The 50,441-nt window shown below is 64.8% G+C and carries 48 protein-coding genes, 3 tRNA genes and 1 other RNA gene; 18 read left to right on the plus strand and 34 right to left on the minus strand.

What is annotated here, in order from left to right:
* Positions 1 to 266: 266 nt before the first annotated feature.
* The 4 genes from rpsF (at position 267) to IEX32_RS15315 (ending at position 3,064) form a co-directional block, all read left to right on the plus strand.
* Positions 267 to 629 (plus strand): 30S ribosomal protein S6, encoded by a 363-nt coding sequence (gene rpsF, locus IEX32_RS15300; protein ID WP_188772421.1) that lies wholly within the window; start codon positions 267 to 269, stop codon positions 627 to 629.
* 3 nt (positions 630 to 632) lie between these two features.
* Positions 633 to 857, plus strand: coding sequence for a 30S ribosomal protein S18 (gene rpsR, locus IEX32_RS15305; RefSeq protein WP_086490477.1), 225 nt, complete (start codon positions 633 to 635; stop codon positions 855 to 857).
* Positions 858 to 870: 13 nt separating this feature from the next.
* Positions 871 to 1,476 (plus strand): 50S ribosomal protein L9, encoded by a 606-nt coding sequence (gene rplI, locus IEX32_RS15310; protein ID WP_188772422.1) that lies wholly within the window; start codon positions 871 to 873, stop codon positions 1,474 to 1,476.
* Between the two features lie 139 nt (positions 1,477 to 1,615).
* Entirely contained in the window at positions 1,616 to 3,064 is a 1,449-nt protein-coding gene (locus IEX32_RS15315; RefSeq protein WP_188772423.1) for an AMP nucleosidase, read from the plus strand.
* Between the two features lie 13 nt (positions 3,065 to 3,077).
* On the opposite strand, the gene cueR is transcribed toward IEX32_RS15315, so the two are convergent.
* From cueR to hrpB, 11 genes are all read right to left on the minus strand, one after another.
* Positions 3,078 to 3,488 carry a Cu(I)-responsive transcriptional regulator gene (gene cueR / locus IEX32_RS15320; RefSeq protein ID WP_188772424.1) on the minus strand — a complete coding sequence of 137 codons (411 nt, stop codon included), beginning with the start codon at positions 3,486 to 3,488 and terminating at the stop codon, positions 3,078 to 3,080.
* Complete coding sequence (locus IEX32_RS15325; protein ID WP_188772425.1) at positions 3,485 to 5,830, minus strand: heavy metal translocating P-type ATPase; 2,346 nt, start codon at positions 5,828 to 5,830, stop codon at positions 3,485 to 3,487. The genes cueR and IEX32_RS15325 overlap by 4 nt, the downstream gene beginning before the upstream one ends.
* An 81-nt stretch (positions 5,831 to 5,911) precedes the next feature.
* The gene (locus IEX32_RS15330; protein ID WP_188772426.1) at positions 5,912 to 6,667 is read right to left on the minus strand and encodes an alpha/beta fold hydrolase; all 756 of its coding nucleotides are present in this window, start codon (positions 6,665 to 6,667) and stop codon (positions 5,912 to 5,914) included.
* Positions 6,668 to 7,111 (minus strand): GFA family protein, encoded by a 444-nt coding sequence (locus IEX32_RS15335; protein WP_188772427.1) that lies wholly within the window; start codon positions 7,109 to 7,111, stop codon positions 6,668 to 6,670.
* Positions 7,112 to 7,180: 69 nt separating this feature from the next.
* Positions 7,181 to 8,206: an aspartate-semialdehyde dehydrogenase gene (locus tag IEX32_RS15340; protein ID WP_188772428.1), complete on the minus strand. Its 1,026-nt coding sequence runs from the start codon at positions 8,204 to 8,206 to the stop codon at positions 7,181 to 7,183.
* A gap of 231 nt (positions 8,207 to 8,437) precedes the next feature.
* A complete protein-coding gene (lon, locus tag IEX32_RS15345) occupies positions 8,438 to 10,840 on the minus strand; it encodes an endopeptidase La (protein ID WP_188772429.1) in 2,403 nt (800 codons plus the stop codon).
* 199 nt (positions 10,841 to 11,039) lie between these two features.
* Positions 11,040 to 11,375: a YbaB/EbfC family nucleoid-associated protein gene (locus tag IEX32_RS15350; RefSeq protein WP_188772430.1), complete on the minus strand. Its 336-nt coding sequence runs from the start codon at positions 11,373 to 11,375 to the stop codon at positions 11,040 to 11,042.
* Between the two features lies 1 nt (position 11,376).
* Positions 11,377 to 13,239, minus strand: coding sequence for a DNA polymerase III subunit gamma/tau (locus IEX32_RS15355; protein ID WP_188772431.1), 1,863 nt, complete (start codon positions 13,237 to 13,239; stop codon positions 11,377 to 11,379).
* A gap of 104 nt (positions 13,240 to 13,343) precedes the next feature.
* Positions 13,344 to 13,438, minus strand: an RNA gene (gene ffs / locus IEX32_RS15360) — signal recognition particle sRNA small type.
* Between the two features lie 68 nt (positions 13,439 to 13,506).
* Positions 13,507 to 13,785 (minus strand): ETC complex I subunit, encoded by a 279-nt coding sequence (locus IEX32_RS15365; protein ID WP_188772432.1) that lies wholly within the window; start codon positions 13,783 to 13,785, stop codon positions 13,507 to 13,509.
* Between the two features lie 44 nt (positions 13,786 to 13,829).
* Positions 13,830 to 16,301 (minus strand): ATP-dependent helicase HrpB, encoded by a 2,472-nt coding sequence (gene hrpB, locus IEX32_RS15370; RefSeq protein ID WP_188772433.1) that lies wholly within the window; start codon positions 16,299 to 16,301, stop codon positions 13,830 to 13,832.
* A 162-nt stretch (positions 16,302 to 16,463) separates the two neighbouring features.
* On the opposite strand from hrpB, the gene IEX32_RS15375 reads away from it, so the two are divergent.
* Complete coding sequence (locus IEX32_RS15375; RefSeq protein WP_229736400.1) at positions 16,464 to 18,398, plus strand: putative bifunctional diguanylate cyclase/phosphodiesterase; 1,935 nt, start codon at positions 16,464 to 16,466, stop codon at positions 18,396 to 18,398.
* A 31-nt stretch (positions 18,399 to 18,429) separates the two neighbouring features.
* On the opposite strand, the gene IEX32_RS15380 is transcribed toward IEX32_RS15375, so the two are convergent.
* Together IEX32_RS15380 and IEX32_RS15385 are read right to left on the minus strand one after the other, a co-directional pair.
* Positions 18,430 to 19,182 (minus strand): hypothetical protein, encoded by a 753-nt coding sequence (locus tag IEX32_RS15380; protein WP_188772434.1) that lies wholly within the window; start codon positions 19,180 to 19,182, stop codon positions 18,430 to 18,432.
* Positions 19,183 to 19,271: 89 nt separating this feature from the next.
* Positions 19,272 to 20,288 carry a polyprenyl synthetase family protein gene (locus tag IEX32_RS15385; protein ID WP_188772435.1) on the minus strand — a complete coding sequence of 339 codons (1,017 nt, stop codon included), beginning with the start codon at positions 20,286 to 20,288 and terminating at the stop codon, positions 19,272 to 19,274.
* Positions 20,289 to 20,396: 108 nt separating this feature from the next.
* Here IEX32_RS15385 and IEX32_RS15390 point away from each other — a divergent pair, with 108 nt between their 5' ends.
* On the plus strand, positions 20,397 to 20,699 hold the full coding sequence (locus IEX32_RS15390; RefSeq protein WP_188772436.1) for a chorismate mutase: 303 nt from the start codon (positions 20,397 to 20,399) through the stop codon (positions 20,697 to 20,699).
* Between the two features lie 18 nt (positions 20,700 to 20,717).
* Here IEX32_RS15390 and IEX32_RS15395 read toward each other — a convergent pair whose 3' ends face one another.
* The 5 genes from IEX32_RS15395 to IEX32_RS15415 form a co-directional block, all read right to left on the minus strand.
* Entirely contained in the window at positions 20,718 to 21,215 is a 498-nt protein-coding gene (locus tag IEX32_RS15395) for a GNAT family N-acetyltransferase (RefSeq protein ID WP_188772437.1), read from the minus strand.
* A gap of 79 nt (positions 21,216 to 21,294) precedes the next feature.
* Positions 21,295 to 21,498, minus strand: a complete 204-nt coding sequence (locus tag IEX32_RS15400) for a hypothetical protein (protein ID WP_188772438.1) — start codon at positions 21,496 to 21,498, stop codon at positions 21,295 to 21,297.
* 103 nt (positions 21,499 to 21,601) lie between these two features.
* Entirely contained in the window at positions 21,602 to 22,918 is a 1,317-nt protein-coding gene (locus IEX32_RS15405) for a sensor histidine kinase (RefSeq protein ID WP_229736406.1), read from the minus strand.
* Between the two features lie 97 nt (positions 22,919 to 23,015).
* The gene (locus tag IEX32_RS15410) at positions 23,016 to 23,693 is read right to left on the minus strand and encodes a response regulator transcription factor (RefSeq protein ID WP_188772440.1); all 678 of its coding nucleotides are present in this window, start codon (positions 23,691 to 23,693) and stop codon (positions 23,016 to 23,018) included.
* 78 nt (positions 23,694 to 23,771) lie between these two features.
* The gene (locus tag IEX32_RS15415; RefSeq protein ID WP_188772441.1) at positions 23,772 to 24,077 is read right to left on the minus strand and encodes a PepSY domain-containing protein; all 306 of its coding nucleotides are present in this window, start codon (positions 24,075 to 24,077) and stop codon (positions 23,772 to 23,774) included.
* A 135-nt stretch (positions 24,078 to 24,212) separates the two neighbouring features.
* Here IEX32_RS15415 and IEX32_RS21180 point away from each other — a divergent pair, with 135 nt between their 5' ends.
* The 3 genes from IEX32_RS21180 to IEX32_RS15430 all read left to right on the plus strand — a co-directional run bounded on the left by IEX32_RS21180 (position 24,213) and on the right by IEX32_RS15430 (position 27,904).
* Entirely contained in the window at positions 24,213 to 26,009 is a 1,797-nt protein-coding gene (locus IEX32_RS21180; RefSeq protein WP_188772442.1) for an ABC-F family ATP-binding cassette domain-containing protein, read from the plus strand.
* Between the two features lie 100 nt (positions 26,010 to 26,109).
* Positions 26,110 to 26,682: a helix-turn-helix domain-containing protein gene (locus IEX32_RS15425; RefSeq protein WP_188772443.1), complete on the plus strand. Its 573-nt coding sequence runs from the start codon at positions 26,110 to 26,112 to the stop codon at positions 26,680 to 26,682.
* A 13-nt stretch (positions 26,683 to 26,695) separates the two neighbouring features.
* A complete protein-coding gene (locus tag IEX32_RS15430; RefSeq protein ID WP_188772444.1) occupies positions 26,696 to 27,904 on the plus strand; it encodes a glycosyltransferase in 1,209 nt (402 codons plus the stop codon).
* Between the two features lie 85 nt (positions 27,905 to 27,989).
* On the opposite strand, the gene secF is transcribed toward IEX32_RS15430, so the two are convergent.
* The 3 genes from secF to yajC all read right to left on the minus strand — a co-directional run bounded on the left by secF (position 27,990) and on the right by yajC (position 31,023).
* Positions 27,990 to 28,976: a protein translocase subunit SecF gene (gene secF / locus IEX32_RS15435; RefSeq protein WP_188772445.1), complete on the minus strand. Its 987-nt coding sequence runs from the start codon at positions 28,974 to 28,976 to the stop codon at positions 27,990 to 27,992.
* 11 nt (positions 28,977 to 28,987) lie between these two features.
* Positions 28,988 to 30,601, minus strand: coding sequence for a protein translocase subunit SecD (secD, locus tag IEX32_RS15440; protein ID WP_188772446.1), 1,614 nt, complete (start codon positions 30,599 to 30,601; stop codon positions 28,988 to 28,990).
* Between the two features lie 86 nt (positions 30,602 to 30,687).
* Positions 30,688 to 31,023 (minus strand): preprotein translocase subunit YajC, encoded by a 336-nt coding sequence (yajC, locus tag IEX32_RS15445; RefSeq protein WP_188772447.1) that lies wholly within the window; start codon positions 31,021 to 31,023, stop codon positions 30,688 to 30,690.
* Between the two features lie 267 nt (positions 31,024 to 31,290).
* Here yajC and IEX32_RS15450 point away from each other — a divergent pair.
* The 4 genes from IEX32_RS15450 (at position 31,291) to IEX32_RS15465 (ending at position 32,805) form a co-directional block, all read left to right on the plus strand.
* A tRNA-Pro gene (locus IEX32_RS15450) sits at positions 31,291 to 31,367 on the plus strand.
* 103 nt (positions 31,368 to 31,470) lie between these two features.
* The gene (locus tag IEX32_RS15455) at positions 31,471 to 31,884 is read left to right on the plus strand and encodes a holin family protein (RefSeq protein WP_188772448.1); all 414 of its coding nucleotides are present in this window, start codon (positions 31,471 to 31,473) and stop codon (positions 31,882 to 31,884) included.
* Positions 31,885 to 31,966: 82 nt separating this feature from the next.
* Complete coding sequence (gene aroQ, locus IEX32_RS15460; RefSeq protein WP_188772449.1) at positions 31,967 to 32,404, plus strand: type II 3-dehydroquinate dehydratase; 438 nt, start codon at positions 31,967 to 31,969, stop codon at positions 32,402 to 32,404.
* Positions 32,405 to 32,505: 101 nt separating this feature from the next.
* Positions 32,506 to 32,805 (plus strand): putative quinol monooxygenase, encoded by a 300-nt coding sequence (locus IEX32_RS15465; RefSeq protein WP_188772450.1) that lies wholly within the window; start codon positions 32,506 to 32,508, stop codon positions 32,803 to 32,805.
* Between the two features lie 87 nt (positions 32,806 to 32,892).
* Here IEX32_RS15465 and IEX32_RS15470 read toward each other — a convergent pair whose 3' ends face one another.
* A complete protein-coding gene (locus IEX32_RS15470; RefSeq protein ID WP_188772451.1) occupies positions 32,893 to 33,357 on the minus strand; it encodes an Lrp/AsnC family transcriptional regulator in 465 nt (154 codons plus the stop codon).
* A gap of 241 nt (positions 33,358 to 33,598) precedes the next feature.
* On the opposite strand from IEX32_RS15470, the gene IEX32_RS15475 reads away from it, so the two are divergent.
* The 4 genes from IEX32_RS15475 (at position 33,599) to IEX32_RS15490 (ending at position 36,658) form a co-directional block, all read left to right on the plus strand.
* On the plus strand, positions 33,599 to 35,371 hold the full coding sequence (locus IEX32_RS15475) for a histidine kinase (protein ID WP_188772452.1): 1,773 nt from the start codon (positions 33,599 to 33,601) through the stop codon (positions 35,369 to 35,371).
* Positions 35,372 to 35,414: 43 nt separating this feature from the next.
* Positions 35,415 to 36,419, plus strand: a complete 1,005-nt coding sequence (locus IEX32_RS15480; protein ID WP_188772463.1) for a polysaccharide deacetylase family protein — start codon at positions 35,415 to 35,417, stop codon at positions 36,417 to 36,419.
* Positions 36,420 to 36,480: 61 nt separating this feature from the next.
* Positions 36,481 to 36,556 (plus strand) — tRNA-Ile (locus IEX32_RS15485).
* 25 nt (positions 36,557 to 36,581) lie between these two features.
* A tRNA-Pro gene (locus IEX32_RS15490) sits at positions 36,582 to 36,658 on the plus strand.
* A 16-nt stretch (positions 36,659 to 36,674) separates the two neighbouring features.
* Here IEX32_RS15490 and IEX32_RS15495 read toward each other — a convergent pair.
* The 6 genes from IEX32_RS15495 to IEX32_RS15520 form a co-directional block, all read right to left on the minus strand.
* Positions 36,675 to 37,856, minus strand: a complete 1,182-nt coding sequence (locus IEX32_RS15495; protein ID WP_188772453.1) for a glycosyltransferase family 4 protein — start codon at positions 37,854 to 37,856, stop codon at positions 36,675 to 36,677.
* On the minus strand, positions 37,853 to 38,602 hold the full coding sequence (locus tag IEX32_RS15500) for a hypothetical protein (protein ID WP_229736401.1): 750 nt from the start codon (positions 38,600 to 38,602) through the stop codon (positions 37,853 to 37,855). Before IEX32_RS15500 ends, IEX32_RS15495 begins: the two co-directional genes overlap by 4 nt.
* Positions 38,602 to 39,738 (minus strand): FAD-dependent oxidoreductase, encoded by a 1,137-nt coding sequence (locus IEX32_RS15505; protein ID WP_188772454.1) that lies wholly within the window; start codon positions 39,736 to 39,738, stop codon positions 38,602 to 38,604. The genes IEX32_RS15500 and IEX32_RS15505 overlap by 1 nt, the downstream gene beginning before the upstream one ends.
* On the minus strand, positions 39,735 to 40,706 hold the full coding sequence (locus IEX32_RS15510) for a glycosyltransferase (protein ID WP_188772455.1): 972 nt from the start codon (positions 40,704 to 40,706) through the stop codon (positions 39,735 to 39,737). Before IEX32_RS15510 ends, IEX32_RS15505 begins: the two co-directional genes overlap by 4 nt.
* Positions 40,703 to 41,677, minus strand: a complete 975-nt coding sequence (locus IEX32_RS15515) for a glycosyltransferase family 2 protein (RefSeq protein WP_229736407.1) — start codon at positions 41,675 to 41,677, stop codon at positions 40,703 to 40,705. Before IEX32_RS15515 ends, IEX32_RS15510 begins: the two co-directional genes overlap by 4 nt.
* 88 nt (positions 41,678 to 41,765) lie before the next feature.
* The gene (locus tag IEX32_RS15520) at positions 41,766 to 42,122 is read right to left on the minus strand and encodes a hypothetical protein (RefSeq protein ID WP_188772456.1); all 357 of its coding nucleotides are present in this window, start codon (positions 42,120 to 42,122) and stop codon (positions 41,766 to 41,768) included.
* A 121-nt stretch (positions 42,123 to 42,243) separates the two neighbouring features.
* Between IEX32_RS15520 and IEX32_RS15525 the strand changes: the two genes are divergently transcribed.
* Positions 42,244 to 43,980 (plus strand): hypothetical protein, encoded by a 1,737-nt coding sequence (locus tag IEX32_RS15525; protein ID WP_188772457.1) that lies wholly within the window; start codon positions 42,244 to 42,246, stop codon positions 43,978 to 43,980.
* A gap of 37 nt (positions 43,981 to 44,017) precedes the next feature.
* Here the strand turns inward: IEX32_RS15525 and IEX32_RS15530 are convergent, their stop codons facing one another.
* From IEX32_RS15530 to IEX32_RS15555, 6 genes are all read right to left on the minus strand, one after another.
* A complete protein-coding gene (locus IEX32_RS15530; RefSeq protein WP_188772458.1) occupies positions 44,018 to 45,268 on the minus strand; it encodes a polysaccharide biosynthesis protein in 1,251 nt (416 codons plus the stop codon).
* Entirely contained in the window at positions 45,265 to 46,257 is a 993-nt protein-coding gene (locus IEX32_RS15535) for an NAD-dependent epimerase/dehydratase family protein (RefSeq protein ID WP_188772459.1), read from the minus strand. Before IEX32_RS15535 ends, IEX32_RS15530 begins: the two co-directional genes overlap by 4 nt.
* Positions 46,257 to 47,072 (minus strand): class I SAM-dependent methyltransferase, encoded by an 816-nt coding sequence (locus IEX32_RS15540; RefSeq protein ID WP_229736402.1) that lies wholly within the window; start codon positions 47,070 to 47,072, stop codon positions 46,257 to 46,259. The genes IEX32_RS15535 and IEX32_RS15540 overlap by 1 nt, the downstream gene beginning before the upstream one ends.
* Positions 47,073 to 47,399: 327 nt before the next feature.
* Positions 47,400 to 48,047: a TadE/TadG family type IV pilus assembly protein gene (locus IEX32_RS15545; protein ID WP_229736403.1), complete on the minus strand. Its 648-nt coding sequence runs from the start codon at positions 48,045 to 48,047 to the stop codon at positions 47,400 to 47,402.
* Entirely contained in the window at positions 48,047 to 48,667 is a 621-nt protein-coding gene (locus IEX32_RS15550) for a TadE family protein (RefSeq protein WP_229736404.1), read from the minus strand. The genes IEX32_RS15545 and IEX32_RS15550 overlap by 1 nt, the downstream gene beginning before the upstream one ends.
* Positions 48,664 to 50,253, minus strand: coding sequence for a pilus assembly protein TadG-related protein (locus tag IEX32_RS15555; protein WP_188772461.1), 1,590 nt, complete (start codon positions 50,251 to 50,253; stop codon positions 48,664 to 48,666). Before IEX32_RS15555 ends, IEX32_RS15550 begins: the two co-directional genes overlap by 4 nt.
* Between the last annotated feature and the right edge of the window lie 188 nt (positions 50,254 to 50,441).

Below are 50,441 nucleotides of genomic sequence, written 5' to 3' on the forward strand. Positions count from 1 at the left end.
TCGGTGCAGCCATCGCTTCCTCCTCACTTGCGAGGAAAGCAGCGAATCATAGTCCGAAACCTACCGCAAGCTTCCGTGAGTCAGTCGATCAGGCCACGGGTATTATGCCCGCAATGAAAGGCAAACGCCTTGCATTTCCCCCGCAATCGGCTATGCGCGCCGCTTCCGCGTTTCCTTTCGGGCTCGCGGAAACCGAAGAAAGCCGGAGGGGCCCCGCAATGGTGCGGACAAGCCAGCGATCGGTTGGACAGATAAAGGAAGCTGTTGTGCCGCAATACGAGCACATTTTCCTGGCACGCCAGGATCTCAGCCAGTCGCAGGTCGATGCGCTGGCCACCGCCGCTACCGCGATCATCGAGTCGAACCAGGGCAAGGTCGTCAAGACCGAGACCTGGGGTCTCAAGAATCTCGCCTACAAGATCAAGCGCAACCGCAAGGCGCACTTCGTGATGCTGAACATCGAGTGCCCGGGCGACACCGTCGCCGAGCTCGAGCGCCAGACCTCGATCAACGAGGACGTGATCCGTTACATGACCGTCCGCGTCGACGAGCATGAAGCCGGTCCCTCGGTGATGATGCGCAAGTCGGACCGCGAGCGCACCCGCCGCCGCGAACGCGAGGGGAACTGATCCATGGCACGTGCATTCTTCCGCCGCCGCAAGTCCTGCCCCTTCTCGGGCAAGAACGCGCCCGCGATCGATTACAAGGACGTCCGTCTGCTGCAGGGCTTCATGTCCGAGCGCGGCAAGATCGTCCCCAGCCGCATCACCGCGGTTTCCGCCAAGAAGCAGCGTGAGCTGAGCCAGGCCATCAAGCGCGCCCGGCACATCGGCCTGCTGCCCTTCATCGTCAAGTAAGGAGGACTTTCCCATGGACATCATCCTCCTCGAACGCGTCGAAAAGCTCGGCGCCATCGGCGACGTCGTTTCCGTCAAGGACGGTTACGCACGCAACTACCTGCTGCCGAACAAGAAGGCGCTGCGCGCCAACGATCGCAACAAGAAGGTCTTCGAGGCCAACCGCGCCAAGATCGAGGCCGAGAACGCCGAAAAGCGTTCGGAAGCCGAAAAGCACTCGTCGAACGTCGAGGGCAAGCAGGTCGTCCTGATCCGCGCCTCGTCGAACTCGGGCCAGCTCTACGGTTCGGTTTCGGTGCGTGACATCGTCGACGCGCTCAACGCCGACGGCGCCGACGTCGCCAAGCAGATGATCGTGCTCGAACGCCCGATCAAGACGCTCGGCGTGTTCGACGTGCGCGTGAACCTGCACCCCGAAGTCTCGGTCACCGTCAAGGTGAACGTGGCCCGCTCGCCCGACGAAGCCGAACTGCAGTCGCAGGGCGTCGACGTCATGGCCGCGATGTTCGAACAGGACACCGCGGGCTTCACCGAGGCCTACGATCCCAACGCCGAGCCCGGCGAGATCGCGACCGAGGAAGCCGAAGCCGCTCCCGCCGAAGGCGAAGAGCAGGCCTGAGCCTCTTCCAGGCTTCCGAGCCAGGGTTTGAAGGCCCCCGCTTCCAGCGCGAAGCGGGGGCCTTTCCTTTGGCATCGGCGCCGGGCAATCTCGACTGTCCCCCGGCATTGCCCGTGTGATACCTTGTAGCGCAACACGAATGGCGCAATTGCAGGTAATGGAAACCCAAAGAGAAACGCTCGCGGAACTGATCCGCGTTTACGAGGCGGCAATGACCTGCCTCAAGGCCGACATTGCCGCCTATATCGACAGCGGCACCCTCCCCCCGCCCGAACGCCGCGCCCAGCGCCTCTGGACCTATCCGGAGCTGCGCATCACCTATGCGGGCCGCGAGCGCTGCGCTTCCTACTCGCGCGCTTTCGGACGACTGACCGAGCCCGGCACTTATGCGACCACGATCACCCGGCCGCACTTCTTTGCCGATTACCTCGCCGAACAGCTCGGCCTGCTCGCAGACGAGTATGAGATCGAGGTCGAGGTGACCCGCTCCGATCAGGAGATACCCTTCCCTTACGTGCTCGACGGCATGTCGGTGGGCAAGGCGACACCGCAGGAACTGGCAAGGCACTTCCCCAGCACCGACCTTGCCATGATCGGTGACGAGATCGCCGACGGCATCGAATTCTTCGATCCCGACGCGCCAAAACCGCTGGCCCTGTTCGACGCGCTGCGCACCGATTTCAGCCTTGCCCGGCTTGCGCACTATGCCGGCACCAGCGCCGAGCACTGCCAGCGTTTCATCCTCTTCACCAACTACCATCGCTACGTCGACGAATTCGTCGACTGGGCGGGTCGCATGATCGGCACGGACGACTACGTCGCCCTTTCGGGTGCCGGAGGGCTCTATCTCGACGCGCCGAGCGCGAACGCCCGCGCGCGGCTTTCGGACACGGCCTGGCGCAGGCACCAGATGCCCGCCTACCACCTCATCCGCGAGGATCGCTCGGGCATCACGCTCGTCAACATCGGCGTCGGACCGTCGAACGCGAAGACCATCACCGATCACCTCGCCGTGCTTCGACCGGAGGCGTGGCTGATGATCGGCCACTGCGGCGGCCTGCGCGAAAGCCAGCGCATCGGCGACTACGTGCTGGCCCATGCCTATCTGCGCGACGATCACGTGCTCGACCCGGTCCTGCCGCCGGAAATCCCGCTGCCGGCCATCGCCGAAGTCCAGCAGGCGCTGGCGCGCGCGGCGGAGACGGTCAGCGGCGAAGAGGGCTCGAACCTCAAGAAGCGCATGCGCACCGGCACCATCGTCACCACCGACGACCGCAACTGGGAACTGCGCTACGCCGCCTCCGCGCACCGCTTCAGTCTCAGCCGCGCGATCGGCATCGACATGGAAAGCGCCACGATCAGCGCCCAGGGCTACCGCTTCCGCGTGCCTTACGGGACGCTGCTGTGCGTCTCGGACAAGCCGCTCCACGGCGAGATCAAGCTGCCCGGCCAGGCCAACCGCTTTTATGAGGAAGCCATCGCCGGTCACCTCAAGATCGGCCTCGAAGCCATCGATCTGCTGCGTTCGGAAGGTGAGCGCCTGCACAGCCGCAAGCTGCGCGCCTTCAACGAACCGCCGTTCCGCTGACCGCTCCGGCCCCTTATCCCGTGCCGTCGGTCGCGCCGCCCCTCGCAAGGCCGTGCAGGATCGGGCAGTCGGGCCGCGCGTCGCCATGGCACCGGGCAGCCAGTTCGCGCAGCGTGTCGCGCATCGCCTCCAGCCTTGCGATCTTCCCTTCCAGTTCGCCGATATGGCGCAAGGCCAGATCCTTGACCTCGCCGCTGGCCCGCTCGCGATTGTCCCAGAGTTCCAGCAGGATGCCGATCTCGGCGATGGAAAAGCCGAGGTCGCGGGCATTGGCGATGAAGCGCAAACGGTGGACGTCCCGCGCGTCGTAGTCGCGATAACCACTGTCGCGGCGCGGCGGCGGCGATATCAGGCCGATGCGCTCGTAGTGGCGGATCATGCGTTGCGACACGCCGCTCCTGTGCGATGCCTCGCCGATGTTCACGACGCCGCCCGATTGAGCCGCAAGGCGTTGCTCACCACGCTGACGGAGGAAAGCGACATTGCCGCCGCCGCGATGACCGGCGAGAGCAGGATGCCGAAGAACGGGTAGAGAAGCCCCGCCGCGACCGGCACCCCGGCGGCGTTGTAAGCGAAAGCGAAGAACAGGTTCTGGCGGATGTTCCGCATGGTCGCCCTGCTCAGCCGCCGGGCGTGCACAATGCCGTTGAGATCGCCCCGCAGCAGCGTCACCCCGGCGCTTTCCATCGCGACATCCGTGCCCGATCCCATGGCAATGCCGACATCCGCCGCCGCAAGCGCCGGCGCATCGTTGACGCCGTCGCCCGCCATGGCGACGATGCGGCCTTCGGACCGCAGACGGGAGACGACCTCGCTCTTCCGGTCGGGCAGCACCTCGGCCTCCACCTCCTCGATCCCGAGATCACGGGCAACCGCGAGGGCGGTCGTGCGATTGTCGCCGGTCAGCATGACCACCCTGATGCCATCGCGGCGCAGTGCCTCAAGGGCAGCGGGCGTGGTTTCCTTCACGGCGTCGGCGATGGCGATGACACCCGCCGCCTTGCCGTCGATCCCGACGAAAATGGCGGTCGCGCCGTCCCTTCGCAATTCGTCCGCCACTGCCTGAACTGGCTCCGTCGCCACGCCCTGTTCAGCAAGGAACCGGGAATTGCCAAGGACAAGGCTCTGCCCCTCTACCGTTCCGAGTGCGCCCTTGCCGGTCGGCGAATCGAAATCGCGCACGTCCGGCGTGTCGAGCCCGCGCTGTTCGGCAGCGGCAACCACAGCGGCGGCAAGCGGATGTTCAGAGGCACGCTCCACCGCCGCGGCAAGGCGCAGCACCTCGTCCTCGCTCCGGCCCTCGGCGCAGACGATCTTCACGACCGACGGCTTCCCCTCGGTCAGTGTGCCGGTCTTGTCGACCACAAGAGTATCGACCTTCTCCAACCGCTCCAGCGCATCGGCATTGCGGATCAGCACCCCGAGCCCGGCCCCGCGCCCGATCCCGACCATGATCGACATCGGCGTGGCCAGGCCCAGCGCGCAGGGGCAGGCGATGATCAGCACCGAAACGGCGGCGATCAGCGCATGAGCGAAACGCGGATCGGGTCCCCAGACCGACCAGGCGGCAAATGCCAGCAGGGCCACGACCAGAACCCCCGGCACGAACCAGCCGGCGACCTTGTCGGCCAGCCTCTGGATCGGCGCCCGCGAACGCTGTGCATCGGCGACCATCTGGACAATGCGGGCAAGCATGGTGTCGCGTCCAACCTTCTCGGCGCGCACGACGAGGGCGCCGCTCTGGTTGATGGTGCCGGCGATCACCGCGTCGTCCACGCTCTTGCCGACGGGCATCGATTCCCCTGTGACCATCGATTCGTCCAGCGACGAGCGACCCTCCTCGACCACGGCATCGACGGGTACCTTTTCGCCGGGCCGCACGCGCAGCCTGTCTCCCACCGCCAGCACTTCGATCTGCACTTCCGCTTCGCTGCCGTCCGGTGCAATGCGCCGCGCGGTCTTCGGCGCGAGCTGAAGCAAGGCCTTTATCGCGCCGGACGTACGTTCACGCGCGCGCAGTTCGAGAACCTGACCCAGCAGCACCAGAACGGTGATGACCGCCGCCGCCTCGAAGTAGACAGCTACCGTCCCACCCGCATCGCGGAAGGAAGCGGGAAACACGGAAGGGGCAAGCGCCGCCACCATGCTGTAGGCCCAGGCAACGCCGGTCCCCATGGCGATCAGCGTGAACATGTTGAGATTGCGCGAGCGGACCGAGGCCCAGCCGCGCTGGAAGAACGGTGCGCCAGCCCAAAGCACGACAGGCGTGGCCAGAACGAGCTGGACCCATATCGAGACGCGAGGCGGCACCAGATGATGGAGGTCGGGGACCAGATGCCCTCCCATCTCGAGCGCGAGCACCGGCAACGTGAGCACCAGTCCGATCCAGAACCGGCGCGTCATGTCGGTCAGTTCATCGCTCGGACCGCCTTCAAGCGAAGCCGTTTCGGGCTCCAGTGCCATGCCGCAGATCGGGCAGGCGCCAGGATGATCCTGGCGGATTTCCGGGTGCATCGGGCACGTCCAGACCGCAACCTCGGGCGCGGCGCGTGCAGGCCCGGAAGGCGGCTCCAGATAGTGTCGCGGATCGCTTTCAAACTTTGCCTGGCAGCGCGCGCTGCAAAAGTAATAGTCCTGCCCTTCGAAGCAGGCGCGATGACTCGTCGCATCCGGGTCTACCGACATTCCGCAGACCGGATCGCGCGCCAGATCGCTTCCGGGCGCGCCATCGGTGTATTGGTGGTGGCATTGGTCATGCTGCGCCATCGAACATCTCCTCGCGTGACGCGCGATCAGATGGACCCTGACATGATGTCAGAGTCAAGCAGCCATGCCGATTCCCCCGCCTCAGCTCTCGAGGAACGCCACCATTGCGCGGCCCATGTCCTTGAACGTGACCGAAGACATATGGTTGCCCGGCACCTCGGCATAGCTGCCCCTGGGTAGCGCCGCCGCAAGTTCCTCGGCCGAGCCGTTGTCGGCATCGTCCGTTCCGCAGACGCACAGCGTCGGCATCGTCACCCGGGCAATGGCGTCGGGCGGTGTATCGTCGACCGAGGTGAGCAGCAGGCGGGCGGCGACGCGATCGACTTTCATCGTCTTCATGAAGGCCTGCGCCACGAAAGCCGGGTCGCCGCGCTCGATCGACCCGAACCGGTCGATGGCATCGATGAAATGGGCGCTGCGCCTGGCCCAACCGGACAGCCCCGCCATCCCCATGCCGCCGAGGACCAGCTTGCGCGGGGTCAGGCCGGCAAGCACGCCGCGAACCACCGTGCGCGCGCCGAGCGAGAAGCCGCCGAGGTCGTAATCGGCGAGGCCAAGCTGCGCGACCGTTCGCTTCAGGTCGTCGACCAGCACGTCCTCGGGATAGGCGTCCGGATCATGCGGCGCCTCGCTCTCCCCATGGGCGCGCAGGTCCGGCATGATGACCGCGAAGCCCGCCTCAGCGAGTATTCGCGCATTGCCGTACCGGATCCAGTTCACTTCCGCGCTGGAGAACAGGCCATGCAGCAGAAGCAGCGGTCGCCCCTCCCCCATGGTGTGCACCGCCAGCCGGGTGCCGCCGAAACCCTCGATGTAATCCTTGCGCAATTCGCTCACTTACGGAACCTCAAGACCTGCCGCTTTCCAGCGCGAGGCGACGCTTTCGGTCGCCGCGCTGTATTGTCGTGGCAGGTTCTTGGTATCAAGCCAGGCTTCATGCAAGCCTTCGCTGCCCGCATGGACGACCGGGCGAAAGCCGGAAGGGTCGTCGAAGCTTCCGAACGTCAGGTCCATGCGGCCGTTCGATTCGATGAAATCAAATCCCAGCGGCGTTCCGCAAACCGAGCAGAACGGCCGGCGCGCAATCGGTGAGCTTTGATACCAGTCCGGCTCATGTTCCCAGACCACCGCGCTGGTAGGCACCTCGACAAAGGCAGCCGCGAAACCGCCTGTCGCCCTTTGGCACATGCGGCAGTGGCACAAATAGGCCTCGTCGCTGTCGACCCGCGCCGCATAGCGAATGCGGCCGCACTGGCAGCCGCCGGTCATGGTTCTGGTCATGACCCTAAAGCTGGGGATGGCAGCCGCGCTGTTAAAGCCCCCTCCTCCTGAAGAGGAGGGGGAGATCGGTCAGCCCTTCTTGAGATGCCGCCGGCCAAGCAGTTCGGCGATCTGCACGGCGTTCAGGGCGGCACCCTTGCGCAGGTTGTCCGAGACGCACCACAGCGCCAGCCCGTTCTCGACGGTCGGATCCTCGCGCACGCGGCTGATGTAGGTAGCGCCATCGCCGACGCACTCGATCGGCGATACGTATCCGCCGTCCTCGCGCTTGTCGACGAGCATCACGCCCGGCGCCTCGCGCAGGATGTTCTGCGCTTCCTCGGCCGAAATCTCGTTCTCGAACTCGATGTTGAGCGATTCGGAGTGGCCGACGAAGACGGGCACACGCACGCAGGTGGCCTGCACCTTGATCTTGGGATCGAGGATCTTCTTGGTCTCGACCACCATCTTCCACTCTTCCTTGGTGGAACCGTCGTCGAGGAAGACATCGATGTGCGGGATCACGTTGAAGGCGATCTGCTTGGTGAACTTCTTGGGCTCGACCTGATCGCCCACGAAAATCGCGCGGCTCTGCTCGAACAGCTCGTCCATGCCAGCCTTGCCCGCGCCGGACACCGACTGGTAGGTCGAGACGACGACGCGCTTGATCTTCGCCGCATCGTGCAGCGGCTTCAGGGCCACGACCATCTGCGCGGTCGAGCAGTTGGGATTGGCGATGATGTTGCGCTGCGTATAGCCGTCGATCGCGTCCGGGTTCACCTCGGGCACGATCAGCGGCACGTCGGGCTCCATGCGGTAGAGCGACGAGTTGTCGATCACCACGCAGCCCTGCGAAGCGGCCTTGGGGGCATAGATCTTGGTCGGCCCCGATCCAGCGGCGAAGAGCGCGATGTCCCAGCCGGTGAAATCGAAGTGCTCGATGTTCTTGACCTTGAGTTTTTGTCCGGTCTCGCCGAAATCAATCTCCATGCCGGTGGAACGCGACGAAGCAACCGCCGCGATCTCGTCGCAGGGGAACTCGCGCTCGGCGAGGATGTTGAGCATTTCGCGGCCGACATTTCCGGTCGCGCCGACGACGGCTACCCGGTAACCCATTTCAAGACCTTTCCAGTTTCAGTTCGCGGCAGGCCAAGGTGCCCGCACGAAGGCGGCGCGTTAGCCTCACTGAGCGCGTGTTACAAGGGCGCAGCGACTTTTACCGCTCGTCATCCCGGACTTGCTCCGGGACCGGTGGCAGTCGTTCGACGAGACCTTTCAGTTCAAACCCGAGAGGTCGTGCGTAAACACCGCCAGCGGTCCCGGAGCAAGTCCGGGATGACGGAGTGCTCAATGTGCGGTGGCTGAAGGAGCCGGGCTGTGCGCCGGAGCGGCGGCCAATTCATCCGCTTCGGTCCACTCGATCGCTTCGAGCGCCTCAACGAGTGCCCGCGAGAGCACTTCGTCGACATGCGCGACCGGAATGATCTCAAGGCCTTCCTTCACATTATCGGGGATTTCCGCAAGGTCCTTGCGGTTCTCCTCCGGAATGAGAACGGTGGTGATGCCGCCGCGCAAGGCCGCGAGCAACTTTTCCTTGAGGCCGCCAATCGGCAGCACCCGGCCGCGCAAGGTGACCTCGCCGGTCATGGCAATGTCGTTGCGCACGGGAACGCCGGTCAGCGTCGAGACGATAGATGTGACCATGCCGATACCCGCCGAAGGACCGTCCTTGGGTACCGCGCCTTCGGGAAGGTGGATGTGGATGTCCTTTTTCTGGAACACCGAGGGCTTGATGCCATAGGCGGGCGCGCGCGCCTTCACGAAGCTGAAGGCGGCCTGGATCGACTCGCTCATCACGTCGCCCAGCTTGCCCGTCGCCTTGATCTGGCCTTTGCCGGGAACGGTGACGCTCTCGATGGTAAGCAGCTCGCCGCCAACTTCCGTCCAGGCAAGGCCGGTGACGGCACCGACCTGGTTCTCCTCCTCGCCCATGCCATGGCGGAATTTGCGCACACCGGCATAGTCAGCAAGGTTTTCAGGGGTGATCGACACGCTCTCTGCCTTGCCTTCGAGGATCTGGCGCAGCGACTTGCGTGCGAGACGCGCGATCTCGCGCTCCAGCGTGCGTACGCCGGCTTCCCGCGTGTAGTAGCGGATCAGATCACGCAAGCCTTCCTGGGTCAGCGTGAATTCGCCGTCCTTGAGGCCATGCGTCTCGACCTGCTTGTGGATCAGGTGACGCTCGGCGATCTCGACCTTCTCGTCCTCGGTGTAGCCCTCGAGCCGGATGATCTCCATGCGATCGAGCAGCGCCTGCGGCAGGTTGAGGCTGTTTGCCGTACACACGAACATGACGTCGGACAGGTCGAAATCGAGTTCCAGATAATGGTCCTGGAACTTCGCGTTCTGTTCCGGATCGAGCACTTCGAGCAAGGCCGAAGCCGGATCGCCCCGGAAATCCTGTCCGAGCTTGTCGATCTCGTCGAGCAGGAACAGCGGGTTCGACTTCCCGGCCTTCTTGAGGTTGGTGACGATCTTGCCCGGCAGTGAGCCGATGTAGGTGCGGCGGTGGCCCCGAATCTCGGCCTCGTCGCGCACGCCGCCCAGCGACTGGCGGATGAACTCGCGCCCGGTCGCCCTGGCGATCGACTTGCCGAGCGAGGTCTTGCCTACGCCCGGCGGACCGACGAGGCACAGGATCGGCCCCTTCAGCTTGTTGGTGCGCGCCTGCACGGCGAGATATTCGATGATGCGGTCCTTGACCTTGTCGAGCGCGTAGTGATCCGCATCGAGAACGTCCTGCGCCTCGGCGATATCGCGCTTGAGCTTGCTCTTCTTGCCCCAGGGCAGGCCCAGCAGCACGTCGAGATAATTGCGGATGACCGTCGCCTCGGCGCTCATCGGCTGCATCGAACGCAGCTTCTTCAGCTCGGCGGTGGCTTTCTCGCGCGCTTCCTTGGAAAGCTTGGTCTTCTCGATCTTTTCCTGCAGTTCCTGCAGCTCGTTGGTTTCCTCGCCGTCGCCGCCGCCCAGCTCGGACTGGATCGCCTTGAGCTGTTCGTTGAGGTAATATTCGCGCTGCGTCTTCTCCATCTGCCGCTTCACGCGGCCACGGATCCTGCGCTCGACCTGCAGCACGCCGAGTTCGCCCTCCATGAAGGAATAGACCATCTCGAGCCGCTTGAGCGGATCGCCCTCGGAAAGCACCGCCTGCTTGTCGGAAACCTTGGCGGAGAGCTGCGCGGCGATGGTGTCCGCCAGTTTGCCGGCGTCCTCGACTTCGCCAAGCTGGTCGCCCGCGTCCTGCGAGAGCTTCTTGTTGAGCTTGGCGTATTCGTTGAACTGCTCGATCACCGAGCGCATCATAGCCTCGACTTCGGTGCCGCTGGCTTCATCGGCCTCGATCGTCTCGACCTGCGCGACCAGCATCTCGCCCTCGGCGGTATCCTCGGCCTGGAGCATTTCTATGCGGGCACGTTCGCGCCCCTCCACCAGCACGCGTACGGTGCCGTCTGGCAGCTTGAGAAGCTGGAGGACGCTGGCGATCACGCCGGTATCGTAGAGATCGTCCCGGTCTGGATCGTCGCAGCCGGGGTCAAGCTGCGCGAGCAGGAAGATGTCCTTGTCGCCAGCCATCGCCGCCTCGAGCGCGGCCACCGACTTCTCGCGGCCCACGAAGAGCGGCACGACCATGCCGGGGAAGACGACGATATCGCGCAGGGGAAGGAGCGGGAGCAGGTTCACAGGCATATCCAATTTATCGCGACCGGGCATGACCCTTGAAGGTCTCCCGTCAGTTCCGAGACGATATGGGGACTTCTTTCCACTCCGCAATCCATAGGTTAGCAAACACTGTGGAAGTGTGGAGGGAAGTCCAGCGGGTTATCCCTAGGGGGAACACCTGCATAGGGAGAACCGCCGAACCGCCCGAAGTCGGAACGAGAGACGATCAAAACGGCATCTTGAAGCCCGGCGGCAGACCCATGCCCTGCTGCGCCTTGGCCAGTTCCTCGTTGGCGACAGAGTCGGCCTTGACCCGCGCGTCGTTGTAGGCGGCAGCGATCAGGTCCTCGAGCATCTGCTTTTCCGAAGGCTGCATCAGGCTGTCGTCAATCGCGACACCGATCACGCGGCCCTTGGCCGAACAGCGGATCCTGACGAGACCGCCACCGGACAAGCCCTCGACTTCCATCGTATCCAGCTTGGCCTGCGTTTCGTTCATCTGCTTCTGGATGGTCTCGGCGGCCTGCTGGGCGGCCTTGATCATCTCTTCCATCGATTTCATTTCAACGTCTCCACTGCCGTCCGCCTCCGCCGATCGCGGCGGGACGGTCATCCTGTATCAATTCGGCGCCGGGAAAAGCGGCAAGCGTCGCCTCGACCAGCGGAGCGCGGCGAATGGCCTCGCTGTCGGCGTTCTTCCGCGCTTCGGCCTGCTCGACGAGCGTCGGCGCGCCTTCTCTTTCAACCCGCTCGACCTGCCAGCGTTCCCCCGTCACTTTGGCAAGGGCGCCGCGTATCAAAGCGGCGATGTCCTCCCTGAATGCCGGCGGCTGGCTGTAGCGCAACAGGCCCGGCGCCAGCTCGACCACGCGCACCTGCATGCGCATGGTATTGGCGACCGAGAGTTCGCCCATGTGTTCGACTTCGTCAACGAGCGTTTCCCAGCGGGGCGAAATCGCCGCGGGTGCCGCCGCGGTCGGTGTATCTGGGCTGTGCGATTCCGCTCCGGCAGGCATTGCGACGGGCGCGCGCGAAGCGATCTCCTCGATCTTGCGCACGAGCGAGCCGGGGTCGGGCATGTCGGCCGCATGCATGATCCGCAGCAGCGCCATCTGCGCCGCGACCAGCGGATCGGGCGCGGACTTCACTTCGTCGTGCCCCTTGAGCAACAATTGCCATATGCGGTGGACCTGCCCGGCCTTGAGCGCCTTGGCCCAAGCCTCGATCGCCTCGCGCTCCTCCGCTGAAAACGCATCCACGACCACGCCGCCGACCTGGGCAACGGCCACACGGTGCGCCAGCTCCATGAGCCCGCGCATCATCGCGATCGGCTCTACGCCGAGCGCGAACTGGCGCGCGACGAGATCGAGCAATTCGGACCCGTTGCCATCGAGGATCGCCGAGAGCAGCTTGCGCTGCACCGACTTGTCCGACAGCCCCAGCATGTCGCGCACCTTTTCGGCGCGAACCTGCCCCTCGCCATCGAGATCGGCGTGCGCGATCGCCTGGTCGAGGATCGAGAGTCCGTCGCGCACAGACCCCTCGGCGGCAGCGGCGATCATCGCCAGCGCCTCCTCCTCGGCCTCGACGCCTTCCTTGCCGCAGATACCGGCGAAATGCTCCGCGAGCATCGGTGTCGGTATACGGCGCAGGTCGAAACGCTGGCAGCGCGAAAGGACGGTAACCGGCAGCTTGTCCACTTCGGTCGTCGCGAAGAGGAACTTCACATGCGCTGGCGGTTCCTCAAGAGTCTTGAGCAAGGCGTTGAACGCATTGCGCGAAAGCATGTGGACTTCGTCGATGATGTAGATCTTGTAGCGCGCCGCAACGGCGGCATAGCGCACCGCCTCGATAATCTCGCGCACGTCGTCGACGCCGGTATGCGAAGCCGCGTCCATTTCGATCACGTCGATATGGCGGCCTTCGGCAATGGCGACGCAAGGTTCGCACCGGCCGCAGGAATCGATCGTCGGGCCGCCCTGCCCATCCGGGCCGATGCAGTTGAGCGCCTTGGCGATGAGGCGCGCGGTCGATGTCTTGCCAACGCCGCGCACACCGGTCATCAGGAAGGCATGGGCCAGCCGATCGCGCCTGATGGCGTTCGCCAGAGTCTGGACCATCGCCTCCTGCCCGATCAGTTCCCCGAAAGTCTGCGGACGGTACTTGCGCGCGAGCACGCGATAGGGCTGCGCGGGCGAACCGGCTGGCGCGGGCGGTGCAACCGCCGGAGCGGGGGTCGCCGGTTCGGGCAGCGTCGGTTCGGGCGTGGCAGCCACTGGTTCGGATTCGGGCGCGGGCTCTGATTCGCCGAACATCGAGGATTGCCCCGCCGCTTCCAGCTCAGCCGCGCTCGGCGCGGCTTCCTCTTGCTCCTCCTTGTCATCCCAGGGAGGCGTATCGCCGAACATGTCGCGTGAATCGTCCATCGCGGTCCAAACTAGGCGCAGGTGCGCCGGATGTCAGGGGGAAAGGCGATTGGCTCCACAGCCTCGTCTCGCCCATGCCGCCAAGGCGTATCATCGCAGAGTGGGCTGAAGGAGCCGGGCGACCCGCCGCTATCCGTTGTGGCTGCTTCCTTCCGGACCTGACCAGATTGGCGAACGCAAACGTCCACCCGACTCCCGGAGCGCCATATGGATGGGGATCGAACCGAATGCAAGACCCGGCCGGAAGACCGGTTCGGGCGCTCGCCGTCAGCGGAAATTGTCGGCGTAGGCCTGAAGCTTGAGCCGACGCGGCGGCGTGGGGTGAACGACCGCGTCGATCCCGTAACGCTCGGCATAGGCCCTGGCTGCCTCGCACGAGGGAAACTTGAGCTGCACCTGCTGATTCATGTCGCCGGAGCCGGCCCAGCCCATCAGAGGATCGGGCTTCTTCGCCTCTGCGGGCACGAATTGGAGGACCCATTGGTCGAGCAGAGCCTTGCCGGACTGCATGGCGTTCTTCGGGCGCTGAAAGATGCGAGCGTTCATGGCGAGCGCTTTGCCGCCGAATCGCGGAAGAAATCAAGCCGGAATCATCGTCCCCGGGAGGCCTCGAAGGCATTTCGGGTCTTCAGGCTGGGATCTTCCGCCCAAGGCTCGTCCGGCCAACGGTGTTTTGGATAGCGCCCTTTCATGTCCCGCTGCACGTCGCGCCACGAACCGCGCCAGAAGCCCGACAGGTCACGCGTGGTCTGGATCGGGCGGCCGGCGGGCGACGTCAGCTTGAGCAGCAGCGGCTGCGGCGGCTCGCCGAATGTCGGGTGTGTGTCGAGCCCGAAAAGCGCCTGGACGCGTACCTCGACGCTGGGGCCGCCCTCATCCTCGTAGTCGATGGCGTGGCTTGTCCCGGCGGGGCTGCGGAACTCGGGCGGGGCCAGTCTTTCGAGCGCCTGCTGGTCATCCCACGTCAGCCGACCGCGCAGCGCATCGTGGAGCGCGCCCTTGTCGAGGGCATCGAGCCGCCGCCCTAGCAGAGGCGCCAGCCAGAGGCCGAGATCGGCGAGCAACGCCTCTTCGGAAAGCGCCTCCAGCCCCGCATAGCGCGCGCGGCGCAGGAGCGAGAGGCTCGACTTGCCGAATGGCACCAGCGTCAGCCCCTTCTCCCGCACCCGGTCGAGCAGGAACGCCGAGATCGCCTCGGGATCGGGGGCCGGGTCCGGACCGCTCGCCAGCGTGATCGCCCCCATCCGGCGCTCCAGCCGCGCTTCCACACGCCCTTCCGCCTCGTTCCAGCGCAGCACCGAACGGCGCTCTATCCGCTCCGATAGCCATTCCTCGACTTCGGCGCTCTCGAGCGCTGCCCCGGAGAGAATGCGCGCGCCTTTCGCCTGACCCTGCGCATCGCCGATCGCCAGCCACTCGCGCGAAGCCAGCGGCGAAGCCGGGTCGAGAACGTAGCCCCTGCCGCCGGCCGAAAGCCAGGTCTCCCCCGAGGTATCACGGCGGCGCGCGACCATGTCCGGCCGGCCGAGCGCCAGAAGCACGCCGAGCGGAACCTGATCGCGCGGCGACGCTGCGCGAACCGGGGAGCGCGAGGAAACCAGCGAACGTGCCCGCCGCGCCCAGCCGTCCGCGAGCTTGCGCGAAGCCCCGGCGCGAGGCGAGCGATCCGCGTCCCAACGCGAGAGACGCTGCGCGAGGTCTTCACTGCGCCCTCCGAGCCCGCGCTCCTGCAGGAGCAGAGCCAGCCGCGCGGCCGTTTCACCGGCACCAATCTTGCTGGCCCGCAGCACCATCGCCGCTTGTGCCGGCTCGATCGGCAGGCTGGCGACCTCGCGGCCGAACGGCGTGATCCGTCCTTCGGCATCGAGCGCCCCCAGCGCCGCCAACTGCCGGCGCGCGGCGTCCAGCGCGGGCGCGGGTGGAGGATCGAGCCAGGCCATCGCCGCCGGCTCGCCCGCGCCCCACTGCGCCAGCGAGAGCGTGAGAGGCGCCAGGTCACTGGTAAGCATTTCCGGCGGATCGAACTCGGGTCGTCCGGCGTGGGCAGCTTCTTCCCAGAGGCGATAGGCAGTGCCCGGCTGCTGACGCGCCGCCCGCCCGGCGCGCTGCGCCGCCGAAGCGCGGCTTGCGCGGTGCGTGACGAGCCGGGTGACGCCCGCTGCCTTGTCGAATTCGGCCCGGCGCGACAGGCCGCTGTCGACGACGACCGACACGCCATCGAGCGTCAGCGACGTTTCGGCGATCGCGGTGGCGAGAACGATGCGGCGGCGCCCTTGCGGATCGCGGCGGATCGCCGCTCGCTGCGCGGCCGGCTCGCACTGTCCATGCAGCGGCAGGACCAGCGCGTCGGGAAGCCTTGCAGCGAGACGTTCCGCCACGCGCTCGATCTCACGCACGCCGGGAAGGAAAGCCAGCACGTCGCCCTGCTGCTCGCGCCAGGCCGTGAGGACCGCCGAGGTCACCGCGTCCTCGATCCGCAGGTCCGGCGATGCGCCGAGCCAGCGGACGACCAGCGGAAAGGCCTTGCCTTCGCTTGCCACGACCGGCGTATCCCCGCGCAACAGGCTGGCAAAGCGCGTTCCGTCGATCGTCGCCGACATGACCACGATACGCAAGTCCTCGCGCAGGATCTCGCGGGTCTCGATCGCCAGCGCGAGGCCTAGATCGCTGTCGAGGTGGCGTTCGTGCGCCTCGTCGAACAACACCGCGCTGATGCCGGTCAGGTCGGGATCGGACAGAATCGTCGAGACGAAAATCGCCTCTGTCATCACCAACACGCGCGTGTGACCCGAACGCTTGGTGTCGAGGCGCGTGACATAGCCGATGGTCTCGCCGGCCTTCTCGCCCAGCAGCTCGGCCATGCGCTCTGCAGCGGCGCGCGCCGCGACCCGGCGCGGGGAGAGCAGGATGACCGTGCCGGTACACCAGTCCTCTCCCAGCAACGCCGGCGCAACCGCCGTGGTCTTGCCCGCCCCGGGGGGCGCGATGAGGACGCAGCCGGCATGACCGCGCAGTGCCGAAAGCACGTCGGGCAGCACGGCGCGGATGGGTAAATCGCTCACCCGCGCTGCCTTATGTCAGACCCTCGATCCACGAAAGCCCTACGCAACGGCAAATGAATGGCCTTCGGCCTCCCGCTCATGTTGCGTCCACACTTAGTCAAGGATTTTCATCTAGTTCGGCAGCTGCGCCGGGAGCCGTGCGAATTGCCTTATGAAACACTGATGATGAAACAGGACGGTCAACCGGGGCAGCATCCGCTGCCCGTCGCCCAGTATCTTCGGCTGCGCAGTCAGATTCCGCCGCTGTACGGCCTGCTGGCGATCAATTCAGTGATTCTGGCCTACACGCATCGCGCACTTGCACCCCAACTTCTCACCCTGACGATCCCCGCGGTTCTGGTAGGCGCCAGCCTGCTCCGCATGCTGATGTGGTTTCGTCCGGTCGTCGCGCGGGATTTCGAACCGGCCTTGGCCGAGGCCCGCCTGCGCCGGACGGTCTACGTGGCAGCGGCAATGGCCGCCGGCTTCGTCACCTGGGCACTCCTGCTCGCGAACTACGGCGGACCGTACGAGCAGAACCATTTCGCCATCTACGTGGTAATCACGTTGCTGGGCTGCGTATTCTGCCTGAACTACCTGCCGTCGGCCGCGATGCTCATCTGCGTTGCGGTGCTAGCGGTATTTTTCGCCTACTGCGTCGCCAGAGGCAGCGAAGTCCTTCTCGCCATTGCCGTGAACGTCGCCTTGGTCGCGGCAGTGATCCTCAAGGTTCTGCGGACTTCCTACGCATCGTTCGTCCACCTTGAAAGCACGCAAAGGGAGCTCACGCTGGAGCGGCGGCAGGCCCAGAATCTGGGCGAGGAAAACGCCCGTCTGGCCCAGACCGATGCGCTGACGGGCCTTCCCAACCGGCGGTATTTCTTCTCGGCGCTGGAAAGCCTGCTGGAATGCGCGGAAAGGAATGACCGGTTCTGTGTCGGCCTGATCGATCTCGACCGCTTCAAGCCGGTGAACGACACGCACGGCCACGTTCAAGGCGACCGGCTTCTTCAGCTGATCGGCGAGCGGATGATGATGCAGTGCCCGGCGAACGTGATTGTCGCGCGCCTCGGCGGCGACGAGTTCGGCCTGATCGTCATGGGTGGACTCGAACAGGCCGAAACCGTGACCCAGACGCTTTTCGGCGCGATACGGCAACCAGCCCGGCTGGGCGACGTGATCGTATCGGTCGGCTGCTCGGCGGGCCTTGCCGTCTACCCCGACGCGGCGACTTCCGCGAACAGCCTGTTCGACCGGGCCGATTTCGCGCTCTACCACGCCAAGAACAACAAGCGCGGCCAATGCGTGCGCTTCTCGGCCGAACTCGAGGACCTGATCCGTTCGGAACAGGCCCTCGATTCGGCCTTGCAGGCAGCGGACCTCAAGAACGAACTCTCCATCGTCGTTCAGCCCATCGTCCATACGGAGACGATGACGCCGCTCGGCGTGGAGTGCCTGGCCCGCTGGCATTCACCCACTATCGGCTCCGCCGCCCCCGAACTCCTGATCTCTGCGGCCGAGCGCGTCGGACGCGCCCGCCAGGTGACGCTGACACTGTTCGACAAGGCCCTCGTCGCGCTCGACGTGATGCCGGAGGAAATGCGAATTTCCTTCAACCTTTCCGGCAACGACGTCGGCGATCCGGAAACGATCGACGCCCTGCTCGAACGGATCGCGGCGTCGGGACACAGCCCCACGCGATTGCTCTTCGAGATCACCGAAAGCTCGCTGATCTCCGAAATCGACAATGCCAGAACCGCGCTGGAACGGCTGCGCGCGCAAGGCGTGCGCATCGCGCTCGACGACTTTGGAACGGGCTACTCCAGCCTCTCCTCGCTGCACCAGTTGCCGCTCGACATGATAAAGATCGATCGCAGCTTTGCCGCGCGACTGGACGAGGCCAACGGCCGCCGCCTGATCTCGGCGATCCGCAATCTCTCTCGCGCGCTGTCGCTGGATTGCGTGATCGAAGGGATCGAGACGGAAACCCAGCTTGTCAGCGCGCGTATGGCAGGCTTCTTGCTGGCACAGGGCTACTTCATCGCGCGGCCCATGCCGCTCGAGCAGTTCGAACGGCAGCTCCGCGGCCCGGAGGTGACGAACTGGAAAGTCGCATGATGCCCGGGACGTACACCGGCACGCACCGCGTCTAACCCGCGCGGCGGATTCCGTAGTCGATGCGAATGCGCACCCACACGCCGAGTTGCGGCCTGCCGTTGATGCGGGGGGGAACCACCTCGAACTGCCAGGCGGCATTCTGGACCGCGCGCGCAAAGCCCGAGCCGCGAGGCGACTCCGCAAGTATCTGACAATTCTCGACGCGGAAGTTCTCGATGGTCTGGCAGGCGATTTCGCCCCAACCGCTCGCCGGCGCATTCGCGGGAAGATAGCCGCCAAGCTGGGCGTCGCTCGGCTCGCGATGCCACTGCGCGCGGTACAGAACCGCCCCGCCCGGACCTTCGCCGGGGCCATACGTTCCGCCCGTGCCACTGTCGCCCGGCCCGCTCGCAGCAGGACCGGTCGATTTCATTCTGCCGATATCCGATGCCGCGAAGTCCTCGCGCGACATCTTCAGGAACGTGAAGGCGGGCCGCTCTTTCTCGACCGGCTCATCGTTGACCACGGGCGGCGTCACCCGGTCCTGCCTTGCCTGTTCGGCCTTCCGTTCGGGTTCGGCTTGCGTCTTGTTCTCGGCCTCCGCGCCATTTGTGTCGTCTCGGCCGCTGACGTCGAAGCTCGTCAGGCTCTGGCGCCGTTCCGGCGTGCTGACGACACCGCTTCCAAAGATCGCGAGCAGCAGCGCAAGCACCACCACCCCCGCCGAAAGCAGGGTCGAAATCACGCGTTGGCGGGGGGAGCCGGGCCGGTAACCCGCGACAGCCCGGTCTGGCTCGGAGCGCATGGCCGATCTCAATAGAGCCCGCTCGCGCGCACTGCAATCACGCCCTTGTTTCAGTCCGCCACCATCCGGTCGAAACTTCGGCCGAAGCGTCAGTAGCGGCGGGCGACAGCGAATTCGACCGCCTCGACCATCGCATTGCGGGCCTCTCCGGCCGGAAAGCCGGCGATGGAATCGATGGCACGCTGGGCGAAATGACGCGCGCGTTCTCGGGTCGCCTCGACACACTTGTGGCGGTTGATCAACTCGACGGCGTGGGCGAGATCCTCGTCCTCGGTGCGGAAGCCGGCGATGGCTTCCTGCCAGAACTTGCGCTCAGTCTCGTCGCCGCGCGCATAGGCCAGGATCACCGGCAGAGTCATCTTGCCCTCGCGGAAATCGTCGCCCTTGTCCTTGCCGGATTCGGCGGCTTCCGAATCGTAGTCGATGGCATCGTCCACGAGCTGGAAGGCAATACCCAGATTGCGCCCATAGGCATCGAGAGCCTGCTCCTCGGCCTCTCCCTTTTCGGCAACCACCGCCGAAATGCGCGTCGCGGCCGCGAAAAGCGCGGCGGTCTTGGAGCCGATGATCTGGAGGTAGTGCTCCTCGCTCGTCTCGATCCTGCGCTGCGCGGTGAGCTGGTCAACTTCGCCCTCCGCGATCACGGAGCTGGCCTTGGACAGGATCTTGAGCACCTTGAGGCTGCCATCCTCGACCATGAGTTCGAACGCGCGGGTGAACAGAAAGTCGCCCACGAGCACGGTCGCCGGATTGCCGTAGACGATGTTGGCGGCCGCCTTGCCGCGCCGCAGGTCTGAACCGTCGACAACATCGTCGTGCAGCAGGGTAGCGGTGTGGATGAACTCCACTGACGCCGCCAGCTTGTGGTGGCGCGTGCCCTGGTAGCCGCACAGTTCGGCCGCCGCGACCGTCAGCATCGGGCGCATGCGCTTGCCTCCGCCCGAGATCAGATGCCCCGCGAGCGCAGGTATCAGCGGAATCTCGCTCTGCATCCGGTCGAGGATGACGGAATTGACGCTGTTCATGCCCGCCGCCGTGAGGGCGAGCATGGGCGCCAGCGAAGGCTGCGAACCGCGCGGACGCAGATTGACGACTTGTGCACTCATCGCCGCGCGCATTGCTCTTTCGCCGCGCCCAACGCAAGCGCGAATGCCATCCGGGAGCATTTGAGCAGGCTGGCACGAGCCCGGAACCCATGCTAGCGGAGCGGCACGATGACGCAGGACACCACCGCAACCGACCCCGTGCTCGCCAGCTACCGCGCAAGCATCGACAACATCGACGCCGCGCTGGTCCACATGCTGGCGGAGCGCTTCCGAATCACCCAGGCCGTGGGCGCGTACAAGGCGGAAAGGGATCTCCCGGCCTCGGACCCGGCCCGCGAGGAACGCCAGATCGCCCGCCTGCGCAAGCTGGCCGAGGATGCCCAACTCGACCCCGATTTCGGCGAAAAGTTCATCCGCTTCGTCATCGACGAGGTGATCCGCCACCACCAGCGGGCGAAGCACGACAAGTAAACCGGCGGTGCCCGCCCGTCAGCTTGCGTCAAACGCGGGGTTATACGTCACGATCCCCGACGGCGGAGAGCCCGAAAGAGCAAGGCACTGGAACGCCTCGGCAATCGGGAAATCATAAGTCAGGCGTGGATCGTGCCGAAAACCGAAACGGCCATAATACCTCGGATCGCCCAGCACGACGCACAGGCTGGCGGGGATCGATCGCAGCCTCTCGAGACCCGACCGGATCAGCATCGTGCCAATCCCCTGCCCCTGAACGTCGGGCCGAACCGACACCGGGCCGAGCCCAAACCACGGGCCGTTTCGCCCATCGATCTGCACCGGGGAAAAGGCAATATGCCCCTCGATTTCGCCATCGCGCTCAGCAACGAGCGAAACGGTGAGAGCGCCGGCCGCGCGCAAAGCCTCTATGATCCGGCTTTCGGTTCCGCTGCTATACGGTAGCGCCTCGAAGGCCGCCGCGGTGATCGCGGCAATTGTCCCCGCGTCTTGCGGGCATTCATCCCTGATATGCATTGCAGAAAATCCCGCGAAGTATGGAGCAATGAAACAGGGTGCGCGGCCATGCAGGTTCTGCCAGCCGCGCAGGCGCGCTTCATTCCTCCACCAGATCCTGCAGCTTCGTCATCAGCTTCTGGATGCGCTTGGCGGCCTCGGTGAAGGTTTCCAGGTCGGCGCGGTTGCCGTTGCCGCGCGCTTCCTTGGCGGCTTCGACATAGCCTTCCATGTCGGCCTCGAGCGCGTCCACCAGGATTTCGACCTCGTCGGTCGTAAGCGAGAGTTTGACGGTCTCGTTCATGAATTCTCCTAAGTCACTTTCGAACGTCGCACATGACGATGCCCGGCCATCGCTGCAACCTCGCGACAGTAACAATTCCCCGGTTTCCGACCGGGTTCCCGCGTCAGCCGACCGCCTTCGGCAGCTTCAGCCTGACGAGCAGGCCGCCAAGGTCCTCGCTCTCGTCCAGTTCCACACTGCCTCCGTAGATCTCGACGACGTCGCGCACAATGGCAAGGCCCAGCCCCGTACCCGGCTTGCCGGTATCGAGCCGCGCGCCGCGATCGAAGATGCGGATGCGTTCAGCCGCGGGTATGCCCACGCCATCGTCCTCGATCCATATCTCACATAATCCGGGGTCCTGCCCGGCATCGACAGTCACGAACACGCTGCCGCCGCCGTACTTCGCGGCATTCTCGATGAGGTTGCCCAGGATCTCCTCGAGATCCTGCTTTTCGAGCGCCACGATACCGTCGTGATTACCGGCCAGGTCGAAGCGTGTGCCCTCGTGCAGGCGCTCGACGGCGCGCAGCACGGCTTCAAGGCTGGGCCACACGCTGGCGCGCGACATGCCCGCCGCCCGCCGGCCAACTGCACGGGCCCGGGCGAGGTGATGGTCCACCTGGCGGCGCATGACCGCGGCCTCACGGATGACGGTATCGGCAAGGTCCGGAGCCCGGGCGGTGGCGGCGTTCATCACCACCGTCAGCGGCGTCTTCAGGGCGTGAGCCAGGTTGCCCGCATGTCGGCGCGCCTCTTCCGCCTGCAGCTCGGTGTGCGCCAGTAGCCCGTTGATTTCCTCGACCAGCGGCTCGACTTCCTGCGGCAGCGGATCGGTGACGCGGCTCGCGCCCGTGGTTCGCAGCTTCTGGATCGCCCGGCGCACGTGCCTCAGGGGGAACAGCCCGTACCATGTCTGCATCCCCGCCATGAGCAGGAGGCCGAAACCCAGCACCACGAAACTGTAGCCGAGGATCGAACGGATCTGCCTGATCTGCTCATCGAGATCCTCACGGCTTGCCGCGACAGTGAACATCCATTGCGTGTCGCTTCCCGGCAGGATGATCGCGCGCTCCATGATGCGCAGCGGCTCGCCGGGAAACTGGTCACTGTCGTAGACGTGCGGCCTCGTATCGTAATGGTCCTCCGGGACATCCAGGCTGCGATCCCAGAGCGAGCGGGAGGGAAAGTCCTCGTGTTCCTTGGCGCGTATCTGCCAGTAGAGGCCGCTGTTGGGTTCGAGGAAACGCTGGTCTCCCAGCGGGCGGACGAAGAAGACCTCCCCATCCGGGCCGATTTCGGCCGAACCGATCATCGCGGTCAGCATGTAGCCGAGCTGCTCGTCGAAATTGCGCGTGATCAGCGAAGTCAGCGTCCGGTCGAGCCCGAGCCCGCCGACAAGCAGCAGGATCGAGATCCAGCCCGCCGCGATCAGCATCATGCGCCGGCCGAGCGAGCCGGTGTTACGGGCGTTCACCGTCCCTTCGGCGGCCACACCCTCGCCTGCCCCGCCTGAAGCCGGAGCCTCCACGGGTGCCTCAGTTGCGCGGCGCGTCGGCGGGATCGTCGAGGCTGTAGCCGAGGCCACGGATGGTGGTGATGACATCGGCGCCCAACTTCTTGCGAATGCGCGTGACGAAGACTTCGATCGTGTTGGAATCTCGGTCGAAATCTTGGTCGTAGATATGTTCGATCAGTTCGGTGCGGCTGACCACCTTGCCCTTGTGGTGCATCAGGTAGGACAGCAGCTTGTATTCCTGCGCGGTCATCTTGACCGGCTCGCCGGCAAGGGTGACGCGGCCGGAACGGGTATCCAGCCGCACGTCGCCCGCCATCAGTTCGCTTGAGGTATTCCCCGAAGCACGACGGATCAGCGCGCGAAGGCGGGCGATCAGCTCCTCGGTCTGGAAGGGCTTGGCGAGGTAATCGTCGGCGCCGGCGTCGAGGCCGGCGACCTTGTCCGACCAGCTGTCGCGCGCGGTCAGCACCAGGACGGGGAAATTTCGGCCTTCCCTGCGCCACATGCCGAGCACGGTCAGGCCATCTATCTCGGGAAGACCAAGATCGAGAATGACGGCGTCGTAATCCTCTGTGGCCCCCAAAAAATGGCCATCTTCGCCATCGGCCGACAAATCAACGGCGTAGCCGTTCTGCTCGAGCGTGGTCTTGAGCTGGTTGCCGAGCGTAGGTTCATCCTCGACGATCAGGATGCGCAATTGGGGTCTCCCTTCGTGAACCCTGACGAAATGGGGTGAAAGGCCGCCAGCGTCAAGCGACGCGAGCGGATCGTGGTATCAGCGCGAGCGGCCGATGACGCGCCCCGTGCGAGCGTCGACGTCGACAAAATGAACCTTGCCGTTCTCGATGAATTTGAGACGATAAGCCATTGCCGCCGGATCATATTCCGGCCCGAGGTATTGCATGCCGGACATGCGCGGGAGCACTTGCCGCTCGATTTCGCGGAGGGAACGCACGTTGCCGGCCTTGCGATCCTTGCGCACCTGCCCCTGCTCGGCGCCGGGTTCGGCCTGCGCAGGCGGCACAATCGCGGTGAAGGCCAGGGCCGTCAGTGCGAGGAGAGAGGCGAGAAGCTGTTTCATCGTGACTTGGGTGCCTAACCTTGATGCATTGAACAAGTGCTGAATGCGGCAGGAAGGTGGCAGAAAGGATCGTCTGTTGCCGATTTCCCACGTCCGCTTGCCACACCCCCGCCATGCCCTGTAGGGCGCGCGACCATGGCAATCGCACCGATCCTCAGCTGGGAAGGCCTCGGCCTGATCCAGGGTTCCGGCTGGCTCTTCCGGGACCTTGACCTCCACATCGCCCCGCGTGACCGGCTGGCGCTGATCGGCCGCAACGGCGCGGGCAAGACCACGCTGCTCAAGCTGATCGCCGGACAGATCGAGGCGGACCGGGGCAAGCGCTCGATCCAGCCGGGGACGAAAATCGTCACGCTGGAGCAGGACCCCTTCTTCACCGGATACGACACCCTGCTGGACTTCGCGATCGCCGGGGACGATGCGCCGCCCCGCCACGAGGTCGAGGCCATCGCCGACCAGCTCGGCATCGACCTTTCGCGTGACGCCTCCAGCGCTTCGGGCGGCGAGCGTCGCCGGGCCGCGCTGTGCCGGGCGCTGGCCTCCGATCCCGACCTGCTGCTGCTCGACGAGCCGACCAACCACCTCGACCTTGCCGCGATCGAATGGCTGGAAAGCTGGCTCCAGCGCTATACGGGCGCATTCATCGTCATCAGTCACGACCGTACTTTCCTCACCCGCCTCACCAGAGCGACGCTATGGCTCGATCGGGGCGGCCTGCGCCGCAAGGAAGTGGGCTTCGGCGGCTACGATGCCTGGGAAGAGCAGGTCTATGCCGAGGAGGCCCGCGCGGCGGACAAGCTCGACGCCAAGCTCAAGATCGAAGCGCACTGGCTCGAACGCGGCGTGACCGCGCGGCGCAAGCGCAATCAGGGCAGGCTCGAGAAGCTGTGGGAGATGCGTGCCCAGCGCGCGGCCATGCTGGCTCCGCAAGGCTCCGCCAAACTTGCCGTCGCCGCCGACGATACCAAGACTAAGTCGGTGATCGTCGCCGAGCATGTCACCAAGCGTTTTGGCGCTGGGGACAATCTGCGCACCGTGATCAAGGACTTCAACCTGCGCGTCCAGCGCGGCGACCGCATCGGTGTGGTGGGCGCCAATGGCTCGGGCAAGACGACGCTGCTCAAGATCCTCACCGGCGAGATGGAGCCCGACGAAGGTACCATCACGCTCGCCAAAACCCTGCAGGGCACCGTTATCGACCAGCAGCGCAGCCTGCTTTCTCCCGAAAAGCGCTTGCGCGACGTGCTGGCCGAAGGCGGCGACTGGATCGACGTGCGCGGGGTGCGCAAGCATGTGCAGGGCTACCTCAAGGACTTCCTGTTCGATCCGGGGCTCGTCGACGCCAAAGTCGGCACGCTTTCAGGCGGCGAGCGCTCGCGGCTGCTGCTGGCCCGCGAGTTCGCCCGCAAGTCGAACCTGCTGGTGCTCGACGAACCGACCAACGATCTCGACCTCGAAACGCTCGACCTGTTGCAGGAAGTGATCGCCGACTACGAAGGCACAGTCCTTATCGTCAGCCACGACCGCGACTTCCTCGACCGCACTGTGAACGTCACGCTCGGCCTCGACGGTTCGGGCCATATCGACGTGATCGCAGGCGGCTATGCCGACTGGGAAGCCAAGCGCAGGAAACGCACGGCACCGGCCAAGGTGGCGAAAACCACAAACGAGCGCGCCGCTCCGCCGCCTCCGCCTCCGGCGAAGACCAAGCTCTCCTACAAGGACCAGCGCGACTACGACCTTCTCCCCGCCCGGATCGAGGAACTGGAGGCTGCCATTGCCCGCGACGAACAGGCCTTGGCAGATCCCGATCTCTACGCCCGCGACCCGCGCAAGTTCGCCGCGCTGACCGCAGCGATCGAAAAGGCACGCGGCGAGAAGGAAGCAGCCGAGGAACGCTGGCTGGAACTGGCCGAGCAGGTCGAGGGCTGATCCAGACGGATTGCCACGGCTCGCCCCGACACAGCGCACCTTGCGGAATCGGAACTTCTGTAGGAAGCTGGAAAACCGGATCGGTTATGAGGACAGCGCAATGATCAACCGCATCCGCGACATCCGGCTGCAAAAAGGCCTGACGCTTGCCGAGGTTGCCGCGGCCTGCGATCCACCGACGACGGCGCAGACTATCGGCCGTCTCGAAACCGGCATGCGCAACCTCTCGCTGGTCTGGATGAACCGCATTGCCGCCGCGCTGGAGGTGGAGCCCGAACTCCTGCTGCGCAGCGAGGGAAGCGAGCCGGCACGGGTCGTCGCGGTGCTGGGCCCGGATGGCCCCGAAGCCGCGCGCCAGCCCGTGGAGGCTGTCACTCCCAACGAACTTGCCGGCGAAGGGCAGTGGACCGTGCTCGCTGTCGAAACATCCTGCGGCGAATACCGCGCGGGAGATCAGGTCTGGCTGCGCCAGCGCCCGCCTTTGGACGCGGCGAAGCTGTTGAACCGCGACGTGCTGTCGCCGCGAGCGGGCGGGCATTTCGTCTTCGGTCGCCTGATCGATGGCAACGGTGAACGCGTCTCGTTGCTGCCTCCCCTCAGCGGGCAGCGACAGACCATCGTGGAACAACCGGCGTGGCTGGCGGTTGCCGAGATGCTCGTGAGAAGACTCTGACTGCCGCGGCCCTATGAGAATCCTTTCGATCGCCACGCTCTTCCCGAATCCGGCAAAGCCCTCGTTCGGCGTCTTCGTCGGCAACCAGATGCGCGCGGTCGCCGCAGGGGGCGAAGTCGATCTGACCATGGTGAGCCCGATCGGCCTGCCCCCCTGGCCGCTGTCCACGCGTGAGCCCTATGTTCGCCTGAAGGACATTCCGGAGGTAAGCGACGCTGTCGGCATCAAGGTTTACTATCCCCGCTTCACGCTGATCCCCATGGTCGGCGGCGACAGCAACCCGGGCCGGATCGCCCGGGCCGTTCTGCCGCTGGCGCGGTGTCTGCATGAGGTGCGCCCGTTCGATCTGGTCGATGCACAGTTCTTCTTCCCGGATGGCCCCGCCGCCGCGATCATCGCGCGCGAATTGGGCCTGCCGCTGACGATCAAGTCGCGCGGAGCGGATATCCATTACTGGGGGCAGCGCGAAAAGGCTCTCGCCCAGATGAAGGACGCCGCAAACCAGGCCGCCGGGCTGCTGGCCGTCTCGCAGGCTCTGCGCGAGGACATGATCGCGGTCGGCATGCCGGGCGAGAAGATCGCCGTTCACTACACCGGGCTCGACCGCGAACGCTTCCATCCCATCGAACGCGGAGCGGCGCGTGCGCTGGTATCGGCCATGCCCAATCTGGGCATCTGGTCTCAAGGCCCGCTGATCGTCACGCCCGGCTCGCTGATCCCGCGCAAGGGCCAGCGCCTCGTGATAGAGGCGCTGAAGTACCTGCCCGATGTGCGCCTGGCGCTCGCCGGAGCCGGCGAGGACGAAGCCGGCCTCCGGGCGCTCGCCGGACGGCTCGGGGTTGCCGACCGGGTCCAGTTCCTCGGCCTCGTCGACCACGACATCCTGCCTCACGTACTCTGCGCCGCCGACGTGCTGGTGCTGCCCTCGGCAAGCGAGGGCCTTGCCAATGTCTGGATTGAGGGACTGGCCTGCGGCACCCCGATCGTTGTTCCCGACATCGGCGGCGCCGCCGAAGTGGTGAAGGATGCGACGGCGGGACGACTGGTGGCACGCAACCCGGAGTCGATTGCCGGCGCCGTGGCGGAACTCCTCGCCAAACCGCCCAGTCAGGCCGATGTCGCGGCCAACGTCAGCCGTTTCAGCTGGGGCGTGAACGCGCAAAACATCGTCCACTTCTGGAAGAGCGTGCTGAACGTGCCGAGGCTGGTGGAAGCGGTTTGAACCCCATGCGGATGAGCACCGCGCCAGCGCGGCGCGGTGCAGTTCGTGAGGGGAACGCGCGCCCGCAACGCAGGCGAAAGCGCGGTCAGGCCCTGCCGACCCCCTCGCGGGCCTTGCGCTCCTGACGTTCGACCGCGGATTCGGTGGGCACGAAGCTGTCGCTGCTCACGCCAAGCCAGATCAGGATCGGAGCCGCCATGTAGACCGAGCTGTATGTGCCCACGAAGATGCCGAGCACGATGGCGGCGGTCAATCCGAAGAGGCTTTCCGGCCCGAAGAACAGCAGCGGGATGAGGGCCACCAGCAGCGTCATCGAGGTCATGACGGTGCGCGCCAGGGTCTCGTTGACCGACATGTCGAGCAGTTCGGGCAACGGCATCCTGCGGTACTTCTTCAGATCCTCTCGGATGCGGTCGTAGATGACGATCGTGTCGTTGAGCGAATAGCCGATGATGGCCAGGATCGCGGCGATGATCTGAAGGCTGAATTCGAGCTGGAACAACGCGAACATGCCCATCGTCAGCGATACGTCGTGGAACAGCGCGAAGAGCGCGCCGACCCCGAACTGCCATTCGAAGCGGACCCAGATATAGATCGAGATCGCCAGCATCGCGGCCAGCAGCGCGTAGAGCGCGGTCTGGCGGAACTCACCGGAAACCTTGCCCGATACGGTATCGTTGCCGTCGATGCGAACGTCCGGATAGTTCTTTTGCAGCGCGCCGGTGATCCGGTCGGAGATGGCGGCGGCCGCGCCGGGATTGTCCGTAGCCTCGTCGGGCAGGCGCACGCGGATCGAGACCGAGTTGGGATCGCCGAAGCGCTGGATCACCGGATCCTCGAAACCCAGGCCCGAGATCAGTCTGCGCACATCGGCGACAGGCGCCTCCGGATGCCCGACGAAAGTCGTGCGGATTTCCTGGCCGCCCGCGAAATCGACGCCGTAGTTGAGGCCCTTGGTCATGACCAGGCCCCAGCTCGCCGCGATCAGGATCATGCTGACCACGTAGAACGGCACGCGCCAGCGCAGGAAGCGGATGTTGGTGTTATCGGGAACGAGTTTGATCAGGCGCATGGTGCTTGCCCTTAAACGTGCAGTTCGGTGGGCCGCGCGCTGCGCAGCCAGCCGGCGACCCACATCCGGGTCAGCGTCACGCCGGTGAAGACGCTGGTGAACAGGCCGATGATGAGAACCACGGCAAAGCCGCGTACGGGGCCCGAGCCGAAGGCGAACAGCAGCGCGCCGGCAATCGCGTTGGTGACGTTGGCGTCATAGATCGCCCGGCTCGCTTCCTTGTAGCCGTTCTCGACGGCAGCGATGACGCGCCGGCCCTTCTTGCGCTCCTCTCGCATGCGTTCGTAGATCAGCACGTTGGCATCGACAGCCGCACCAATCGTCAGCACGAAGCCCGCTATGCCCGGCAACGTCAGGGTCGTGCCCATGACGGCCATGATGCCCAGGATCATCAGCACGTTGAAGATCAGTGCGACGGTCGCATAGATGCCGAAGCGACCGTAGGTGGCGATCATCAGCAGCACGACCAGCAGCGAGCCGATGCCCATCGCGATCATGCCTTTCCTGATCGAGTCGGCGCCAAGGTCGGGACCGACCGTGCGCTCCTCGACGACAGTAAGATCGACCGGCAACGCACCCGAGCGCAGCGCGATGGCTAGCTGGGTTGCCGATTCGACAGTGAAATTGCCCGAGATCTGCGCGCTGCCGCCCAGGATCGGCTCGTTGATGTTGGGCGCGGACAGCACCTTGCCATCGAGGATGATGGCAAAGCGCTTGTTCACATTCTCGCTCGTCAACTTCGCAAAGCGGGTGCCGCCGGCCTGGTCGAAAGTAATCGAGACCACCGGCGCGTTGTTCTGCGGATCGAATCCCTGCTTGGCATTGGTGAGCTGATCGCCCTTGATGCCGCCGAGGCGCTTGACCGCCAGCACCGAAACGCCGCCCGAACCCGGCGCGTTGGGATCGGCCCAGGGCACGAGTTCGTCACCCGGCGGCGTGATGCCCTGCTGGATATCGTTTGGGGCCGCCGTCTCGTCGACGAGCTTGAATTCCAGCTTGGCGGTCTGCCCGATCAGGCTTTTGAGCGCTTCGGGATCCCCGAGGCCGGGAACCTGGACGACGATGCGCTGCTGGCCCTGGCGTATGATCGTCGGCTCGCGCGTGCCGAGCGAGTCGATGCGCTTGCGCACGACCTCGATCGCCGAATCCATCGCATCGGAAACCGCCTGCTCCAGACCTTCCCGAGTCGGCGTCAGCACGAAACGGCTGCCGTCCTCGACCTTGATGTCCCAGTCGCGCTGCCCCGTGAGGCCCGCGCCGCTGGTGAGCGCCAGTATCTCGTCCCGCGCGGCATCGACCTGCGAGGGATCCTTGAGCATGAAGCTGAGGCGCCCGCCCGAGCTGGAAATATCACCGATGGCGATGCGCGGCTGGGTCAGCCGCAAGCGGCCGCGCACCGATTCTTCCATGTTCTCCAGCCGCTGCTGGGCGACCTGGTTCTTGTCCGCCTCGAGCAGGATATGGCTCCCGCCGGCAAGATCGAGGCCGAGGCTGATCTCTGGATCGGGCAGGGCGTTCGGCCATGAAACACCGCCAACGGAAAACAGCGAAGGCAGCGCGGCTGCGGCGATGACAAGTGTCAGGCCCCAGTACCAGAGCTTCTTCCAGGTAGGAAATTCGAGCATTGCCGTGAGCTTCTCTCGGAAAGAACGTGCGCGGAACGGCGCGTCCCGGAAATGGCCGGGCCCGATGCGGCCCGGTGCTGGTCGTCTCAGTCGTTGGCGGCCTTGGCGCCGCCCGGCGGGATCACGTCGACGATGGTCGACTTGAGGGCCCTGACGCGCACGCCCTGCGCCAACTCGACTTCGGCGTAGTTGTCATCGACCTTGAGCACCTTGCCCAGGAAACCGCCGCCGGTCAGCACCTCGTCACCCTTCTTGAGCGAGGCAAGCTTGGCCTTGTGCTCCTTCTGCTGCTTCATCTGCGGACGCAGGATCAGGAACCAGAAGATCAGCGCCATCGCCACGAACGGCAGGTACTGCACCCAGGCGGGCGGCGCACCGGCAGGAGCAGCGGCGGCAAGCATGGGAAGAATCGAGCTGTGCATGAAACTGAAGCGCCTTCTTGTATAGACTCCCGAGCCGACTCGCCCGTGACCCCCTGAACATCGCGAGGTCCGGGAAATCCGCCTGCGGAAATTCCGGATGCGCGGGCGGTTAGCAATAAAGCGGAGCACTGGCAACGCGCCCGCACGGCGAGCCCGCGAGGGCGAAGCGAAAGATAGGCGCGGCGGGCGCGCGATCAAGCTGTTCGCAAAACTCTGCACGGACGCTTGCGCTTGGCCCGCGAGGTGCCTATAGGCGCTCCCCTCGGTCGGGACGTAGCGCAGCCTGGTAGCGCATCACACTGGGGGTGTGGGGGTCGGAGGTTCGAATCCTCTCGTCCCGACCAATTTTCCGAATATCGGCACGCCCCAATTCTCCGGGGGCATTTTCCTACACGAACCATTTTGGTTACAGCTCTGCAACCGCCCATGGCTTCGCAGGAGTGCCGCATGCCGCTGCTCGATTCGCTTATCGCCCCCATCTCCCGGATCATCGATAAGGTCATCCCCGATCCCGAGGCGCGTGACCGCGCCAAGCTGGAACTGCTCAGGCTGGAACATTCGCAGGAAACAGACCTGCTCCAGGCGCGGCTTTCTGCCATCATCGCGGAGGCCGGTTCGGGCGATCCGTGGACCAGCCGCGCCCGGCCAGGATTCCTTTACGTGATGTACGCGATCATTCTCTGGGCCCTGCCGATGGGATTGATCGGCGCGTTCAGCCCGGAGACCGCAAACGCCATCGCCAGCGGTATGACGGCCTATCTCCAGGGCATTCCCGAGCCGCTCTACGCGCTCTTCGGCACAGGCTATCTCGGCTATTCGGCGATGCGACAGTGGGGCAAGATCAAGGGAAGCGATCGCTAGCCCAGTTTGCAGCGGCGCGCACAGCGGCTAAGGCAAGGAACGCCCGCGATGTTTCGGCGGGCAGCGAGGGATATTTCGAAAGATGGCAAGCAAGCTGGTCTATGTCCTCAACGGGCCCAACCTGAACCTGTTGGGCCGGCGCGAGCCCGGGATCTACGGCTCGCATACGCTGGACGACATAGCCGCCCTGCTGGTCGAACGTGGCAAGGACCTCGATTGCGAGATCGAGATGCGCCAGTCGAACCACGAAGGCCACCTCGTCGACTGGCTGCACGAGGCGCAGGCCGACGGCGCCCACGCGGTGCTGCTCAACGCGGGCGCCTATACCCACACTTCGGTCGCGCTGCTCGACGCGATCCGGGCGATCGAGGTGCCGGTGATCGAAGTCCACCTGTCCAACCCGCACACTCGCGAGGAATTCCGCCACAAGTCATGGATCGGCATGGCCGCCAGGGGCACCATCGCCGGGTTCGGGGCGAAGAGCTACCTGCTGGCGCTGGAGGCGGCGGCGGGGCTGTGAGGCGTTCGACAGGCTCAGGCTGAGCGGGGATTTTGGGGGCTGTGCGTCGGGTGAACGGGCGCCGCCTTGCCATATCGGGGCCGTGCCGATAATCGCAACGAATGCTGCTAGTCGTTGGAACCGTCCGTCTTCCCGCGCACAAGCTGGAAACCGCGCGCCCATTCATGAAGCGTATGGCTGAAGCCAGTCGTGCGGAAGATGGTTGTGTAGAGTACGGCTATGCCGAGGATGTATTTGATCCGGGTCTCATTCATGTGAAGGAGATGTGGATTGACCAAACCGCCCTCGATCGGCACTTCGACTCTCTGCATATCGCTGAATGGCGGGCGACTTGGCCGAGCCTTGGCATCGGTGATCGCGACTTGCGGGTGTATGACGTTGGCGAACCACGCCAGACCTGAAACGCGCATTCGTCCCTAGGCTGCCCCCCGGTCCGCAGGCGGGAGTGGCCAGGGTGGGCTTTTTACGCAACGCCCCCGAAACGCCCCCTACCCCAGCGGCACGCCCGGCAGGTTCTTCGAGGTCCGGATCGTCAGCGAAGTCTTCACGCTGTCCACGTTCGGCGCGGAGGTGAGTTTCGAGGTGAGGAATTCCTGGAAGCTCTGCAGGTCGCGGCTGACGATCTTGACGATGAAGTCGATCTCGCCGTTGAGCATGTGGCATTCGCGCACTTCGGGCAGGCTCTTCATGTGCTCCTCGAAGCCCCGCAGCGCTTCCTCGGCCTGGCTCTTGAGGCTAACGAGCGCGAATACGGTGATCGTGAAGCCCAGTTTCGAAGAGTCGAGTTCGGCGTGATAGCCCTTGATGATGCCGGCTTCCTCGAGACTGCGCACGCGGCGCAGGCACGGCGGCGCGGTGAGGCCGACGCGCTGGGCCAGCTCGACATTGGTGATCCGGCCCTCGTCCTGCAGTTCGGCCAGCAGGCGACGATCGATTTCATCGAGGTTGATCATTCGAACTTCCCTGTCGCTGCCCTTTCGCAGCCCCGTGGTTGCAACTTCCACATCGAAAATGCGGCGCCCTCGTAATATTATTATCTCATAGCGCAATCGTCCCGCTTTGCAACGACTTCGAACTGCGTGCTTCCACTCACCCCCCACTTTGCTAGGACATTCTGCGCGCGAATTTGGCATGAAGGTTGAAGCCCGGGTTAACCTCTTCCGCTCTAAGCAACGGGCCGCGCCTGGAGTCTGAATGCATTTCGACGATCGCCTTGCTACGGTTTTGCGCCTGCCGGCATCGGGCGATGCCCTGGCGCGCATCCAGTACAGGCAACTGATCGACCTGCTGCGCCAGCTGCCGGGCGACGCGCGCTCCGAGATGATCGATACCGGCCTGGTCCGCATCGAGGAACTCGGCAGGCGAATTCCCGTGATCGACCGGGCGCGGCTGCTGCGCCAGCCGATGCAGCCGATCACCAACCCGCGCCTGGTTTCGCTGCTGGCCCAGTCCGAGCCCGATGTGGCGACCGCCGCGATCATGTGCGCGCGGCTCTCGGACGCCGACTGGCTGGCGCTGATCCCGGAATTGCCCGTGCGCGCGCGGGGGATTCTGCGCCACCGTCGCGATCTCGCACCGCCCGTGGACGCCCTGCTCGAACGCCTCGGCATTCGCGACCGCGGCCTGCCACCCGCCGTCCGCGTGCCGGACGAGATCGAGGACGTGTTCGAGCTAGCGACCGCGGACGTTGTTCCCGACGCCCCGGAAACGCAGCCCTGCGCGCCTGAACCGAGGCCAATCACGCCCGATCCGGAATCGGAGTGGGCGAGAGCCGCGGCCATACGCGCCGAAAGGCCGAAGAGCGTCGATGCCGGTATCGGCGCCATCGTCCGGCGTATCGAGGAATTCCGCAAGGCACGCGAGGCGCATGTGCCGCCCGAGCCGGCGAATGACGCGCCGCGCCTCCCTCTGGGAGACCTGGCGGCGGCGGCGCCGCGCTCGCCGGCGGCAGTCGACTTTGCCACCGATGAGGAAGGCCGCATCGACTGGGCCGACGGTGTGCATGCGCGTTCGCTCATCGGTCTCAGCCTTGCTGCCCACGAACCGGCCGTGGCGACGGCCGTTCGCCGCCGCCTGCCTCTGCATGGCACGCGAATCCGGTTTCCCGGAGCCCCGGCCGTCTGCGGTGAATGGCAGATTGACGCCATTGCCTGCTTCGACGATCTCACCGGCCGCTTCACCGGGTACTGCGGACGCCTGCGCCGCCCCGCCTTCGCTGTCCACGATACCGAGGCAAGCCGCAAAGCCGGCGAGGCCGACCGCATGCGCCAGGTGCTGCATGAACTGCGCACGCCCGCCAATGCCATCCAGGTCGCCGCCGAGATCATCCAGCAGCAGCTCTATGGCCCGGCTCCGCACGAATACCGGGCCTTGGCGGCGGCAATCGCGGGTGACTGCGCACATATCCTTGCCGGGTTCGAGGAACTCGATCGGCTGGTAAAGCTGGAAGCGGGCGCGCTTCAGCTGGAAGCGGGCGAATGCGACATTGCGCCGGTTCTTATAGAGACGGTGGCGCGGCTCAGAACCTGGACCGATGCACGCCGTAGCGGCTTCGCACTGCCTGCGGACATCGGCGCGACGACGCTGCCGGTGGAAGTGGACCGCGTCGAGGCAGAAAGGCTGGTCTGGCGCCTGCTTGCCGCGCTCGTCAGCGTGGCCGCTCCCGACGAAATTCTGGAGTTGGCCTGGGCGCTCGAAGTCGGCGGGCGCGTGGCCCTGCGGATCGCCCTGCCCGCCGCCCTCGCCGAACGCGATGCCGACGATCCGTTCGACGTACCGACCACCGAACGCGGCCCTACGCTGTCGGCGGGAATGTTCGGCCTCGGCTTCACGCTGCGGCTTGCTGCCGCTGAAGCCGGTGCGGCTGGCGGCAATCTGCAACGGGATGGAAAGCTTCTGCGCCTGTCCCTTCCCGGCTTGACCCATGCGGGCACAAGCCATAGCACCGCTGTCAATCATTCGCACTGAACCTGCTTCGGCCGACGCGAAGAACGGGATGAAGGGGAGTTTTTTGCCGGGCCCCAATCTTCTTGAGCCGCCGCGACCATCCGATCTTGCAAAGTTTCGCGAGGGGTTCGGTCAGCGCTTCATCGTCACCGTCGATACCGAGGAAGAATTCGACTGGGAGGCACCACTCGACCGCAAGCGCCACACGGTCATCACCATTCCGGCCTTACGCAAGTTCCAGCAGTTCTGCGAAGGCTTCGGCGTCGTTCCCACTTACCTGATCGACTATCCGGTGGCGGCATCGTCCTACGCCGCCGAGGCCCTCGGCACGGCGGTGGCGAAAGGCAAGGCCGAGGTCGGAGTGCAACTGCATCCGTGGGTCAGCCCGCCCTTCGACGAGGAAGTCAACGAGCTCAACAGCTATGCCGGCAACCTGCCGTACGAGCTGGAGCGCGAGAAATTCCTGCGACTGCGCGACCGGATCGAGCAGACCTTCGACGCGGCGCCGCTGATCTACCGTGCCGGCCGCTATGGCCTCGGCCCGCGCACGGCGGAGATCCTGACCGAATTCGGGCTCGCCATCGATTCGTCGGTGCGCGCCCGGTTTGACTACAGCGCCAGCGGCGGCCCCAATTACCGCCAGCACCCGCTGCAGCCCTACTGGGCCGATCCTGAGCGCCGCCTGCTCGAACTGCCGCTGACGACGGTATACTGGGGGCCGCTGCGGCAGATCGGGAATGTCCTCTACCCGCACCTGTGGCGCGCGCCGCAGGTGCGCGGCGTGCTGGCCCGCACGGGTCTGCTGGAACGGATCCCGCTCACGCCCGAGGGAGTCACCGCCGATGAAGCGCTGCGCGGGGTGGACATTGCCCTGGACGAAGGGCTGCCCGTGCTTGTCTTCTCGTTCCACAGCCCTTCGCTGGCGCCGGGGCACACGCCCTACGTCAGGAACGACGAGGATCTCGACGCCCTGTACGACTGGTGGCGGAGGCTTTTCACGTTTCTCGCCCAGCGCGGCGTGAAACCGACAAGCGTTGCCGACATCATGGCCAGCGTGGAGCTTGCCTAGAGCCTCGACGCAAGCTAACGCGCGTGAGCCCGGCCAGTCGATCAAGGCCGGAGCGGCGATTGGGCCTGTAGCTCAGCGGTTAGAGCTGGCCGCTCATAACGGCTAGGTCGCGGGTTCGAATCCTGCCGGGCCCACCATCGCCGCCCATCGACACCCCAGGGTCGGGGAGTAGCGCAGCCTGGTAGCGCATCTGCTTTGGGAGCAGAGGGTCGCAGGTTCGAATCCTGTCTCCCCGACCAACTGGAGAAATCACGCTCAATTCGCGCGGGGGGCCTGCCCCTCTCCGGGCACCTCGATCGAGGAATAGGCCCGCGCCAGCCGCTCCGCGAAGGCGGCGGGGCTATAGTGCGTGCCGGCTCTTGCGGCCGCGTTTGCGCCAAGCGTCATGCGGCGGCTTTCGTCGGAGATCAGATGCCGCAGGCCCTCGGCCATCTCATGCGCCGATGGCTTTACGAGGATCGCGCAATCCGCATCCAGTACCTGACTATGGCTCGGAATATCGGTGGCCAGAATGGCGCGGCGGGCCGACATGTAGGTATAGACCTTCATCGGCGTGTTGACGCCCTTCAGCCGCGGCGAACACAGGATGTCTGCCTGCGCCAGATAACCCCCGAGCGCGCCGAGAGGTCGGTGCCCAAGGAAGCGGACGCGATCGTCCAGCCCCAGCCGGGCGACTTGCTCCCGATAGCGCCGGACCGCTTCCGGGCTGCCGCCGATCACCGCCAGGTTGCACGGCGCGTGAGACCGGAGCAGCGTGAATGCCTCGAGCAGGAGATCGATGCCCTGATAGCTCTCGAGATTCCCGACATAGAGCGCCAGCGGTGCTCCCACCGGAAACAGCCCGCGAAGCTCCTCGACATCAGCGGTGCTGTCGGCGCAATCGAACGCCACGTCCGGCAAAAGATGGACTCCACCGGGGCCGGCCGCCTCCATCGCGCGGTCGGCAATCGCCTGGCAGACGGCGAGCACAAGATCCGAGCGGCGGATCGCGTATCGCTCGAACCACCGTAGCGGGGGCAGCAGCGCCCGCGCCGCCGGCCACTTCTCGGCGATCTGGTCGGGCATGAGCGAATCCATGTCGTAGACCAGCTTGAAGGGCCGCAGCGGCCGGCACGCCAAGCCTATAAACACCGCCTCCTCGACCGCGTGGACGACGTCGTACGCCTCTCGCCGCACCTGCCGGAACGCCGCCGCGGCGAGCCAGACATCGCAAACCAGCTTCTTCACCGAAAACCCGATGGGCACGTCCCTGACGCCGAAGCCGGGCCTGATGCGCATGATGCGCGCGCCGGCAATCCCGATGTCCTCACCCTCATGATAGGTGAGAACATCGACCTCATGCCCCTGTTCGCACAGCACCCTTACCGCCTGACGCACCGCGATCGGCGTTCCCCGCTCCACGAAGAAGGGATGAGGCGCCAGAAACAGGACCCTCATGCGGCGGCCTTACCCACGCGCAGGCGCGTCTGATCGACGGCGAATCGCAGCGGGCTCGCCAGCCCGCCGAAGCGGACAAGCTCGGCTTCGGGATCACGCAAGGCACGGCGCAACGCGGCCGCCGGACGGTCAGCGGGCAGATCACAATCGACCAGACACCCGAAGCTGCCGATCGCCGAAGCCGTACCGCGAAGCGGCAATACGTCGGAGCCGGGGAGAACGCGCGCGATTCCCCGCCCGAAGCGGGGGACTGGCCAGAAGGCCGGGCGTCCGCCATTGTCTCCCAGAAAGAGGTCCGGCTCTTCGGTCAGCAGCCGATCGACGAGCCGCCCCCTTGGCCCGAACCACTTTCCGACGCCCCAGGGAAGTACCGGCAATGCGTCGTGGGCGCGCAGCGCGGCAACGATCTCGCTGGCCGGCCGGCCTTCGGGCACGACGCGTTCGGCCAGCGCCAGGCCAAGGATTTCGAGCCCCTCGCGGCTCACGATCTGACGCCCGGCAACCACGAGCAGAGTGTGGCTTTCGTCGAGCCAGAGCGATTCGGCTTCGGCGGTTGGCAGCAACTGCGCTCGAAGCGCGGAAAAGACATCGAAGCCATCGCGTTCGGCCAGCATGCAAACGGCTACCCCCGCCCCAGGAGCGTTCCGCGAAAACGTCCCCGCAGCTTGCTGGAGGATGCTGGCGGCGTCACGCTCGTCGTGAAGATGGACGTGCGCATCGATCGCCACGAGGCCGGTCGATCGCATCACGCCGCGCGCCGCGCCTCGGTCGGCCAGAACTTGTGCGCTGCCTCGAAACTGAGCAGGGGCGCGGTTGTCAGCTTGGTCCCCAGGATGCGGCAGAGGCCCGCGGGGCCAGCGGTCGACACGATGTCGCTGGTCGAAAGGCTCCGGCCGGTCCCGTCCCGGTCGGGCAACAGGCCCGCCATGACCGCGCGGACCGGCGCGTCCGCGATCCCGGAACCGGGCAATGCGCGGGCCAGCGCGCCGCGAAACGCCTCGATATCCTCGGCGCCGACATCGGGCTCTCGCGCGCCCGATGCGGGGCAGTAGAATGTTCCTGCCAGGGTCCCGCCTTCATGCGGCCTCAGGAAATAGCTGCGCCCTCTTCCCGGAAGTTCAGAGACCGCCAATGCCGCGTCCGTGGGGAATGGAACGTCCAGCAGGAGGTTGAACGCCAGGGTGGCGGCGCTCGTAGCCTCTCGCCCATGCTGCCATCGCCCAGACCAGGAACCGGCGCAGATTACCACGTTCGGTGTTGCGATCTCCTCGATCGCGCCATCGGCCCGGCCGACGCGCAGGCCCGCCACGCGGTTATCCCTGACAACGAGATCGTGCGCTTCCGTCTGTTCCATGAGCGCCGGACCAGTCACGCCCGCATCCGAAAGGATCGCGAGCATCAGCGCCTGCATGTCCGGCACCACGAGATCGTGCCACAAGGCCGCGCCTGTCAGGTGGTGCCGCGGTATCGGATAGTCGGCCGAAACTTCATCCGCCGCGAGGACATCGGGCGCCGGCAAGGCCTGGGCGCAGCCCGTAGTGCGAACCAGCCAGGCCTCCATTGCCGCCGCCAGGCGAAAGGCGGCGGGAGAGCGCATTCTGCCGCGGTAGAGCGGCATCACGCAAGCGAGCGGCCGGACGAGGCCGGGGTAATTGTCGAGGAACCAGGACTGCGCACGCCGAGAGCGTCGCCAGCGCCGCAAGTCCATGGTCTGCAGGTAGCGAAGCCCGCCGTGGATGAAGCCATAGCTGTTGCCCGTGGCACCGCTGGCGATCCGGTGCCGTTCGACGACGAGCGGCCTCAGCCCCATGCGCGCAGCCGCCAGCGCCATGGTTGCCCCCTGCATGCCTCCGCCGACAATTACGACATCGGGATCGTTCATCCATCCTCGTCCGGCTGCGCGACGATCTTCTCGATCCGGTATGCAGCATGGCTCGGGTTTCTCGTAAAGATGATGATCTCTGCGATCAGCCCGACCGCGCCGATCTGGATGCCGAGAACGATCAGCAGCACGGTCAGCAGCAGCGCGGGACGATCCGACATCTGCATGTCCAGCGTCTGGCGCTGGATGAGCAGATAGATTCCCAGGGCAACGCCGATCGCGATGAAAGCCGCACCCAGCGAGCCGAAGAAGCGAAACGGCTTTCGCATGAACCGTGTGATGAAGCCGAGCACGACAAGGTCGAGGGCGATGCCCATGTAGGTGATCGGCCGGTGCGTCCTGAGGCGCCGGTCCGTCTGCGCCTGGGGTAGACAGACCTGCTCCACGCTGAAGCCTAGCCGCTCGGCCAGCATCGGCAGAAACGGGTGCTGCTCGTGGTGGAGTTGTAACTCAGCGAAGACATGCTTTTTGACCGCGCGCGCCACGCAGCCCGGATCCTTGAAGCGCGAGCCGGCCATCCGCGCGAACGCCTCGAAGCTCCAGCCGCGCATCCGGCTAAGGACATTGTCCGTACTGCGGTCGCGAAATGCCGCGGCGACGTCCGCCGTCTCGATACGGTCCAGCAGTTGAGGCAGGGCCTCGGGCGCCACCTGGAGATAGGCCGGCAGGAACAGCAGCGTGTTGCCGCGCGCGTGTCGGACACCTTCCAGCAGACAGGCCACCTGGCCGAAGGAGCGGTTGAAACGCACGATGTTAAGCGGAAAGTCCCGCTCGCTGATCCGTTCCAGCGCCTCGGCATAGGCCGTGTGCGGACCGTCCAGGACGTAGATGAACTCGAATGACTTGTCCGTGCCCATGAGCGCCGCCTGATAGGCACGCCAGACGGTTTCGGCGTCGTCGGTGCGGTCGATCACCGGGATCACGACGGAAACGTCCACTTCGCCGACCGCCGGAAACATCGTGTTCATTGCTTGTCCCCCAATACCGGCCCCGGCGGTGGCAATCGCGCCGAAAGGTCGGCGGCGATCACGGCATAGGCCCTCACGTTGGGCTCAACGGCAGCGAACAACCCGCCCGCCAGGCCCCAAACCACCAGAAAAAGCGTCAATGACAGCAGGAGCATCGCGATGCCGCCGGCGACCACGTAGTTGTCGGGCTGCCCCAGCAGCAAATATCCGAAGACCGCCAGATTGAGCAGCAACGTGAAGCCGACTGCCTTGAGATGCCATGTCAACGGCGCGCGCGCGTAGCTCAGGAGCACGCGGATCGTTATGATGTCGAGCATCACCTTCTGTATGCGCGAGAAGCCGTATTTCGACGCGCCGAACTGGCGGGCGCGGTGATTGACCTCGATTTCGGCCAGGCGTGCGCCCGCAAGCTGCGACAAGGCGGGAATGAACCGGTGCATTTCGCCGTACATCGGAATCCCCTTGATGAGTTCCGACCGGTATGCCTTCAGCGAGCATCCGCTGTCCCGGACCGCCACTCCCATGATGCGCGCCATGATCCGGTTCGCGACCTTGGATACGAAAACGCGGGCGCCGCCATCCTTCCGCCTCCGACGCCAGCCGACGACGATATCAAAGCCCTGATCCATCAGCTCGATCAGGCGCGGAATGTCTTCGGGGTCGTTCTGAAGGTCGCCATCCATCGTGACCAGCACGTCCCCGCGCGCGGCCTCGACGCCAGCGGCCATGGCGGCGGTCTGCCCGTAGTTGCGGCGAAACTTGACGACGCGGACACGCCTGTCGCGATGGACCAGCGCCTCGGCGCGCTCATAGGTCCGGTCGGTGCTGCCGTCGTCGACCAACACCAGCTCAAAATCAAAGTCCGGCCCAGTCAATGCATGGCTCACCGCTGAATACAGCGGCTCCACGTTCTCCTCTTCCTCGTACATCGGCACGATGACGGAGACCAAAGCCATAAAGCGCAACTCCACCAATACTCAAAGACTCGGCTAATTTGCGACCCGAGTTTTGGTTTGCGTGTTGATTTATGCGCAACCCCCTGAAATAAAGTCAAACTCTTTACCGAACCCACTGGAACGGCCACCATTGCCCCTTCACACTTGCGAAAAACGGTCGCAGAGACCACGGCAGCGCGGCCACTTCAACGTGTCTTTTTCGGCGAACCTCTGCGATTTTAGGGCAGCCGCCCGCCTTCAGCAATAAATCAGCTACGAGCCGTTCATCCTGCACGGCAGTCAGTTCGTCAGCTAACAAGGCGACACCTGAACGGTGAGCACCCGCGCCCTTACGGCTTGCTTCCTGCAGCGCTTGGGTATGAGAAATCCGCCCCTTCGGCCTCGAATAAAGGCTCCAGGTTTCCGCCATACGGTTCAACGCGGACGGGTTCTGCAACATAGAGACAGTATTATTTTGCATGACAATCTTGTTAACCTTATAACGCCATCGAATTGTATTTTAATGCTACATCGAAACCATCGCCGATCCGGAAGGCTGCCGAAGTTGCTCTGTCCGTCAGGCGCCTGTGGGACGTGAGGGCGTGGGATTGATTTCTATCTCGGACAAGCTGGCCGATGCATTCAAGCGAGGGGCGGGCGAAAACTCCCCTCCCGATACCGGCACTCCCGCCAACCAGGCCACGCTGGCGTGGCAGGCCCTCGCCCTGTTCGCACTGGCCTTGCTTGTCCGTCTCCTCGGGAATGCAAGCCTTCCGGTACACCGGGACGAGTTTTTTCATTTCCTTGCCGCGCAATCCTGGGCGGACAATGGCAGTCTGGCGATCCTGGATGGCGCCTACCCTCGCGCATCGAGCTATACCGTGCTCACGGGTCTAGGGTTTCTGCTGTTCGACCAGTCCGGCCTGTTCGTGGCCCGGCTTCCCGCGCTGCTCGCCGGTGCCCTGCTCGTGCCGGCCGTGTTCGTCTGGGCACGGCGCAGGATCTCGCCGCGCGCCGCCTGGATTGCCGCGCTTCTGGTCTGTTTTGCGGACCTCATGATCGAAGTGTCGCAGTTCACGCGCTTCTACACGCTTCAGGCCCTGTTCGTGTGGATCGGGTCGGCCGCAGTCTATAGCGCGCTGCATGACCGCAAGAGCATCGGCACCGCGACCGTGTGGCTGGCAACCGCCGGGGCGTGCTTCCTGTCCGCCCTCCACCTTCAGGTCACGACGATCATCCACCTCGCCGGCATAGGACTGTACCTGGCCGCCTACGCCGTATCGCGTCCCCGGATTTCATCGTTCCTTGCGCAACAACGGTACCGCCTCTGGCTGATCGGCGGGGCGGCGGCTCTGCTCGCGGCGGTCATTGCCATTGCACCAAGGCTCCCGTTCGACGAGTTCCGGGACACATCCTACTGGGCACGCGAGCATCGCGACGACGTTCTCTATTATGTGCGGATATTTCTGGACCGCTTTCTCATACTGACGCTGATTTTCCCGCTTTCGATCTGGCTGGCCGTGTCGCGGCGATCGCGGGCCGGGCTCTTCTGCCTCACGCTCTTCGGGACCGCTTTCGTGGCGCACTCGCTCGCCGGGATGAAGAGCTTCCGCTACATCATCTACGCGCTGCCCTTCTTTTTCGTGTTGATTGCCATTGCCTTCGACTTCCTGCTCTCCGCGCTCTCACCGGTCGTCGTGTCGATGCTGAAACGGGCGGAGGACATGCGGTGGATCAGGATTGCCGACCGTTCCCGCCCGATCGTGACCGTAACCATCCTCGTTCTCGGCACTTTTCTGGCGATCGCCGGCAACCGCGCCTATGCCCACACGCTCAAGCGCATCGTCATCGACACGCATCGTGTCATCCTCAATCCGTCGAGTTTCGCACAGGAACCGCCCGACAGATCGTGGAGAGCCGCCGCGCCGCGGCTCCGCGCCGCGATCGGGACGCCCTCGCTGTTCGTGGTCGCCGACGACATGCGAACGGTCCACTATCTCGGGCCGTTCGACCTGCTCATCAGCCGAAGCCGCGTCAGCGACATTTCACCGCCGGTGGAATTCGGAACGGACTTTCGCACCGGACGCCGCGTGGTCGGCAGCGGCGAAACTCTCGCCGAAGTCGCCGCGTGCTATCCGGACGGCGTGATTCTGGCGCCGGCGGACCGCTGGGAGTTGGACTCCGCGGTTCCTCCCGACGTCAAGGCGGCGATCCATGCTTTCGCTGTTCCGGTAACCCCGGGCGTCGACGGATTTCACCTGTTCCGTTGGCGACATCCGGTTCACGGCGTCCGCTGCCAGGACATTCGCGCAATGATTGAGGATCATTCGCCGCGATAGATGGCCTCGGGGCTCGGAGCGGGCCAACCGGAAGTTTCTAATCAACGAAACCGCGCACCAGCACCTTTCGCGCCAGCAGCGCGCCGGGAATGCTGCCGATCAGGCAACCGGCCGCACTTCCGCACATCAGGCCTGCGAGCCCCCAGCGCGCGCCCAGCCAGGAACCGGCAACGGTCGCCGCTATGACGAACCAGCTCATCCAGCTGAGGTGCCTTATCTCCACCGCGGTCCCGCAGGCCACGACGGCCGAATGCGGCAGGCCTTCCAGCAGCTTGGCCGCGCCGTTGAAACAGGCGGCAAGTATCAGCAACCGTTCCAGTTGATAGCGGCCATCCGTGAACACCGAGGCGACGAAGGGTGCGAGGGCAAGCACGAGAACGGTTCCGATCAGAAACGTGATGGCCAGCGCTTTTCCCTCGCTTGCCAGCAGCCTGAAACGCGTCGGACGATCGGTTGCCGCACGAAGCCGGGGGGTAAGGGCAAACCCCGAACCGGAACGCAGCAGGCGAAAAGGAAAGATCGCCACAGACGCGACGACGGCGAACGTCGCCAGCGCCTGGAAGCCGAGTACTTGCGGAATCACGAAGCGCTCCACCTGCACCAGCAGAGCTCCGGCCGCGACGGCGACCACGAGCGACAACGCTTCTCCGGGCGGAACCGCATCGTCTTTCTCACCGTTCAGACCGCAATGCCGGATGAACGCGATCCAGGAAATGGCGGCGAACAGGAGATTGGCGACAGCCAGAATAGTCATCGGCGGCACCACGGAAGTCCACGACACGATGAAACCCGACGCGCCCGAGATCAGCAGCGCCCAGCTGCCCACATTCGTCACCGCGATGGCAAGCATCATCCAGCCGTGACTCCGAAGCCCCATGCCGGCAGCGATGGTCAGCCCTCCGCCGAAAATCGCCGCGCCGAGCAGAAGCGCGGCTCTGACCGGAAAGCCATATACCGCGACAATGCCTCCCACGGCCGCGACGGCGACGATACTGCATGGGACGAACGCGCGCAGGAACAGGCGAGAGCCCGGCTCGAGCCTGCGGCGCAGCAGCACCTGATCGATGCCCCACGGCGCCAGACAGATGCAGACGTTATAGATGGCAACCGCGAGCGCGAGCTGACCGAACGCGGCCGCCGGCAATTCGCGGGCGAGCAGGAGGTTGCCGAAAGTGAACGCGGCGCCAGCGAAAGCAAAACCGAAACTGGCCCCCAGCGATTTGGAGCGGAGGAGCGACAGCATCTGCCGCGTGATGAACGGCGTGGCCTGGAAGGACCGTGATTTCATCGCGGCGGCAACAGACCCGTTTCCCGGTACCATGCCACCGTACGCCGGAATCCCTCGTCAAGATCGACCTTCGGTTCGTAACCGAGCATCTTGCGGGCCTTCGCGGTCGAGAACGCCCGGTTGTGCTTGAAGAATTTCACGCGCCGGCGGTGCAACGGAGGCTGGAGGCCCAGCGGCGTACAAACCGCCTCCACCACCCTGGCCACCTGATACAAGGGCTCATAGGGCAAATGCAGACGTGGCGGCTTGCGGTCCAGCGCCCTTGCCGCCGCGCCCACGTAGTCCGTCAGCGGCAGATAACGCGGCCCACCAATAATGAATACCTCGCCGACCGCATCCGGACTGTCCATACACAGCACGAAGGCGTCGACCAGATCGTCGATATAGACCGGATGGAAGTTGGCCCCGCCGTCACCCACGAAGAAGAACAGGCCGCTGCGCACCATGCGGAACATCTTGAGCATGCGCGTATCGCCAGGGCCGTAGATGGAGCAAGGGCGGATGATGGCGATTTCCAGCCCGCCGCGTTCCATCTCCTCCCGGCAATACTGTTCGGCGAGCAGCTTGGTTTCCTGATAGAAATCGCGGGGGCTGAAAGCGGCGCTCTCATCGGCCGGGCCGTTATCGACGCTGCCGTGAACACCGATCGTCGAGCAGTAGACGAAGCGCCGAACGCCCGCGCGCCGAGATGCCTCCACCAGCGCCCGTGTCGCCTCGTAGTTGACCGCGAGGAACTTCTCGTAACTGCCTTCCTCGCGGTACATGGCCGCAACGTGAAAGACCGTGTCCGCCCCCGCGACAAGGCGATCGAGCGCTTCGGGATCGCCCAGTTCTCCCTCGATCCTGACGATACCGGCATCCTCGGGAAGCGCCGAACCGGGCCGGGCCAGTGCCTGCACGCGGTGCCCGTCCGCAGCAAGCCGCTCCGCGAGAGCCTGTCCGGTGAAACCGGTGGCACCCGTTATCGCGATCGTCCTTGAACCGTTCATCACCCCATCCGATCAAACCGCGCCAGTACGGGATTGCCTGCCACCCGCGTCACGCCGGCCTTGCGAAACACTCTCTCCGCCCGCCGTGCGACTGGAGATCGCGGCATGGCTCTGTGCAGCGCCATCGGCAGGACGAACTGCCGCCAGTCACACGTTTGCCGAAAGCCATGGGCCGCGAAAGCCGAGCGAATCTCGTCGGCGAAGAACGTCCTGTAGTTGCGTGTGTTCTTCTCGATCTTGCGCTTGATCGGGAAAGCGAGCAGCGACAGCGCGTTGAGGCTCGACCAGATGGGATAGTCGATGATCACCGCCCTGCCGGAAACGCGGCAAAGCTCACTCACCAGACGCGGCCAATCCTCGACATGCGACATGAGGCGTACGCTGGTGACGAAATCGAACTGCCGGTCCTTGAACGGCAGGCGCAGAAGGTCGCACTCCTCGAATTCGATCGAGGCTGCCTGCTCCTGGGCCCGAAGTCTCCGGAAGCAGCTGGCGTCGCTGCCCGCCACAGTAACCGTATAGCCAGCCTTCGCCAGCGGAAGTGCCAGTTGCCCGTGCCCCCCGCCAACGTCGAGAACAGTCGAGCCAAGGCCCATCGTGTGCTGACCGAGAAGTGCGAACAGCCCCTGTTCCTGCACCCAGAGCATGTAGGCCCCGACCGCGCCCTGAAACCGGGAGGCATAATCATCGGAAGATGTCACGATGTCCGGCTGCTCGCTGGCACTTATCGCAATATCCACGAAATCGCCGCCCGGCCACAAGGGGACGGGCGGCGAGTCCGGGGAAACCGGGTCAAAGTCGGTCAGGTTGCTCAACTTGGCAATCCTCCGAAAACCGCGAGGTGCGATGGATACCCGGCAGCGTTGCCAGATGGCCAAAACCGGGATGGAGCGGCCGGCACCGAGCGTAATGCACAGCCATTTGTCATGGCAATCGCGGCCGCCCCCCCTTGTACGCCGGGACGCATGTTTGCCGCGACGAACCGAGGATAGTCCTCGGTCTTACGCCGGCCATGTGCGCCAGGGTGCGCTGACTGTGGCTCGCTCCAGGCGGGAGCGGCGCCAATTGCCTGCAATGGCAGGTTCCGAAACTGTCATTGCCGAATCGCCCGCTCGCCGGTTTCGGGCCCGGCTCGAACCTGCCTAGCTGCAGGTGGAATTGCCGCCACTGCCGGTCACACCGGGTGTCAGGTTGCGATCGTCCCTGATGATAAAGGCGGCTTCCTGTTTGAACCGGGGGGTGCCTACGAACATGTCCCCGAACAGGGGCTGGTACTGGTAGTAGACCTCCACGAACATGACCGCCGAATTGGACTGCGCGGTGATGAGGCTGTCGGCCGGGCCCATGCCGTCGAGCGTGTCGCCGGTGAGGCCAGCACCTTCCGCGCCGTAGACGGAGTCGACATCCAGATCGCCGCTGCACCGCTGCCAGTGGATGTACTGGCGACCGGTCGAAGAATCCCTTTCCAGGCTGGACAGGATGATGCGGCCGTTGGCGCCGAAATTGAAACCGCTTCCTTGCTTTGATGCCCCGGTCATGACCGAGTCGATCTGCGTCTCGGTCACCGTCGGCGTCACCGCGCCGTTGTCGGTCTGTCCGAGGCGCGAGGCGTTATCGGCGACGGTCGTGGCCATCTGGCTGACCTCCATGTCGATCGTCGCCATATAGGCAAGCTCGGTGCCATAGAGGCCCAGCGTCAGCATGACCGGAAGCGCCAGCGCGAATTCCAGCAGCGAGACGCCGTCGGTGTCGCGCCGGAGCGACCTCATGGTGGTTCGGACACGTTCCATCATGCGCAAGTCCCCGCCGACGAACCGAGTTCAGCCTGGTTGGCGAATGGCTGGTTCTTCTTCACCGAAGATGCGCTCAGTTTCCGCAAGCCGTCGCTGCCGTCGATGAACGGGACCGGGAACAGCGGCGGATAGGTGACATCGACAGTATAGACCACGACGTCGTTCGCGCTGCCGTTTCCTGATTCGCCGACATCCGCGTCCCACTGCCCGTTGCCGTTCTCGTCGGTGTAGACTTCACCATTGTCGCAGGCGCCGCTGTTGTCGGCGTCGTTCCAGGGTTCTGGCTGGTCGATATTGGCGAAATCGTAGTAGCTCGCGCGCGAAATCTCCACGGTCGCGCCGGGCGCCACGTTCTGGATGGCTTTCGTGATCTGGGCGTCGGACGCGCTGGTATCGGCGGTTTCGAGCGAGGAACTACGGGCCGCCTGCTGCACGGCGCCGCGCAGAACGGCGGTGGTATAGGCCATGTGTCCGATATCGCAGATGCCGATGATCAGCGTGATCACGATCGGCGCGGCCATGGCGAACTCGACAATGGTCGCGCCTTCCCGCGCACGGCGAAGACCGGCAAGCCGTCGCCGCCAGCAGCTCGGCACGATGCGGGGCAGCCGCCTCACGACGTCACCCGCAGTTCGCCGACCTCGTTGGCGATTTCCTGGAACGCCGCGTTGAGTTCGTCGGCATCGGCGGCGACGAAGGAACTGTCGGCGGAGGCGCAGGTCTTGAGGTCGTCGGACAATCCGGCAGCGAAGGCTATGGCCCATACCCGGATCCCCTTGGCCTTGATCGCCTCGCATACAGCCAGGAAACGCGATGTGTGTCGCCGAGCGTCGTGCTGCGAACCGTTGGCCGTCACCCGGCGGTCCCAGTATTCCATGCCCCAGGCCTGCTGAATCTCGTAGTTGGGAGCCATTTCGCCGTCCGTCATGAAAATGATATGACGCGAAACCTCGCCGCCGTTCGACGGTGCGGCGTTGACATTGTCCTTGAACATCCCGTCAGGCGAGAGCAGTCGGCCGCCCCAGATCATACCTATGTCGAGATACGTGCTGCCTTCGGCGTTCAGCGAGTCTGCGTAGTTGTCGAAACTGTCCTCTTCCATCTCGCGCAGCAACTGCGCCTGGTACGGACAAAAGGACCATGCTCGAGCACCACTGTTGCTCTCCTTCGTGGTATAGTCGCCGAATTTACCATAGCGAACATAAGCAACCTCCGGCCACATCGGAGCCCACTTGGTGTCATCGTCATAAACCTCGGGAGCATCATCTAGATCGACATCGCGTGCTGAAACCGGAGTGATCTTACCATCCGAGGAATTATATTTGAACTCGACGGCCGGCGTGGTCGCCCGTTCCTCTATGCAGCCTTTCCACGTCGAGTAGACGGTTCTCGGCTCGCCCTCGTAATAGCCCCACTCCTGCCAATCGTTTCCGGTATTGGTAGCGACCGTTTGGAAAGCCTTGTACTTACTGACGTCGTATTCGATCTCTTTGTAGGTCCATTTATCGGTCTTTGAATTGTATACCCTGGATTGATACGTGCGTTCGTCCACCAGATAATCGGGATCAAGATCATAGATGAGTTTGCCGACGTTCACACTCGACGAATAGGGCACGAAACCATAACGCACCCGGGCATTTGTGCCGGAAGTCGCGGTCGTCACGGTCCGATAGAAGTTTTTCATCGCCTCGCGCAGCGCCTCAATGCGCGTGGTGTCGTCGAGCGCCCAAGCCATCGAACCGGTCGTGTCGAGCACCATCATCACGTCGGCATTGCCCATGCCCATGGATGAAGCGCAGGTTACCGTCAGCGAAAAATCGTTGAAACCGAACAGCCGCATGATGAGCGTCGAGAGCGTGGTGCTCGCCGTTCCGTTCACTGTCACGCCATTGTCGCTCGACGAAGGCGTGAACTGGGTGCCCGTCGTCTCCTGATCGCTGTCGTTGAAATTGACGTTGAAATAGTTGTTTGCCGCCTTCTCGGCCGCGTCGTCGAAACCTTTGGTGGAGACGGCATGTCGCCCCGCCAGAACCGCGGCGTCGCAGGCGGACTGCAAGCGGTTCTTGACCCGGTAGGACCGGCTGATGTCCACAGCCGAACCCACCACGGCGGCCGCGACGAGCATGGCGATCGCCGCGATCGGCAACACGTTGCCGCCCGTGTCGCGCAGCCCCCTGGTCATAGTGGTCGTGAAGTGTCGCATAGGCGACCTAACCCTCTAAAAATCCCCCGAATTACGGGGCATCTAGCAAGCAAAGGTTAAGGATTTCATTTTGAGAACAGTGACTAGTGGTGCGAGTCTAACGCTTGGTGCCCACGCCTGACGGCGGCGATGATTTCGTCGGGGTCCGCAGTCCATTGGAAGGGTTTGGGATTATCGCGGTTATGCTC

This window comes from Novosphingobium endophyticum (assembly GCF_014640675.1).
Classification (GTDB): domain Bacteria; phylum Pseudomonadota; class Alphaproteobacteria; order Sphingomonadales; family Sphingomonadaceae; genus Novosphingobium; species Novosphingobium endophyticum.

Excerpts from the sequence above, each read along its gene's own strand:
- IEX32_RS15355 (WP_188772431.1), bottom strand. The coding sequence starts at position 13,239 with ATGGACGATTCACGCGACATGTTCGGCGATACGCCTCCCTGGGATGAC.
- IEX32_RS15545 (WP_229736403.1), bottom strand. The coding sequence starts at position 48,047 with ATGGAACGTGTCCGAACCACCATGAGGTCGCTCCGGCGCGACACCGAC.
- aroQ (WP_188772449.1), top strand. The coding sequence starts at position 31,967 with ATGGCAAGCAAGCTGGTCTATGTCCTCAACGGGCCCAACCTGAACCTG.
- IEX32_RS15340 (WP_188772428.1), bottom strand. The coding sequence starts at position 8,206 with ATGGGTTACCGGGTAGCCGTCGTCGGCGCGACCGGAAATGTCGGCCGC.
- IEX32_RS15375 (WP_229736400.1), top strand. The coding sequence starts at position 16,464 with ATGATGAAACAGGACGGTCAACCGGGGCAGCATCCGCTGCCCGTCGCC.
- secF (WP_188772445.1), bottom strand. The coding sequence starts at position 28,976 with ATGCGCCTGATCAAACTCGTTCCCGATAACACCAACATCCGCTTCCTG.
- IEX32_RS15470 (WP_188772451.1), bottom strand. The coding sequence starts at position 33,357 with ATGATCAACCTCGATGAAATCGATCGTCGCCTGCTGGCCGAACTGCAG.
- IEX32_RS15335 (WP_188772427.1), bottom strand. The coding sequence starts at position 7,111 with ATGACCAGAACCATGACCGGCGGCTGCCAGTGCGGCCGCATTCGCTAT.
- IEX32_RS15430 (WP_188772444.1), top strand. The coding sequence starts at position 26,696 with ATGAGAATCCTTTCGATCGCCACGCTCTTCCCGAATCCGGCAAAGCCC.
- IEX32_RS15390 (WP_188772436.1), top strand. The coding sequence starts at position 20,397 with ATGACGCAGGACACCACCGCAACCGACCCCGTGCTCGCCAGCTACCGC.
- rplI (WP_188772422.1), top strand. The coding sequence starts at position 871 with ATGGACATCATCCTCCTCGAACGCGTCGAAAAGCTCGGCGCCATCGGC.
- IEX32_RS15495 (WP_188772453.1), bottom strand. The coding sequence starts at position 37,856 with ATGAGGGTCCTGTTTCTGGCGCCTCATCCCTTCTTCGTGGAGCGGGGA.
- IEX32_RS15315 (WP_188772423.1), top strand. The coding sequence starts at position 1,616 with ATGGCGCAATTGCAGGTAATGGAAACCCAAAGAGAAACGCTCGCGGAA.
- IEX32_RS21180 (WP_188772442.1), top strand. The coding sequence starts at position 24,213 with ATGGCAATCGCACCGATCCTCAGCTGGGAAGGCCTCGGCCTGATCCAG.
- IEX32_RS15405 (WP_229736406.1), bottom strand. The coding sequence starts at position 22,918 with ATGATGCTGATCGCGGCGGGCTGGATCTCGATCCTGCTGCTTGTCGGC.
- IEX32_RS15505 (WP_188772454.1), bottom strand. The coding sequence starts at position 39,738 with ATGAACGATCCCGATGTCGTAATTGTCGGCGGAGGCATGCAGGGGGCA.
- IEX32_RS15535 (WP_188772459.1), bottom strand. The coding sequence starts at position 46,257 with ATGAACGGTTCAAGGACGATCGCGATAACGGGTGCCACCGGTTTCACC.
- rpsR (WP_086490477.1), top strand. The coding sequence starts at position 633 with ATGGCACGTGCATTCTTCCGCCGCCGCAAGTCCTGCCCCTTCTCGGGC.
- IEX32_RS15350 (WP_188772430.1), bottom strand. The coding sequence starts at position 11,375 with ATGAAATCGATGGAAGAGATGATCAAGGCCGCCCAGCAGGCCGCCGAG.
- IEX32_RS15415 (WP_188772441.1), bottom strand. The coding sequence starts at position 24,077 with ATGAAACAGCTTCTCGCCTCTCTCCTCGCACTGACGGCCCTGGCCTTC.
- IEX32_RS15475 (WP_188772452.1), top strand. The coding sequence starts at position 33,599 with ATGCATTTCGACGATCGCCTTGCTACGGTTTTGCGCCTGCCGGCATCG.
- IEX32_RS15400 (WP_188772438.1), bottom strand. The coding sequence starts at position 21,498 with ATGAACGAGACCGTCAAACTCTCGCTTACGACCGACGAGGTCGAAATC.
- IEX32_RS15530 (WP_188772458.1), bottom strand. The coding sequence starts at position 45,268 with ATGAAATCACGGTCCTTCCAGGCCACGCCGTTCATCACGCGGCAGATG.
- IEX32_RS15520 (WP_188772456.1), bottom strand. The coding sequence starts at position 42,122 with ATGCAAAATAATACTGTCTCTATGTTGCAGAACCCGTCCGCGTTGAAC.
- IEX32_RS15380 (WP_188772434.1), bottom strand. The coding sequence starts at position 19,182 with ATGCGCTCCGAGCCAGACCGGGCTGTCGCGGGTTACCGGCCCGGCTCC.
- secD (WP_188772446.1), bottom strand. The coding sequence starts at position 30,601 with ATGCTCGAATTTCCTACCTGGAAGAAGCTCTGGTACTGGGGCCTGACA.
- IEX32_RS15325 (WP_188772425.1), bottom strand. The coding sequence starts at position 5,830 with ATGGCGCAGCATGACCAATGCCACCACCAATACACCGATGGCGCGCCC.
- IEX32_RS15500 (WP_229736401.1), bottom strand. The coding sequence starts at position 38,602 with ATGCGATCGACCGGCCTCGTGGCGATCGATGCGCACGTCCATCTTCAC.
- IEX32_RS15385 (WP_188772435.1), bottom strand. The coding sequence starts at position 20,288 with ATGAGTGCACAAGTCGTCAATCTGCGTCCGCGCGGTTCGCAGCCTTCG.
- IEX32_RS15365 (WP_188772432.1), bottom strand. The coding sequence starts at position 13,785 with ATGAACGCTCGCATCTTTCAGCGCCCGAAGAACGCCATGCAGTCCGGC.
- IEX32_RS15425 (WP_188772443.1), top strand. The coding sequence starts at position 26,110 with ATGATCAACCGCATCCGCGACATCCGGCTGCAAAAAGGCCTGACGCTT.
- IEX32_RS15455 (WP_188772448.1), top strand. The coding sequence starts at position 31,471 with ATGCCGCTGCTCGATTCGCTTATCGCCCCCATCTCCCGGATCATCGAT.
- IEX32_RS15510 (WP_188772455.1), bottom strand. The coding sequence starts at position 40,706 with ATGAACACGATGTTTCCGGCGGTCGGCGAAGTGGACGTTTCCGTCGTG.
- IEX32_RS15395 (WP_188772437.1), bottom strand. The coding sequence starts at position 21,215 with ATGCATATCAGGGATGAATGCCCGCAAGACGCGGGGACAATTGCCGCG.
- lon (WP_188772429.1), bottom strand. The coding sequence starts at position 10,840 with ATGCCTGTGAACCTGCTCCCGCTCCTTCCCCTGCGCGATATCGTCGTC.
- IEX32_RS15555 (WP_188772461.1), bottom strand. The coding sequence starts at position 50,253 with ATGCGACACTTCACGACCACTATGACCAGGGGGCTGCGCGACACGGGC.
- yajC (WP_188772447.1), bottom strand. The coding sequence starts at position 31,023 with ATGCACAGCTCGATTCTTCCCATGCTTGCCGCCGCTGCTCCTGCCGGT.
- IEX32_RS15465 (WP_188772450.1), top strand. The coding sequence starts at position 32,506 with ATGCTGCTAGTCGTTGGAACCGTCCGTCTTCCCGCGCACAAGCTGGAA.